This is a genomic window from Nonomuraea sp. B10E15 (assembly GCF_039871615.1).
Classification (GTDB): domain Bacteria; phylum Actinomycetota; class Actinomycetes; order Streptosporangiales; family Streptosporangiaceae; genus Nonomuraea.
Window position 1 is genome coordinate 54,567 of sequence record NZ_JBDPMB010000014.1, and the last position, 55,572, is coordinate 110,138.

54 protein-coding genes, 1 tRNA gene and 1 other RNA gene (1 of these 56 cut by a window edge) are annotated in these 55,572 nt (G+C 70.7%); 33 read left to right on the top strand and 23 right to left on the bottom strand.

The window, feature by feature from the left end; genetic code table 11:
* Positions 1-14 precede the first annotated feature (14 nt).
* Positions 15-989 carry an aminoglycoside phosphotransferase family protein gene (locus ABGB14_RS31970; RefSeq protein ID WP_347647552.1) on the top strand — a complete coding sequence of 325 codons (975 nt, stop codon included), beginning with the start codon at positions 15-17 and terminating at the stop codon, positions 987-989.
* Between the two features lie 14 nt (positions 990-1,003).
* Here the strand turns inward: ABGB14_RS31970 and ABGB14_RS31975 are convergent, their stop codons facing one another.
* Both ABGB14_RS31975 and ABGB14_RS31980 read right to left on the bottom strand, forming a co-directional pair.
* On the bottom strand, positions 1,004-1,426 hold the full coding sequence (locus tag ABGB14_RS31975; RefSeq protein WP_347647553.1) for a hypothetical protein: 423 nt from the start codon (positions 1,424-1,426) through the stop codon (positions 1,004-1,006).
* An 85-nt stretch (positions 1,427-1,511) separates the two neighbouring features.
* Entirely contained in the window at positions 1,512-2,426 is a 915-nt protein-coding gene (locus tag ABGB14_RS31980; protein WP_347647554.1) for an endonuclease/exonuclease/phosphatase family protein, read from the bottom strand.
* A gap of 127 nt (positions 2,427-2,553) precedes the next feature.
* Between ABGB14_RS31980 and ABGB14_RS31985 the strand changes: the two genes are divergently transcribed.
* Together ABGB14_RS31985 and ABGB14_RS31990 are read left to right on the top strand one after the other, a co-directional pair.
* Positions 2,554-3,402 (top strand): TrmH family RNA methyltransferase, encoded by an 849-nt coding sequence (locus tag ABGB14_RS31985; RefSeq protein ID WP_347647555.1) that lies wholly within the window; start codon positions 2,554-2,556, stop codon positions 3,400-3,402.
* Positions 3,399-4,136 (top strand): rRNA methyltransferase, encoded by a 738-nt coding sequence (locus ABGB14_RS31990; RefSeq protein ID WP_347647556.1) that lies wholly within the window; start codon positions 3,399-3,401, stop codon positions 4,134-4,136. Before ABGB14_RS31985 ends, ABGB14_RS31990 begins: the two co-directional genes overlap by 4 nt.
* Positions 4,137-4,216: 80 nt before the next feature.
* Here the strand turns inward: ABGB14_RS31990 and ABGB14_RS31995 are convergent, their stop codons facing one another.
* On the bottom strand, positions 4,217-4,429 hold the full coding sequence (locus ABGB14_RS31995) for a hypothetical protein (protein ID WP_347647557.1): 213 nt from the start codon (positions 4,427-4,429) through the stop codon (positions 4,217-4,219).
* Positions 4,430-4,661: 232 nt separating this feature from the next.
* On the opposite strand from ABGB14_RS31995, the gene ABGB14_RS32000 reads away from it, so the two are divergent.
* The 4 genes from ABGB14_RS32000 to ABGB14_RS32015 all read left to right on the top strand — a co-directional run bounded on the left by ABGB14_RS32000 (position 4,662) and on the right by ABGB14_RS32015 (position 10,218).
* Positions 4,662-7,484, top strand: coding sequence for a BTAD domain-containing putative transcriptional regulator (locus ABGB14_RS32000; RefSeq protein WP_347647558.1), 2,823 nt, complete (start codon positions 4,662-4,664; stop codon positions 7,482-7,484).
* Positions 7,485-7,538: 54 nt separating this feature from the next.
* Positions 7,539-8,978 carry a hypothetical protein gene (locus ABGB14_RS32005; protein WP_347647559.1) on the top strand — a complete coding sequence of 480 codons (1,440 nt, stop codon included), beginning with the start codon at positions 7,539-7,541 and terminating at the stop codon, positions 8,976-8,978.
* Entirely contained in the window at positions 8,978-9,430 is a 453-nt protein-coding gene (locus ABGB14_RS32010; protein ID WP_347647560.1) for a GNAT family N-acetyltransferase, read from the top strand. The genes ABGB14_RS32005 and ABGB14_RS32010 overlap by 1 nt, the downstream gene beginning before the upstream one ends.
* Positions 9,431-9,591: 161 nt before the next feature.
* A complete protein-coding gene (locus ABGB14_RS32015; RefSeq protein WP_347647561.1) occupies positions 9,592-10,218 on the top strand; it encodes a helix-turn-helix domain-containing protein in 627 nt (208 codons plus the stop codon).
* On the opposite strand, the gene ABGB14_RS32020 is transcribed toward ABGB14_RS32015, so the two are convergent.
* From ABGB14_RS32020 to ABGB14_RS32030, 3 genes are all read right to left on the bottom strand, one after another.
* Positions 10,200-10,778, bottom strand: a complete 579-nt coding sequence (locus tag ABGB14_RS32020) for a dihydrofolate reductase family protein (protein WP_347647562.1) — start codon at positions 10,776-10,778, stop codon at positions 10,200-10,202. The genes ABGB14_RS32015 and ABGB14_RS32020 overlap by 19 nt on opposite strands.
* A 234-nt stretch (positions 10,779-11,012) precedes the next feature.
* Entirely contained in the window at positions 11,013-11,795 is a 783-nt protein-coding gene (locus ABGB14_RS32025; protein WP_347647563.1) for a class I SAM-dependent methyltransferase, read from the bottom strand.
* A gap of 109 nt (positions 11,796-11,904) precedes the next feature.
* Positions 11,905-12,567 (bottom strand): hypothetical protein, encoded by a 663-nt coding sequence (locus ABGB14_RS32030; protein WP_347647564.1) that lies wholly within the window; start codon positions 12,565-12,567, stop codon positions 11,905-11,907.
* A 398-nt stretch (positions 12,568-12,965) separates the two neighbouring features.
* On the opposite strand from ABGB14_RS32030, the gene ABGB14_RS32035 reads away from it, so the two are divergent.
* A complete protein-coding gene (locus ABGB14_RS32035) occupies positions 12,966-13,478 on the top strand; it encodes a DinB family protein (RefSeq protein WP_347647565.1) in 513 nt (170 codons plus the stop codon).
* 291 nt (positions 13,479-13,769) lie between these two features.
* Here the strand turns inward: ABGB14_RS32035 and ABGB14_RS32040 are convergent, their stop codons facing one another.
* Positions 13,770-14,756 carry a GNAT family N-acetyltransferase gene (locus ABGB14_RS32040; RefSeq protein WP_347647566.1) on the bottom strand — a complete coding sequence of 329 codons (987 nt, stop codon included), beginning with the start codon at positions 14,754-14,756 and terminating at the stop codon, positions 13,770-13,772.
* A 483-nt stretch (positions 14,757-15,239) separates the two neighbouring features.
* Positions 15,240-15,324 (bottom strand) — tRNA-Ser (locus ABGB14_RS32045).
* 98 nt (positions 15,325-15,422) lie between these two features.
* Between ABGB14_RS32045 and ffs the strand changes: the two genes are divergently transcribed.
* Positions 15,423-15,518: signal recognition particle sRNA small type (gene ffs / locus ABGB14_RS32050), an RNA gene on the top strand.
* A gap of 31 nt (positions 15,519-15,549) precedes the next feature.
* Positions 15,550-17,949, top strand: coding sequence for a DNA polymerase III subunit gamma and tau (locus ABGB14_RS32055; RefSeq protein WP_347647567.1), 2,400 nt, complete (start codon positions 15,550-15,552; stop codon positions 17,947-17,949).
* A 67-nt stretch (positions 17,950-18,016) separates the two neighbouring features.
* Here ABGB14_RS32055 and ABGB14_RS32060 read toward each other — a convergent pair whose 3' ends face one another.
* On the bottom strand, positions 18,017-19,441 hold the full coding sequence (locus tag ABGB14_RS32060) for a GAF domain-containing protein (RefSeq protein ID WP_347647568.1): 1,425 nt from the start codon (positions 19,439-19,441) through the stop codon (positions 18,017-18,019).
* A 368-nt stretch (positions 19,442-19,809) separates the two neighbouring features.
* Here ABGB14_RS32060 and ABGB14_RS32065 point away from each other — a divergent pair, with 368 nt between their 5' ends.
* The 5 genes from ABGB14_RS32065 (at position 19,810) to ABGB14_RS32085 (ending at position 23,706) form a co-directional block, all read left to right on the top strand.
* Positions 19,810-20,160 (top strand): YbaB/EbfC family nucleoid-associated protein, encoded by a 351-nt coding sequence (locus ABGB14_RS32065; RefSeq protein WP_171055572.1) that lies wholly within the window; start codon positions 19,810-19,812, stop codon positions 20,158-20,160.
* A 2-nt stretch (positions 20,161-20,162) separates the two neighbouring features.
* Positions 20,163-20,762 (top strand): recombination mediator RecR, encoded by a 600-nt coding sequence (gene recR, locus ABGB14_RS32070; protein WP_347622999.1) that lies wholly within the window; start codon positions 20,163-20,165, stop codon positions 20,760-20,762.
* Positions 20,755-21,285 (top strand): DUF5063 domain-containing protein, encoded by a 531-nt coding sequence (locus tag ABGB14_RS32075; RefSeq protein ID WP_347647569.1) that lies wholly within the window; start codon positions 20,755-20,757, stop codon positions 21,283-21,285. The genes recR and ABGB14_RS32075 overlap by 8 nt, the downstream gene beginning before the upstream one ends.
* 88 nt (positions 21,286-21,373) lie before the next feature.
* A complete protein-coding gene (locus ABGB14_RS32080) occupies positions 21,374-22,648 on the top strand; it encodes an aspartate kinase (protein ID WP_347647570.1) in 1,275 nt (424 codons plus the stop codon).
* On the top strand, positions 22,645-23,706 hold the full coding sequence (locus ABGB14_RS32085) for an aspartate-semialdehyde dehydrogenase (protein ID WP_347647571.1): 1,062 nt from the start codon (positions 22,645-22,647) through the stop codon (positions 23,704-23,706). Before ABGB14_RS32080 ends, ABGB14_RS32085 begins: the two co-directional genes overlap by 4 nt.
* Before the next feature lie 55 nt (positions 23,707-23,761).
* Here the strand turns inward: ABGB14_RS32085 and ABGB14_RS32090 are convergent, their stop codons facing one another.
* Positions 23,762-24,661 (bottom strand): hypothetical protein, encoded by a 900-nt coding sequence (locus tag ABGB14_RS32090; RefSeq protein ID WP_347647572.1) that lies wholly within the window; start codon positions 24,659-24,661, stop codon positions 23,762-23,764.
* A gap of 174 nt (positions 24,662-24,835) precedes the next feature.
* Here ABGB14_RS32090 and ABGB14_RS32095 point away from each other — a divergent pair, with 174 nt between their 5' ends.
* From ABGB14_RS32095 to ABGB14_RS32110, 4 genes are all read left to right on the top strand, one after another.
* Positions 24,836-25,504, top strand: a complete 669-nt coding sequence (locus ABGB14_RS32095; RefSeq protein ID WP_347647573.1) for a TetR family transcriptional regulator — start codon at positions 24,836-24,838, stop codon at positions 25,502-25,504.
* 75 nt (positions 25,505-25,579) lie between these two features.
* A complete protein-coding gene (locus ABGB14_RS32100; protein WP_347647574.1) occupies positions 25,580-26,539 on the top strand; it encodes an LLM class F420-dependent oxidoreductase in 960 nt (319 codons plus the stop codon).
* An 8-nt stretch (positions 26,540-26,547) separates the two neighbouring features.
* Positions 26,548-27,966 carry an amidase gene (locus ABGB14_RS32105; RefSeq protein WP_347647575.1) on the top strand — a complete coding sequence of 473 codons (1,419 nt, stop codon included), beginning with the start codon at positions 26,548-26,550 and terminating at the stop codon, positions 27,964-27,966.
* A gap of 67 nt (positions 27,967-28,033) precedes the next feature.
* The gene (locus ABGB14_RS32110; protein WP_347647576.1) at positions 28,034-28,387 is read left to right on the top strand and encodes a YkvA family protein; all 354 of its coding nucleotides are present in this window, start codon (positions 28,034-28,036) and stop codon (positions 28,385-28,387) included.
* Here the strand turns inward: ABGB14_RS32110 and ABGB14_RS32115 are convergent.
* The 4 genes from ABGB14_RS32115 to ABGB14_RS32130 form a co-directional block, all read right to left on the bottom strand.
* Positions 28,384-29,580: an amidohydrolase family protein gene (locus tag ABGB14_RS32115; RefSeq protein WP_347647577.1), complete on the bottom strand. Its 1,197-nt coding sequence runs from the start codon at positions 29,578-29,580 to the stop codon at positions 28,384-28,386. The two genes, ABGB14_RS32110 and ABGB14_RS32115, sit on opposite strands and share 4 nt — an antisense overlap.
* Positions 29,581-29,671: 91 nt before the next feature.
* Entirely contained in the window at positions 29,672-30,406 is a 735-nt protein-coding gene (locus ABGB14_RS32120; protein ID WP_347647578.1) for a tyrosine-protein phosphatase, read from the bottom strand.
* A gap of 9 nt (positions 30,407-30,415) precedes the next feature.
* The gene (locus ABGB14_RS32125) at positions 30,416-31,225 is read right to left on the bottom strand and encodes an SURF1 family protein (protein WP_347647579.1); all 810 of its coding nucleotides are present in this window, start codon (positions 31,223-31,225) and stop codon (positions 30,416-30,418) included.
* A gap of 47 nt (positions 31,226-31,272) precedes the next feature.
* On the bottom strand, positions 31,273-31,752 hold the full coding sequence (locus ABGB14_RS32130; protein WP_347647580.1) for a helix-turn-helix domain-containing protein: 480 nt from the start codon (positions 31,750-31,752) through the stop codon (positions 31,273-31,275).
* Positions 31,753-31,811: 59 nt separating this feature from the next.
* Here ABGB14_RS32130 and ABGB14_RS32135 point away from each other — a divergent pair, with 59 nt between their 5' ends.
* Positions 31,812-32,297 (top strand): GNAT family N-acetyltransferase, encoded by a 486-nt coding sequence (locus ABGB14_RS32135; RefSeq protein ID WP_347647581.1) that lies wholly within the window; start codon positions 31,812-31,814, stop codon positions 32,295-32,297.
* Between the two features lie 26 nt (positions 32,298-32,323).
* Positions 32,324-32,920, top strand: coding sequence for a TetR/AcrR family transcriptional regulator (locus tag ABGB14_RS32140; RefSeq protein WP_347647582.1), 597 nt, complete (start codon positions 32,324-32,326; stop codon positions 32,918-32,920).
* Here ABGB14_RS32140 and ABGB14_RS32145 read toward each other — a convergent pair.
* Positions 32,868-33,200 carry a hypothetical protein gene (locus tag ABGB14_RS32145; RefSeq protein ID WP_347647583.1) on the bottom strand — a complete coding sequence of 111 codons (333 nt, stop codon included), beginning with the start codon at positions 33,198-33,200 and terminating at the stop codon, positions 32,868-32,870. The genes ABGB14_RS32140 and ABGB14_RS32145 overlap by 53 nt on opposite strands.
* A 151-nt stretch (positions 33,201-33,351) precedes the next feature.
* Here ABGB14_RS32145 and ABGB14_RS32150 point away from each other — a divergent pair, with 151 nt between their 5' ends.
* Entirely contained in the window at positions 33,352-34,749 is a 1,398-nt protein-coding gene (locus ABGB14_RS32150; protein ID WP_347647584.1) for a methyltransferase, read from the top strand.
* Positions 34,750-35,022: 273 nt separating this feature from the next.
* On the opposite strand, the gene ABGB14_RS32155 is transcribed toward ABGB14_RS32150, so the two are convergent.
* Positions 35,023-38,130, bottom strand: coding sequence for a BTAD domain-containing putative transcriptional regulator (locus tag ABGB14_RS32155; protein WP_347647585.1), 3,108 nt, complete (start codon positions 38,128-38,130; stop codon positions 35,023-35,025).
* A gap of 474 nt (positions 38,131-38,604) precedes the next feature.
* Complete coding sequence (locus ABGB14_RS32160; protein ID WP_347647586.1) at positions 38,605-39,879, bottom strand: pyridoxal phosphate-dependent aminotransferase; 1,275 nt, start codon at positions 39,877-39,879, stop codon at positions 38,605-38,607.
* A 79-nt stretch (positions 39,880-39,958) separates the two neighbouring features.
* On the opposite strand from ABGB14_RS32160, the gene ABGB14_RS32165 reads away from it, so the two are divergent.
* The 3 genes from ABGB14_RS32165 to ABGB14_RS32175 all read left to right on the top strand — a co-directional run bounded on the left by ABGB14_RS32165 (position 39,959) and on the right by ABGB14_RS32175 (position 42,820).
* A complete protein-coding gene (locus ABGB14_RS32165) occupies positions 39,959-40,981 on the top strand; it encodes a LysR family transcriptional regulator (RefSeq protein WP_347623018.1) in 1,023 nt (340 codons plus the stop codon).
* A 110-nt stretch (positions 40,982-41,091) separates the two neighbouring features.
* A complete protein-coding gene (locus tag ABGB14_RS32170; RefSeq protein ID WP_347647587.1) occupies positions 41,092-41,763 on the top strand; it encodes a ribonuclease HII in 672 nt (223 codons plus the stop codon).
* Between the two features lie 67 nt (positions 41,764-41,830).
* Complete coding sequence (locus ABGB14_RS32175) at positions 41,831-42,820, top strand: LLM class flavin-dependent oxidoreductase (protein WP_347647588.1); 990 nt, start codon at positions 41,831-41,833, stop codon at positions 42,818-42,820.
* 30 nt (positions 42,821-42,850) lie between these two features.
* Here ABGB14_RS32175 and ABGB14_RS32180 read toward each other — a convergent pair whose 3' ends face one another.
* Both ABGB14_RS32180 and ABGB14_RS32185 read right to left on the bottom strand, forming a co-directional pair.
* On the bottom strand, positions 42,851-43,237 hold the full coding sequence (locus ABGB14_RS32180) for an SCO5389 family protein (RefSeq protein ID WP_132606396.1): 387 nt from the start codon (positions 43,235-43,237) through the stop codon (positions 42,851-42,853).
* Positions 43,238-43,323: 86 nt separating this feature from the next.
* Positions 43,324-44,253 carry an ATP-binding protein gene (locus ABGB14_RS32185; RefSeq protein WP_347647589.1) on the bottom strand — a complete coding sequence of 310 codons (930 nt, stop codon included), beginning with the start codon at positions 44,251-44,253 and terminating at the stop codon, positions 43,324-43,326.
* A 67-nt stretch (positions 44,254-44,320) separates the two neighbouring features.
* Between ABGB14_RS32185 and ABGB14_RS32190 the strand changes: the two genes are divergently transcribed.
* Positions 44,321-44,800: a tetratricopeptide repeat protein gene (locus ABGB14_RS32190; protein WP_347647590.1), complete on the top strand. Its 480-nt coding sequence runs from the start codon at positions 44,321-44,323 to the stop codon at positions 44,798-44,800.
* On the opposite strand, the gene ABGB14_RS32195 is transcribed toward ABGB14_RS32190, so the two are convergent.
* Complete coding sequence (locus tag ABGB14_RS32195; protein WP_347647591.1) at positions 44,797-46,176, bottom strand: LCP family protein; 1,380 nt, start codon at positions 46,174-46,176, stop codon at positions 44,797-44,799. The genes ABGB14_RS32190 and ABGB14_RS32195 overlap by 4 nt on opposite strands.
* A 126-nt stretch (positions 46,177-46,302) precedes the next feature.
* Between ABGB14_RS32195 and ABGB14_RS32200 the strand changes: the two genes are divergently transcribed.
* The 5 genes from ABGB14_RS32200 to ABGB14_RS32220 all read left to right on the top strand — a co-directional run bounded on the left by ABGB14_RS32200 (position 46,303) and on the right by ABGB14_RS32220 (position 49,856).
* Positions 46,303-47,013, top strand: a complete 711-nt coding sequence (locus tag ABGB14_RS32200; protein WP_347647592.1) for a class I SAM-dependent methyltransferase — start codon at positions 46,303-46,305, stop codon at positions 47,011-47,013.
* A gap of 42 nt (positions 47,014-47,055) precedes the next feature.
* A complete protein-coding gene (locus ABGB14_RS32205) occupies positions 47,056-47,400 on the top strand; it encodes a hypothetical protein (RefSeq protein WP_347647593.1) in 345 nt (114 codons plus the stop codon).
* Between the two features lie 2 nt (positions 47,401-47,402).
* Positions 47,403-48,314: an MFS transporter gene (locus ABGB14_RS32210; RefSeq protein WP_347647594.1), complete on the top strand. Its 912-nt coding sequence runs from the start codon at positions 47,403-47,405 to the stop codon at positions 48,312-48,314.
* Positions 48,315-48,427: 113 nt separating this feature from the next.
* On the top strand, positions 48,428-48,787 hold the full coding sequence (locus tag ABGB14_RS32215; RefSeq protein ID WP_347647595.1) for a hypothetical protein: 360 nt from the start codon (positions 48,428-48,430) through the stop codon (positions 48,785-48,787).
* A gap of 118 nt (positions 48,788-48,905) precedes the next feature.
* Positions 48,906-49,856: a serine hydrolase gene (locus tag ABGB14_RS32220; protein WP_347647596.1), complete on the top strand. Its 951-nt coding sequence runs from the start codon at positions 48,906-48,908 to the stop codon at positions 49,854-49,856.
* 305 nt (positions 49,857-50,161) lie between these two features.
* Here the strand turns inward: ABGB14_RS32220 and ABGB14_RS32225 are convergent, their stop codons facing one another.
* A complete protein-coding gene (locus tag ABGB14_RS32225) occupies positions 50,162-51,043 on the bottom strand; it encodes a LysR family transcriptional regulator (protein WP_347647597.1) in 882 nt (293 codons plus the stop codon).
* Between the two features lie 71 nt (positions 51,044-51,114).
* Between ABGB14_RS32225 and ABGB14_RS32230 the strand changes: the two genes are divergently transcribed.
* On the top strand, positions 51,115-51,990 hold the full coding sequence (locus ABGB14_RS32230) for a 4-hydroxy-tetrahydrodipicolinate synthase (RefSeq protein ID WP_347647598.1): 876 nt from the start codon (positions 51,115-51,117) through the stop codon (positions 51,988-51,990).
* Here the strand turns inward: ABGB14_RS32230 and ABGB14_RS32235 are convergent.
* Positions 51,952-53,097: an FAD-dependent monooxygenase gene (locus ABGB14_RS32235; protein ID WP_347647599.1), complete on the bottom strand. Its 1,146-nt coding sequence runs from the start codon at positions 53,095-53,097 to the stop codon at positions 51,952-51,954. The genes ABGB14_RS32230 and ABGB14_RS32235 overlap by 39 nt on opposite strands.
* A gap of 51 nt (positions 53,098-53,148) precedes the next feature.
* Here ABGB14_RS32235 and ABGB14_RS32240 point away from each other — a divergent pair, with 51 nt between their 5' ends.
* Positions 53,149-53,619 (top strand): MarR family transcriptional regulator, encoded by a 471-nt coding sequence (locus tag ABGB14_RS32240; RefSeq protein ID WP_347647600.1) that lies wholly within the window; start codon positions 53,149-53,151, stop codon positions 53,617-53,619.
* A 37-nt stretch (positions 53,620-53,656) separates the two neighbouring features.
* Here ABGB14_RS32240 and ABGB14_RS32245 read toward each other — a convergent pair whose 3' ends face one another.
* Positions 53,657-55,572, bottom strand: the 3' portion of a protein-coding gene (locus tag ABGB14_RS32245) for a DNA repair ATPase (protein ID WP_347647601.1). The gene runs 2,920 nt beyond the window's last position; only the last 1,916 of its 4,836 coding nucleotides appear in the window; its start codon lies beyond the right edge, outside the window; the stop codon is at positions 53,657-53,659.

Genomic DNA, 55,572 nt, shown 5'->3' on the forward strand with positions numbered 1-55,572 from the left:
CAGCATGCACACTCATGGACGACTTCGAGCCGACCCGCGCGACCCTGGCCGCCATCGCCGCCCGGCACGGGAGCCCTGCCGAGACCGTGCGCCCGACGCACTCCGGCGTGGCCAACCGGGCCTACCTGCTCGGCGACGACCTGGTGTTGCGGATCCCGCGCACCGAGCGGTTCCTGGCCGATCTCGCGAAGGAGGCGGCGGTCATCCCCGCCGCCCGGCGCCTCGGCGTACGGACTCCCGACGTGGTGACCTTCGACGACACCTGCACCGAGGTGGACGTGCCCTACATGGTCCTTGAGCGGGTGCGGGGAGCCGACCTCGAGCGGCTCGACCTGCCCGCGGACCGGGCGGAGCAGGTCTACCGGCAGGTGGGCCGGGAACTCGCCAGGCTGCACCGGCTGCCCGCAGACGCCGGCCTGTCCGCCGTCCCCCGGGACGGGAGCCCCGGGGATCCGCGGGTGCTCGTGGACCGGCTCCGCGCCGACGGCTGGATCGACGCCGACGCCGCCCGCTGGCTCACCGGGTGGTTCGACGCGCTCAGCCCGTACGTTCCCGCCGAACCGCCCATGGTGCTGGTGCACGGCGACATCGCCCCGCAGAACCTGCTCGCCGCGGAACGAGGGGCCGTACTGACCGGCATCGTGGACTGGGGCGACGCGCAGTGGGCCGACCCGGCGATCGAGTTCGCCAAGACACCGCTGGGCGCCGTGCCCGCCATGCTCGACGGATACTCCCAGGAGGCCGGCGAGGGCACCTCGGTGCGCTCCTGGGAGGGGCGGGTGTTGTGGGTCCACCTCGTCTGGGCCCTCGGCCGCCTGGCGGATCCCGTACCGAAGCCAGGAGAGCGCCACTGGACCGCGCCGCCGGCCAGCCGGCTCCTGGGCCTTCTGCGCTTCTTCGCGTCCGATCCGCCGTCGCCCTGGGCGGATCTCGTCCGGGCGGCGCCCCCGGCTCCGCGAAGCGCGTCCGGGGAGGCGGGCCTGGGCTGAGCGTTCGGGGGAGTTCAGCGGCCCGGCCGGAGCAGGCGGCCGGCCTCTCTCACGCGATGGGCCAGCCTGTGCCGGTTACCCCAGAGGTGCACGCCCGCGGTGACCAGAAAGGCCACGGTCGCCGTGCTGTGCCACGGCCTGGCGGCCGGTACGCCGCTCCACTGCACGAGCCCGGTGACGGTCAGCGCGATGCCTGCGGCCAGCAGCAGGCCGTCCCGTATCCCGACGCGCCGCATCGTCCCCCGCAGCCCTCGCCGTGACAGCAGCCGGCGGGCCGTACGCTTGATCCAGCCACGCTGGTCGACCAGGTGCAGGCCGACCGCCGAGGCCACCGCCAGCCCGATCACGCTGTGGATGCTCAGGCCGCCGGGCAGGACGCCGATCAGGAACAGGTCGGCGAGCACCAGCACGAGCATCGCCGGATAGATCCAGGACATCCTGGACCGTGCCGGTTTTGGGCGCCTTTCTCCCATCCGCACACCTTAGCCGTACCCAACGGGGCGGCCACGGCCGGCGCCGTACTCACGCTCCCGGCAGGTAGCCGATCAGGGGCGCGTGGTCGGAGTATCCGTTCGGCGGGCCGCTGTCCGGCTCGTTCGCGGTGCGGTCCATGAGCGACTGGTCGGCGTCGCAGGAGGTGAAGCGCCTGCTCGTGCCGGCCTTGGTGGCGAAGACGTGGTCGCGCTTGCGGTAGACGTGCTTGCCGTTGGTCCAGGCGTGGTGGGTGACCTCGTTGCGCTTCGCGCCGCCTGCGTCGCACTCCTCGTACGCGCTGGACAGCGGCCGCAGCTCCGCCGAGCCGGGGAACAGGTTGAAGTCGCCGCCGAGCACCACGTCGAGGCCGCCTGCGGACACCGCGGTCTTGATGTTCCTGACCTGCTGCGGACGGCGAGGGTCCGCGGGGTCGGCGAGCACGTGGGTGGTGCAGATCCGGGTGCCGGTCCAGTTCGCCGTACGCACGCACAGCGTCGGCAGGGTCTGCTTGCTCTTTCCCGTGGTGTCGGGGGGCAGCGTCTGCGTGACCTTGGTATCGGTGATCCGCGACCTGACCGCGATGCCGAGGCCGAGGTTGCCCGACAGGGAGCCACGGCAGTCGACGCGGCCGTCGGGGCGAGCGCCGTCGGCTCGGGCGAAGGACCAGCCGGGGCCGAGGGCCGCCTTCAACAGCTCCATGTGGCTGTCGGCGGCGACACCGCAGACCTCCTGGAGCAGCACCACGTTCGCCTTGTGCTCGGACACGAGACCGGCGATCTGCTGCACCTTCTTGTCCGGTTCATTGCGGTACGGGCAGTAGCCGGCGTCGCCGCGTTCGTCGCCCGCCTCGCCGCAGATGTTCCATGAGATGACGCGGAGCTCCGGCGCCGCGGCGGCGGGCAGGGACAGAAGCGGCACGGCCAGCACCACGGCCGCTCCCGCCCATAGGGATTTCGTGAACATGGGGCGCAGCGTAGACAAGAGCGATTTCGGTTTGTTTTAGGAGCGGCGGCGCCCCGCGCACGTCGTAGCGCATGGCCCACGCCGTCGACGGTTGGCCGTCGCCTGGGGTCCTATTCTGGAGAGCGTGATGAACCGGGGACGATCGGTGTCGGGGGAGCTGCACATCACGCGTGCCAACGCACGGTTCCAGCAGTGGCAGGCGCTGCTGGGCAACCGGGCCAAGCGGCAGCGGGCCGGAGAGTTCCTGATCCAGGGGGTGCGCCCGATCAGCCTGGCGGTCGAGTTCGGCTGGCCGGTGCGTGCGCTCATCTATGACGCCGAGCGGCCGCTGTCCACCTGGGCGAAGCAGGTGTTGAAGGTGGCCGGCGGCGGGCGGGTGGCCATGTCCGCCGAGCTGCTGCGGGAGCTGGGCGGCAAGGACGAGGACACGCCCGAGCTGGTGGCGGTGGCCGAGCTGCCGGACGACGAGCTGTCCCGCGTCCAGGCGGGGCCGTCCTTCCTGGGCGCGGTGTTCGACCGGCCGAACAACCCCGGCAACATCGGGACGATGGCACGCTCGCTGGACGCGTTCGGCGGAAAAGGGCTGATCATCACCGGCCACGCCGCCGACCCCTACGACCCCCGATCCGTGCGTGCATCCACCGGGTCGCTGCTCGCGCTGCCGGTGGTGCGCTGCCATTCGCACCGGGAGGTGCTGGCGTGGGTCGCGGAGCTACGCGACCAGGGGCTGCCACTGACGGTGGTGGGCACCGACGAGAACGGCACTCCCGACCTCGCCGACCTGGACCTGACCGGCCCCACCCTGCTGGTCTTCGGTAACGAGACCACCGGGCTGAGCGCGGGATGGCGGCAGGCGTGCGACACGATGGCGCGCATCCCGATGTCCGGCTCGGCCAGTTCGCTGAACGCCGCCAGCGCGGCGACCGTGGCGTTGTACGAGGCCGCCCGCCAGCGCGGGGCGAGCCGCCCCCGATGAGCTACCGCCACGCGACCGTACGGACCGACTACCGCGACCTGTCCAGCGGCTCGGTGCTGCACTCCGCCGCGGGGTTTCCCGCTTTCCCCGTCCGGCTGGCCAGCGAGATCCTCCAGCGCGCGCTGGCCCTGCGTGGCGGCGACCGGCCCGCCGTGGTCTGGGATCCATGCTGCGGCAGCGGCTACCTCCTGACCGTTCTGGCGTTGTCGCACCGGAGCCGGATCGCCTCCGTGCTGGCCTCCGACCTCGACCCCGAAGCGCTGAGCCTCGCCGGTCGCAATCTCGCCCTGCTGAGCCGGGCCGGCCTGGCCGCCCGCGCCGCCGACCTCGAGGCACGCTCCGTCCGCTTCGGCAAGCCGGCCTACGGCGCGGCGGCGCATGCCGCCCACCGGCTCGCCGCCGAGCTCGACGCCGCCGGAGGAGATGTGCCGCACGCCGTGCGCCAGGCCGACGTGTTCGACCCCGACCAGCTCCGGCGGGCACTCGGGCACCCGGTGCCCGACATCGTGATCACGGACGTCCCCTACGGCGAACAGACCCGCTGGCACGGCTCCGGGGCGACGGCAGGAGTCACCGGCATGGTCGCCGCCCTGACGGCGGTGCTCCCGCCTGGCAGCGTGATCGCGGTGACCGTACGAGGCCGCAAGGTTCCCGTGGACCACGGGACACGGCCCCGGACGTCCTTCAAGATCGGCACCCGGGCGGTCGCGTTGTTCCGGACCTCCGCCCCCTGAACAGATCCGCTGACTCCCGGGTGGCCGGTTCAGTCCCCAATGACATGCACGCCGGGCTCAGTGCCGGCGCTGCCGCGGGACTACTTGAAGGCGGGCATGGCGGAGATCTCGCCGGAGGGTCCGCCTGCGGAGGCGGAAGAAGCGGTCGCAACGCCGATGCCGAGCGCGAGAAGACCCGCTGCGGCCACGACGGCGAGCTTCTTGAGCAGCCTGGCGTGCTTCACGAGGCCTCCCACGCGATGCGCACCAGGGGTGATGGTCTTGGACGCAGAAATCACGACACGCTCCTCCATGTAAGGCTGGGGTACCGACCCTATTGCACGGGAGGAAGGCGACTGCGTCAGGTGAACACCCGACAAACGCGGGACATCCTGCCAGAGTGATCGGTGGCCTGGCGGTGTGAAAGACACCTGTAAGTGCGCACGTTTATACCTGCACAGGCGAAGCACGACACCGCCGTTCCAGCGGCGCGATCGGCCTCGCCCGTCCCATTGCCGACTTCCTCGAAGGAGAGTGCCGCTCCTCGTGACGCTGGAGATCCGATTCCTCGGCCCGTGGCAGGTCCTGGCCGCTGACGGACCGGTGCAGCTCGCCGGGCATCGACGTATCGGTGTGCTGGCCAGACTCGCCCTGAACCCGGGGCAGGCCGTGAACGCCGAGCGCATCCTCTCCGACATATGGGGAGACAGCTCCGCGGCGACCGCGGCCAAACAGCTCCACATCGTGATCTCCAAACTACGCCAAACGCTCGGACCCCACACCGCCGAAGAGATCATCCACACCGTGCCCGGCGGCTACCGGCTCGCGCTCGAACCCGTCCACATCGACGCTCACCTGTTCCTGCGCCTGGCCAAACGCGCCCGCACCGGCCAGTCGCAGGGCGCATCGGCCACCGCGGACGCCCTGTTCCGCGAAGCTCTGCAGTTGTGGCGGGGCGAACCCCTGGCCGAACTGACCGCTCCCTGGGCACGCATCGAAGCCACCCGCCTGGAGCAAGAGCACCTCACCGTCCTGGAGGACCACGCCGATCTCCGCCTCGCCGCGGGGGATCATCACGCGGTGGCCGCCGAGCTGGCCGTGCACGTGCGTGCTCACCCCCTGCGCGAACGCCCCGCGGCCCAGCTCATGCTCGCGCTGCACCGCGCCGGGCGCTCATCCGAAGCGCTCGCCGTCTACCAGGACACCCGCCGGGTCATGATCACCGAACTCGGTCTCGAACCCGGCACCGAACTCCGCCGCCTGCACCAGGCCGTCCTGGCCAAGGACCCCGTCCTCGACCTGACCACCCCGGCCCAGCAGGTCACGGTCAGCGGACGGTACATCCCTGCCGAACTGCCCGCCGACACCCACACCTTCACCGCCCGTGCCGCCGAGATCCACCAGCTGCGCACCGCACTCGGCCCGGACGGGAGCCTGGACCACGGACCGTCCGTCACCGTGATCGACGGCCCCGGCGGCATCGGCAAGTCCGCACTGGCCGTCCACGTCGCCCACGCCACGGCTGCCCGGTTCACCGACGGCGTCATCTACGTCAACCTGCACGGATCCACTCCCGGACTCGATCCGCTGACCACGGCCCAAGCCCTGCGCCATCTGCTGAGCTCCCTGGGCCTGGACGGCGCCGCGACCTCCACCGATCCCGACGAGGCAGCCGCCCGCTACCGCTCCCTGACCTCGACGTGCAACCTGCTGGTGATCCTGGACAACGCCCGCGACGTCCGCCAGATCCGCCCGCTCATCCCCGCCGGCCCCGATTGCCGGGTCCTGATCACGTGCCGGGACGGGCTGGCCACCCTGGACAACGCTCGCCACCTCCACCTGGGCACGCTGAACGCCGCCGACGCCGTCGCCCTGCTGTCCCGTCTGGCCGGACCCGACCGGGTACACGCCGAACCACAAGCGGCCGAACGGATCGTCCACCTGTGCGGCGGCTTCCCGCTCGCCCTGCGGATCGTCGGCGCCCGCCTGGCCGCCCGCCCCGACTGGACCCTGGCCGACCTGGAGAAGCGGCTGGCCGACGCCACCCGCCGCCTGGACATGCTGGAGTACGACGACCTGGCCATCCGAGCCGGCATCGCGGTCAGCCATCACCACCTGCGAGAAGAACCCGCCGGCCGCGACGCCGCCCACCTGCTGCCCCTGCTCGGCCTGCTCGACCTGCCCACCTACACCTCCGCCGCCACCGCCGCCCTGACCGGCTGGACCCACCACCGCGCCGAAGCCGCCCTGGAACGCTTACAGGACGCCCGCCTCCTTGAGCCCGGCGCCGACCGCTACCGGTTCCACGACCTGGTCGGTCTCTATGCCCGCGAGCGGGCGCACCAGGACCCGTCCGAGGAGGAACGCACCACCGCCGTACGGCGTGTGCTTCACCACTACCTGACCACCCTGTGGATGGCGAGCACCGTGATCAACAGCGATCCCGTACTGCGATGCCCCGTCGAGTTGCCCGACAACATCTTCAAGGACCTGGCCGAGGCGGGACGATGGGTCCAGAGCGAGCGGGACAACCTGGTCGCCGCCGCGCAGCAGGCGCTGGCCGGCCCTGACCCGGCAACCGCCATCGGCCTGGCCGTCGGACTCCACTGGCCGTTCTGCTTCCAGGGGTGGCACACCCAACTGGCCGATCTCTACCTGCACGCCATCGAGGTGGCCGATCGTGTCGGGGCTTGGGAGGACAAGGCTCAGCTCCGCAGTTTTCTCGGCTGGGTCTACCGAGACCAGGGCCGCTACGACGCCGCGATCGCACACCTGGAGACGGCTCTCCTCGACTGGGACCGCGCCGGCCTGCCTCGGCGCAAGGCGGGGGCGCTCAACAACCTCGGGGTCATCAACACGATCGTGGGCCGTCTTGACGAGGCCCTCGGCTATCTGGAGTCCGCGTTGGAGCTCAACGACGACGCCGGACGCCCTGGGGCCGCGGCCACGATCCGCAACAACCAGGTGCACGTCTACTACCGACAGGGGCGCTTCGACGAGGCGATCGCGGAAGCACGCCGGCTGGTGGAGCCGCGGGAGGGAGGAAACCCGCTCGCCGATGCGGGCGTGGCGCACGGTTCGCTGGGCGACGTCTACCGTCACGCCGGCCGGCCGACCGAGGCGGCCGAAAGTTATGCGACGGCCGTGCGGCTGCTCGGGGAGTCGGGATACCGCCTGAAAGAAGCAGTCACACGATGGTGGTTCGGCACCACGCTGCACGACCTCGAACGCCACGGCGAGGCCCGGGAACAGTGGGAGGAGTCCGTCCGCCTCCTGTGCGAGGCCCGACTGCTCACGCCCAGGGAAGCGACCGGGATCCTCGCCCAGGAGGTGCCGGAAACGCCTCAGCCGATCAAGAACATGCTCTGAAACGAGTGGCGGATCTTATCCGGCCTGAGACCCATTCCTGCGTACCCTTGCCACGTGCTGATGGGCTTGGTGATCTTATACGTCGTTTTCGCAATTCCCGTGGCGTTGGCGTGCGGCTCGGTGGTCTTCGCGGCTGAGTCTGCCCGGCGCACCCATGTGAAGTCACGGCTCCTGGCGTGGGGGGCGGCTCTGGCGTTCGCCGGTCTCTTTGTGATGGCCCTCGTCGCCTGGTCAACACGCGAGGACAAGCACTATGACGACTTCGGATCCGCTCTGCAGACCTTGGCGGCCCTCATCGGAGGGTCGCTGTTTCTCACCGGGCTGGGGCCGGCCACTCCGTGGCTGCTGAACATCCTGCGGCGGCGCGCCGCCCGGCTGTCGCCGGTGATCCGGTTGGCCGCCCGTGACGTGGACCGTAACAGCCGCAGGACCGCTGCTCCGATCGCGATCACGATGGTGTTGACGGCCTTCGCGGTGGCTTCTCTGATCATCGCGGTCGCCACGACGGCACAGAGCAGGGCCGGCTACCAGCCCCAGGCTCGCCCTGGCACTCTCGTCGTGAATGTCTGGGCGGAAGACGCGTCGATTGCACGGGCGGTCATTCAGCAGGAGCTGCCCGGAGCGCCTGTCGCCCAGAAAGATGTCCTGGACCACCAAGGATATTTCAGCCTGGACGTCAAGGACGTCGACCTCCCGGACGTGGAGAGCGTGCATCCGGCTGGTTCCATCGGCGATCAGGCGTTCCTGCGCTATCTCACGGGTAATCCGGCCACGCCGTACGACGACGGCACAGCCGTGGTGGTCACGCCTGATGACATACAGGTCGACACGGTGACGCTTTCCTACTCCTTGTCCACCGACAAGGAGTTGAAGGACCTCCGGGTCAAGTCCATCCCCGCGATCGCGGTCAGATCCGCCGATCCGCACGTCAACGAGGTCTTCATCCCGCCGAAGGTCGTGCGGGACCTGGGTCTTCGCCTGGAGCCGGACAAACTGATCGTCGACCCCTCAGCCCATCGAACGACGAAGGCCGAGCAGGACCGGATCGACCGGCGGCTGGGTGATGGGGAGAGTACCTACGTCGAGCGAGGGTTTCAGGAATCGGCCGGATGGATGGGCGTGGTCGCTGCGGCGATCGGCGTGGCGCTCGGCAGCGCGCTGGTCGCGGGCGGCCGGGCCGGCGCCGGAGGCCGGTCGAGACGAGTGTTGTTGCGCGTCAGCAACGGGTCGGTCCTGACCCTGCGGATGTTCGCCGCGAGTCGATCAGGACTGAGCATGTTCTGCGGTACGGCGCTGGGGGCGGCAGCAGGGTGTGTCATCGGGTTGCTCGTGGCGTGGCCGAGCACGACCTCGATCGGTTGGGAGGTGCCGCAGCGGGTGTCCTTCGAAACCCCGTGGTGGGCGATCGCCGGCCTGGTCGCCGGTCTGCCCGTGCTCGCCGGGATCATCGCGGCGCTGCCCGGGCCTCGCGTGAGGGGTTTCACACGTTGGTGATGGAGATCGACTTCCTGACCGAATCCGACCGCGCCTGCTGGGAGTCGCTGGCCCGCGGCAAAGACACGTACTTCCAGGTCGAACGTGGCGACGACGACTACGAACGGGCCTGGCGACGCCTGCTCGACGACGAGCAGGCACGCGGGGTCGCCGCCAAGCTGGACGGCAGGATGGTCGGCATCGCGCACTACCTGTTCCACGCCAGCGTCTGGTACGCCGGGAGATGCTATCTGGCGGACCTGTTCGTGGACGAGGAAGTCCGGCGGCGGGGTGTCGCGACGGCAGTGATCGAGTGGGTGGCACGGGACGCCAGGGAGCACGGCTTCCCAGGCCTCTACTGGAACACGTTGGAAGACGCCCCGGCTCGCGCGCTCTACGACAAGGTGGGCAAGTTCCACAAAGGGCTCATCCTCTACACCTACCGGCGTGACGATTCTCGGGTGCAGACGTGAAGTGCACAGCTTGCCGTAGCGCAAAGCCGCATAGCCGGGCAAGCCACGGAGAACGCGAAGCAACGTAGTCTTCCCCCGTGGAACTGCGGTTCAAGACGCGCGATTCGGACTCGGCGTGGGTCGACACGGTGTGGGCATGCACGAGCGAGCAGGTCACTGCAATGACGTCCGTCGCAGGGGTGCGTTGGGGCCTGGTGTTCTGGCAACACGACGGCCGGGCGTACGCGGGCATCACCGGTCCCGAGACCCGGACCGGCACGGCGCCGGTGCCGGAGGGCGCGACCTTCACGGGCATCGAGTTCGCCGTGGGCACCTCGTTGCGGGCCGTGCCCACGCTGGCGCTGGTCGACGGCGGCATCGGGCTCCCCGACACCACGCGCCGGACGTTCCGGCTGGATGGCGCGCGCTGGGAGACGCCCAGCTTCGACGACGCCGAGGCTCTGGTCGAAAGTCTCGTCCGGGCCGGGATCGTGGTCCGTGACCTGCTCCTCGGCGAGGTGCTGCGGGGTCACCGTCCGGCCGTCTCGGGGCGCACGGTCGAACGCCGGTTCCGCGCCGCGACCGGACTGACGCAGGGCACCGTCCGGCAGATCGAGCGCGCCCGCACGGCGGCGCAGCTGCTGGCTGCCGGCGACCCGGCCGCCGACGTCGTTGCCAAGCTCGACTACTTCGACGAGCCGCACCTGGCCCGCGCATTGCGCTCCCACGTCGGACGCACCGTCAGGCAGCTGCGCGAGGGCTCCGGCGGCGCGATCGCCCTCGACCTGGATCAACGCCTGACGTCGTAAACCAGCTTCAGGATCCCGTTCGAGTAGCTCTCCGATTCTCGCAGCGTCAGCATGTGCTTGTCTCGGTCGGCCCGGCCGAACAGGCTCTTCCCGGCGCCGAGCAGCACGGGAAAGACGAGCAGGTTGTACTGGTCGATCAGACCCGCGTCCGACAGCCGCCGAGCCAGCTCCGCGCTCCCGTGGATGAAGATCGCGCCGCCCTCACCCTCCTTGAGCGCGGCGACGTCCTCGGTCGAGCGCAGGATCGTGGTCAGCCCCCACCCGTTGACGATGGCGTCGTCAGACAGCGTGGTCGACACCACATACTTGGGCAGCTCCTTGTAGCTGGCGTGGTCCTCCGAGCCGGGCCAGACCGCCGCGAACGCCTCATAGCTGCGACGGCCGAACATCAGCGCCGTCGTGTCGGTGAGCTCCTCACCCTTCAGCGACCAGGCTTCGGGGACGAACTCGAGGTCCTTGAACACCCACCCGCCGCTACGGTGTTCTTCCCCTGGCCCGCCGCCAGGCGAGTCCACGACGCCGTCGAGTGACATGAAACCGGTGTAGACCAAGTTACGCACTGTGCTGTCTCCTCATGCTCGGGCGTACTGCCGGGTCCACGCTAGATCACGGCCGCGGTAGCCGTCTTGGACAGAAACGACACCTTGGTCAGTGTGCGATGTTGATCAGGTCCAGGTGAAGGTGCGGCGGAGCTGCCGGCGGGCAGGTTGTCCGCCAGTGATCCGACGGAGGACGCCGTTGACGGCGGCCCAGCGGATGACGGCTCCCAGGTCTCGGGGTAGCACCGGGCTGGGTCAGCGCCGGGGCCGTCTGGCGACCAGCACCTCGATGGCAAGTATCTGTTCCCACCGGCCTGCTGGGTTGTCGTCGAGCAGCGCTTGTCGCAGGGTCCTGACGAAGGCAGGCAGCGTGTCGCCGAGCCGGGAGGGTGAGCTGTAGGAGTAGGAAAGCTGGAGCCCGATCAACCCGTCTACGTCCCAGGTCAGGAGGCGGCTGTATTCGCGGGCTTGCATGCTGCTGAAGGGCGAGGCGGCCAACATCTCGTGGTGGTGCTCGCCGGTGGCGTGGAAGGAGTTGGCGGCGGTGTGGATGTCGAGCCCGAACTCCTCGCATACCCGCCTCTCGACCCCCTGCCACGGTTGCGCGTCCGGCTGCCACGGCTCTCCCTGCTGCCTCGTCGGGCTGACCAGCGCCACTGCGCCGCCGGGCGGCAGCAGTTCGTCCAGTTCCATCAGCACGGCCCCACGGTCCATCCAGTGGAACGACCGACCCATCACCACGTGCTCGAATGGCGGCAGCGTCCGCAGAACGGTCGAGTCGCCGGGCAACCAGGTGATGTTGGTGACGCCCTCGGCCAGGCGCCTGCCCTCGGCGAGCATCTCCTGCGCCGGGTCCACAGCGAATACCGCCTTCACTCCTGGGGCCAGCGGGATCGCGATCGTCCCAGGGCCACAGCCGAGATCCAGCACTCGGCTGTCCGAGCCGAGCGTTTCCGCCAGGTGCGCGATCACCGCCTCGCCGTAGCCCGGGCGGTATCTGGCGTAGTACGGAGCGGCGCCGCCGAACAGGTCCTCCACGGATGGGACCATAGACGGACTCCGGACCCCGGACCGTAGCGATCGGGACAACAAGGCGCAGAAAGGGGCGCCGCCCGGCAGTGCAAGCCGAGCAGGTCTCGGCCGGGCCTCAGGCAGGCGGCGCCAGTCGGCTGACTCGATCAAGAAGCGCATCGTTCAGATCTCCCACGAGCACCCCGTTGTTCACCGAGGGCCTGCAACGGGAAAGGATCCGCACCCAGGCCGGCGGTCCCTCCGCGTAGCCGAAGTGCAGAAGGAACATTTCCCGTCGTCCATCGCCGGTTTCCCTGCACGTGTTCCCGCCCGGCTCGGCCTTCAGCGAGTTCAGCTCCGCCGCCAACTCGCGCGCCTGCTGCTGCCCATGCTGCACCCCGTCAGATGGGTGCGGTGTAGCGCTCCCGCTCTGCTTATCCCGGCAGACCAGCACCTTGATCGCCCCATCGGGCACCATCTGCTCATCCTGTCCCCGCCGCCCGGTCGCCGGGTCGCAGGGGTCCTTGGGCGGGAGGAGTGTCCAGGTCCCGGTGCGGTAGGCGGCGGTGATGCTGGGCCCGATGTATGAATTGCTGACGACTGTGCCGTTGGTGGTCGTGACGCAGGAGTTGACCTCTTCGGCGCTGCCCACCCACAGCGCCTGGCGATCGGGGTAGGCGAACCGGATGAGGTAGTTGGTCATCTGGCCGCCCACCAGCGTGCACATCTTTCCGACACGGTCGGTGGTGACAGGAAGATATCCCAGGTCGTGGGCCATCGACTTGGCCTGGTCGGTCAAGATCCGTGATCCGGCGAGCGACCCCCCGCCCGGTCTCGAGATCTGACCGGGGTAGGAGCAGATCAACGCGCTTGTCGGTCTACCGGGCACGAGCGAGTCCTCAACCCCGTCGAGATCGGCGGCCGCTGGAACCCAGTGGCCGATCTCGCTGCTTTCCCATCGCTGCGGACACGAAGCCGGCACCGGTGGCACAGGCTCGCCGACCCTGCCCCGGCTCAGGACGACCGCCGCGAGAAGCAGGACCGCCGCTGCGACCACGCCAGTCCAGTGGATGGGTCTCACACCGTTGATGACGTTGTCCGCCCGCCACCGGTTCACCGAAGTGCCGCATCAGGCGACGTTCGCCCTTACGCGAGCCCTGCGTACCGAACGTTGTGGCCGCTGGCGATAATCTACTGATGAGTCCCAGCGAACGTCCCATGCCGCCCCTGAACGCCGACGAGCGCACCACGCTCGAAAGCTGGCTTGACTTTCACCGCACAACACTCGCCATGAAGTGCGAGGGCCTGGACGACGAGCAGGCCTCCGTAGCATCCGTGCCACCGTCCGGCTTGACGGTAACCGGCCTGGTCCAGCACATGGCAGAGGTGGAGCGGAGCTGGTTCCGCCGCGTGTTCGCCGGAGAACAAGCCCCGCCCATCTACGACCCGCAAGCTGACCCGCGTGGCCCCGACGGCGGCTTTGAGCTGGCGAAGGGCGCCACCTTGTCCGACGCTCTGGCCACCTGGCGCGCGGAGATCGCCCATGCCCGCGAGCACTGCGCCGACCGCGCTCTGGCCGACACCGGTCGTTTCATGGAACAGGACGTCAGCCTCCGCTGGATCTACGTTCACATGATCGAGGAGTACGCCCGCCACAATGGCCACGCCGACCTGCTCCGGGAGCGCATCGACGGCACCACCGGCGTATAACGCCGATCAGACGGCGTTCGCCCTGCCGCGTCGACAGGGCGTAGGCACTGGGTGTCGGCGACGGAGGTGTCTCTGCACCAGCCCCGGCCCCGGCAGAAGGGCGCGCGCCGCCGTGGTGGACGCGGGTTATGAGCCGGTGGGCGAGGTCGCGCTGCTGCCGCAGGCCGGTGGGTCGTGCTGCAAATGTCGGACAGGCGCGGCAGGGCCGGCATGCCGTGGTCCGAGAGCCGGATGCTGCACGGGCCGACCCATGGTCGCTCACCGCCCGGTACGGGCGCCCTGCTGCGGAACTCAGCCCTCGGCCCGGTCGTCCCCCGGACCGCCGAGGACTTTCACGTAGCGATGCGCCGGGACGGTGATGAGCCCGTCCGCGCTCGGTGCGAGGTGGTCGAACGGACCCTCGTCGACCCACCCCTTGCGCTCGTAGAACCTCCGGGCCCGGACATTGCCGGCGACCACCGCGAGCCAGGCCCGCCAGTGACCGTTCGCCGCGACACGGCGTTCCGCCTCGGCCAGCAGCGCGGTCGCCACGTCGGTGCCCCGGTGTCGCCTGGCCACGTAGACCTGCTCCACCTCGTCCTCGGTCACCATCACGAACCCGGCCACGGCACCCTCGACGGTCGCGACGACCGTGTCCCCGACGCGTCGCGCGGCGCGTTCCCCGAACGACTCCGGGGTCCGGACCGCGGCGAGTTCGTCGGGCACGTTTCCCCGGTGCCCGTCGCCCCACCCTTCGTGCCAGATGCGGGCGACCGCCGGCGCGTCTTCATCTCTCGCCCGACGCAGCTCCACAACCTCACTCCTCGCCGGCCGAGTGCGGGCTCTCGGCCCCGAAGTCACCGGCTCCGCCACCTGCCACCGGCAGATCACCTTGGTGAACAGGTCGGCTCCGATGCGCTGGTAGAACCGCTGTGCCCCCACGTTGGCCGTGGCGACCTCCCAGCGGATGACCATGCCGTCCGCGGCCTCCGCGGCGGCGCGCATCAGCTGCTCCCCGACCCCGTCGCCACGCTGGCCGGCGCGTACGTAGAGGTCGTCCAGCGCGAGATAGTCCGTGCCCGCCCACAGGCTGATCCTTTGGAGCCAGGACACGTAGCCGACCGCTCGCCCGTCCGTCTCCGCGATCAGATAGGTGATCTCGGGTCGGGTGAGCAGCTCTCTCAGCCGTTCGACGGTCAAAGTGATCGCGGAGCGCTGGCTCTGATGCTCGGCGATCTCGCAGATCATGCCATGGACGGTCGCCGCGTCAGCGGCGGTCGCACGACGGATGGACACCATGGTGAGTTCCTTTCTCAGCCGGTGGGAGGAACCTGACACAGGTGGCGGAGCGCCACGACGGCGGCGACGGCCGCGGGGGTCGACGATGTTCGTCACTCACGCTAGAAAGCCCCAGGTGGTCGCCGAATCAGTGAAGTCGCCAGTCCCGGCCGGCGCAGGGGAGAACATCTCGATGCCGCTCGTCTGCATGTCTGGATCGTGCGTTCGCGCTGGTGGCTGGTCGTTCAAGCGTCGCGAGGCACGGTGGCGGGCTCGCGCGTGCATCGAGGGACTGTTGCCGGGGCTGGAGCGCAAGAACGACATTGGCCGAGTACACCGGCCAGTTCACACCGGAGGGAATGCAGCACAGTGGCCAAGCAGGTTGGTGACCTCCTCTGGGAGGAGGGAGACGAGCCCTCCGAAGAGGCCAACTGAGACTGGACACGACGAAGGGGCCGACTTGGATGGGGTCGGCCCCTTCGCGTTTACTGCCTCAACCAGGCGCGGAGGATGGGGGATTTGAACCCCCGAAAGGTTGCCCTTTACACGCTTTCCAAGCGTGCGCCCTCGGCCACTAGGCGAATCCTCCGCGGACGAGCTTACCTGACTCCGAGGGGTACGGAGACCACGTTTCTCTCCGAGCCTGCGGGGATGGAGCGAGCACTGCGGCATGCGGCTAGACTGTCAACGGACCCCTCGCGCGGCGTCATCCTGTGAACCTCCCCAGGGCCGGAAGGCAGCAAGGATAAGCGGGCTCTGGCGGGTGTGCGGGGGGTCTCTTCGTTGAGAGCCCCCTCGCAGGCGGGATGGTCGCATGAGCCTTGCGCTTTACCGCAAGTACCGACCCGGGACCTTCGCCGAGGTCAAGGGTCAGGAACACGTCACAGATCCGCTGCGACAGGCCCTGCGTACGGGCCGGATCAACCACGCCTACCTGTTCAGCGGTCCTCGTGGGTGCGGCAAGACCTCCAGCGCCCGCATCCTGGCCCGCTCTCTCAACTGCGAGCAGGGTCCGACGCCCGACCCCTGTGGCGCCTGCGAGTCGTGTGTCGCGCTCGCCCCCACGGGCCCGGGCCACCTCGACGTCATCGAGATCGACGCGGCCTCGCACGGTGGCGTCGACGACGCGCGCGACCTGCGTGAGCGGGCGTTCTTCGCCCCCGTCTCCGCGCGCTACAAGATCTACATCATCGACGAGGCGCACATGGTGACCCGCGAGGGGTTCAATGCGCTGCTCAAGCTCGTCGAGGAGCCTCCGCCGCACCTGAAGTTCATCTTCGCGACGACCGAGCCGGAAAAGGTCATCGGGACGATCAAGTCGCGCACGCACCACTACCCGTTCCGGCTGATGCCGCCCGCGACGTTGCGCGCGCTGCTGGAGGAGATCCTCACCTCGGAGAGCGTGCCGTTCGAGCCGACGGCGCTGCCGCTGGTCGTCAGGGCGGGCGCCGGGTCGGCGCGTGACTCGCTGTCGATCCTCGACCAGCTTCTCGCCGGGGCCGACGACGACGGCATCACCTACGCCAAGGCCGTCTCCCTGCTCGGCTACACCGACGGCGATCTGCTCGACGAGGTCGTCAACGCGTTCGCGGCCCGTGACGGCGGCCAGGTGTTCCACACGGTCAACCGGGTCATCGAGGGCGGCCACGATCCGCGCCGCTTCGCTTCCGACCTGCTCGAACGCTTCCGCGACCTGGTGATTCTGGCCAACGTTCCCGAGGCGGCGTCGAGCGGGTTGCTCGACCGGCCGGCCGACGAGCTGGAGCGTCTCGTCCAGCAGGCCGCCTCGATGGGGCCGGCCGAGCTGACGCGCGCCGCCGAGGTGTTCAACGCCGGTCTCACCGAGATGCGTGGCGCCACCTCGCCGCGCCTGCTGCTTGAGCTGATGTGCGCGCGGGTCCTGCTGCCTGGCGCGGCGCAGGGCGAGGAGGCGCTGCTCGCCCGCCTCGAACGCCTCGAACGCGGCGGCGCGGTCGCCCAGATGGCCGCCCGAGCCGCGTCGGTTCCGCCGGCCGGGCGCGGCATCTCCGGAGGTTCCGGTACGCCCGCGGGTCCTGCTACGCCGGCGGGCCCCGGTGTCCCCGAGGTCGCGGGCCATGGTCGGGTCGCTGCTTCGCCGGTCGGCGAGGGCGCCGGGCCGGGCGGTACAGAGGCGGCCCAGCCATCCGCCCCCTCGCCGAACGCCGGGGATGACTGGCCCACGCCCGTTCGTCCCGGTGCGGGCGGAGGGCAACAGGCAGGGAGCGATGCGTACGCCGCCCAGCCGTCAGCCGGTGCCGGAGACGGTGCCCAGGACGCTCCGGCCTCGGGCGGGTCCCAGGGCGCTCCCGCCGCAGGGGGACCGGGCGCGATCCAGGCGCAGTGGGCCGGCGTGCTGGCCGCTCTCAAGCAGCGCAGCATCGTCGTCTGGGCCAACGTGAGCACCAACGCCCAGGTGGTCGGCGTGGAGGGCAACCTGGTGACGCTCGGCTTCACGCAGGTCGGTGCGATGAAGAACTTCACGGGCGGCGGCAAGGACGCCGTCGTGGCCGCCGCGCTCGGCGACGTGCTGGGTGGCACGTGGCGGGTCGAGGCGGTCGTCGGCGGGTCTCCTGCCCCGTCCGCCCAGCGCGGTCCCGCACGTCCGCAGCAGCCCTCTCATGGCGGTGGCCAGGGGCCGGCCGGTCCGCAGGGGGCGCCGGCCGCACCTGCCGCGTCCCACGGCACGCAGGGCTCCCAGGGCCGTACGTCATCACACGGCGCCTCCCACGGCTCGTCCGACGGCGCCTCCCACGACGACCAGGGAGCCGCGGCGCAGGATCCCGGCCAACCTCCGGCGGGCCCTTCGTCCGCCCTTCCCGGCCCCCCGACCACCGACGAGTCGTGGCCGGACGCTCCTGACGACCTCGCCCCCGGCGCGCCTCCGACCCCCGACCCCACCCGTACGGTCGCGGCCGTCCGGCCGGCGGGTTCACCTGGTGGGGCGGCAGGCACCGGGCTGGCGGCGGCTCGGTCAGCGGCCAAGGCCGCCGCGCAGGCCGGTCCTCGCGTCCCTTCCCCCCGTGGCGGCGCCGCGGCGTGGCCGGACGCGGTCCCCGGCCGCTCCAAGGGCCCGGACGCCGACGAGGTCGACCCGCTCAACGACGCGGACGCCGATGTGGACTCGGTCTCGGGCATGGCGCTGCTGCAGCGCGAGCTCGGCGCCCAGGTGATCGGTGAGATCGACCACACCTGACCTCTGAGCACACCTCGGCGCACGGATGGCTGACCCGCGGCACGGAGGGCGGGGCAGACGCAGGGGGTCAGAGGAGGAGGCGGGCGCGGGCGGCGGCGGAGCGCGAGTCGGTGGGGGGCAGGGCGGCGAGGCGTTCGAGCACCTCGTAGTCGTCGCGCCCGTTGCAGGTCTGCGCGTACGTCCAAAGGTCGTCGGGTGTGCCGCGCCGAAGCAGGCAGGCCCGTACCTGGGCCTCCAGCTCGTCGCGTTCCCTGCGGATCTCCGGTGACTCCGAGCGCAGCAGCAGGGGGCCGTTGTAGGCACGGGCCAGCGAGGTCGGGTCGCCCGCGGCGAGGTGGCGGCGCAACTCCAGGAAGTCGGCCTCGATCGGGCAGGTCAGCCGGTACGGTTTTGCCGCGATCGCGTTCCCGAACTGGGCCCGCAGCCGGTGGATCTCCGCCCTGATCGTCACGGGGTTGCCGTCGTCGCCGTAGAGCAGGAACGACAGTTGCTCGGCCGTCAGCCCGTGGGGGTGGAGCGCGAGGAGGGCGAGGAGCTCGGCGTGCCGGAGCGACAGGGGGCGTTCGTGGTCGTCGAAGGTGGCGGTGGGCGTGCCTGCGCCGAGGAACGTCATGGTCAGGGGCGGCGGCGTGGTGGCCGGCGAGGGACGCAGGAGGAATCCGCTCGAGAAGGGCTCCAACAGGGCGACGGAGCCGTCTTTGAGGAGCATGCGCTGGGTCTGGCTGCCGAGGGGAACGCGCTTGCCCAGGCAGCCCGACGGGTCGCCGGAGATGACGCGGCCGGTGGACGACAGCAGGATGCCGGGCCGCCCGCGCAGTGCTTCGTAGCGGCGCCGGAGGTGTTCGTCGCGTTCGTACATGCGCAGGGCGAGCTGGGATTCGGCGAGCTTGGCCGTGACGGCCACCATGGCGACGGTGGCGGGGTGAAGGGTGCGGGCGGTGCCGCTGACGTCGACGCAGCCGATGATCTGGCCGGAGTCGGGATCGCTGATCGGGGCGGCGCTGCACGACCAGACGTGGAGCACGCGCATGAGGTGCTCCTCGGAGTAGACGTGCATGGGCCGGCGGATCGCGAGGGCGGTGCCGATGCCGTTGGTGCCGACGTTGTGCTCGGCCCACTGGTGGCCGTCGGCGAGGCCGATCTGGTCCGCGCGACGGATGACGGCCGGGTTGCCTCGTCGCCACAGCACGCGCCCGTCGTCGTCGGTGACGACCATCACGTGGTCGATCTCGTCGGCCAGGCCGGACAGGGTTTGGACGAGGAGGGGGAGGAGGGGCCGCAGCGGGTGGGCCTGGCGGACGTCCTCGATGTGGGAGGGGTCTAAGACGGGGGGCGCGTTCGACCCCTCCGGGTCGATGTGGGCTTCGAGGGAGCGACGCCATGATGCCGCGATCAGACGGCGTGGGGACTCCGGCCAGTCCTGGCCGGTCGCCACCGCTTCGTGTGCCCCACGTAGGGCGCGGGAGTATTCGTCAAGATAGGCGTAACTCATCGGTCACTCCAAGTAGTCAGCTTGACTATCCGTCTTGAAGGCCCTTCGCGCAAGCCGTTCGTGAGGATTGCACAGAGTGATCAAATAGACGCAACCTGTACGCAACGTTCGCCTCAGTAGCGTTCCCGGCCAGCGCGTCGGTTCGCCGGCGTGAGGCCGGGTCTCGGACGCTGGAGGGGGGCCTGAGACCCGGCCGGACTCGCCGGAAGCATCAATGAACGCCCGTCAGGGGACACGCCGGACAGCGAGCGGATCATCCGGGCAGGGGCCCCGGGACGAAACATGGGGCCGCCACCAGTACATGACGCCGCCCAAACACCGTAGGCTCGTGGCAGTCAAGAACGCGGAGCCACGAGGAGCGCACGACGGTGAACCCAGGGGATGTCAACCTGCAGCAGCTGCTGGAGCAGGCACAGCTCATGCAGCAGCAGCTTGTGAGCGCCCAGCAGGAGCTCAACGATGCGCAGATCGAGGGCTCAGCAGGCGGCGGCATGGTCACCGCCGTCGTCAACGGCTCGGGCGAGCTGCTCGAGCTCAAGATCGACCCGAGCGTGATCGACGCCGGCGACGCGCAGGACACCGCTGACACGATCGCCGACCTGGTGATCGCGGCCGTCCGCGACGCCGTGCGCGCGGCCGCCGATCTGCAGCAGGAAAAGCTCGGCCCGCTCGCGCAGGGGCTGGGCGGCGGCGGCCTCGGACAGTTGCCAGGGTTCTAGGCATGTACGAAGGGGTCGTCCAGAATCTGATCGACGAGCTGGGGCTGTTGCCCGGTGTCGGTCCCAAGAGCGCGCAGCGGATCGCGTTCCACCTGCTGGCGGCCGACCCGGCCGATGTCAAACGGCTGGCGCACGCGTTGCTGGAGGTCAAGGAGAAGGTCCGTTTCTGCCGCACGTGCGGAAACGTGGCCTCCGAGGAGGAGTGTCGCATCTGCCGCGACGCGCGCCGCGACACCCACGTGATCTGCGTGGTCGAGGAGCCCAAGGACGTCGTGGCGATCGAGAAGACGCGCGAGTTCCGCGGCACCTACCACGTGCTCGGGGGCGCGATCAGCCCGATCGACGGTGTCGGCCCCGACGACCTGCGCATTCGTGAGCTCATGACGCGCCTGGCCGACGGTCGCGTCACCGAGCTCATCCTCGCCACCGACCCCAACCTGGAGGGGGAGGCGACGGCGACCTACCTCGCCCGTCTGGTCAAGCCGATGGGTGTGAAAGTGACACGACTGGCCAGCGGTCTGCCTGTGGGCGGTGACCTCGAATATGCCGACGAGGTCACCTTGGGCCGCGCGTTCGAAGGACGGAGGCTGCTGGATGTCTGACGAGTGGAGCGTGCTGGCGCAAGAGATCTCCGGGCACGCACAAGACTACGTCGACGGGCTGACGAGGGTGGCGGGCGGCGAGGGCGGTGACGCCATCTGGTCGCTGCTGCTGGTGGAGGTCGCCCAGGTGAGCCTCGCGGGAGCCAAGCTCGGCGCCAACCGTGACGTGATCCTTTCCGGCAACTACGAGCCGCCGATGAGCGAGGACCCCGACATAGACGGCGTGCGCACGGCGCTGGCCGAGCGGCTTGAGGCGGTCGACGACTACGCCGAGGTGTTCGACCCTTACAAGGACACGGTGGTCACCCCCTACCGGCTTTCCGATGACCTGACCGCGGTCGCCGCCGACCTCATCCACGGGTTGCGCCACTACCACGCGGGCCGCCCGCACGAGGCGCTCTGGTGGTGGCAATACTCATATTTCAACACCTGGGGCAACCACGCGGGCGCCGCCATGAGGGCGCTGCAGGCGCTGGCCGCGCACTCGCGGCTCGACGTGGCGGAGGAGACCACCGCGGTCTGAGGAACATCCACAGAGGGGTATGGCCCATCGGGCGCATGAGACGGCTTCAGTAGACTGGCAGCTCATAGTCCAGACCGGGAGACTTCTTGTGGCCCTCGTTGTGCAAAAGTACGGTGGTTCGTCCGTCGCCGACGCGTCCTGCATCAAGCGGGTCGCGCAACGGATCGTCGCGACGAAAAAAGCCGGCAACGACGTGGCCGTGATCGTCTCCGCGATGGGCGACACGACGGACGAGCTGCTCGACCTGGCCGAGCAGGTGTCGCCGCTGCCTCCTGGCCGCGAGCTCGACATGCTGCTGACCTCGGGCGAGCGCATCTCGATGGCCCTGCTGGCGATGGCGATCGCCAACCTCGGCCACGAGGCCCGCTCGTTCACCGGCTCGCAGGCGGGTCTGATCACCAATTCGGTCCACGGCAAGGCGCGCATCATCGACGTGACGCCGAGCCGCATAAGCGAGGCGATCGACCAGGGCCACATCGCGATCGTGGCCGGCTTCCAGGGTGTCTCGCAGGACACGAAGGACATAACGACGCTTGGTCGCGGCGGCTCCGACACCACGGCGGTGGCGCTGGCGGCGGCGCTCGAGGCCGACGTGTGCGAGATCTACACCGACGTCGACGGGGTCTACACCGCCGACCCGCGCATCGTGCCCGCGGCGCGGCAGATCCCCAGGATCTCCTACGACGAGATGATGGAGATGGCCGCCTGCGGGACGAAGATCCTGCACCTGCGCTGCGTCGAGTATGCTCGCCGCTTCAACCTGCCGATCCACGTACGCAGCTCGTTCAGCACCAAGGAAGGCACGTGGGTCGTCTCCGACCCTTACAACGAAGGAACCGAGATGGAGCAGCCGATCATCTCCGGCGTCGCGCACGACCGGAGCGAGGCCAAGATCACTGTTGTCGGGGTGCCCGACAAGGTCGGCGAGGCTGCCTCGATCTTCAAAACGCTGGCCGACGCCGAGATCAACATCGACATGATCGTGCAGAACGTCTCGGCCGCGGCCACCGGTCGCACCGACATCTCCTTCACGCTGCCCACGGCCGACAGCCAGGCCGCGCTGACGGCGCTGAAGAAGATCCAGGAGCGGATCGGTTACGAGTCGCTGCTCTTCGACGACCAGATCGGAAAGGTGTCGCTGATCGGAGCGGGCATGCGCTCGCACCCCGGCGTCACGGCGACGTTCTTCGCGGCCCTCGCCGACGCGGGGGTCAACATCGAGATGATCTCCACGTCGGAGATCCGCATCTCTGTCGTGGTCGGAGAGGACGGTGTCGACGCGGCCGTGGGGGCCGCCCACCGTGCCTTCGATCTCGACGCCGACCAGGTCGAAGCCGTGGTGTATGGAGGAACCGGACGATGAGCAGCAGGCCCAACCTGGCCCTGATCGGCGCGACCGGCGCCGTGGGCACCGTGATGCGCGACATCGTGTCGACGCGTGAGGACATCTGGGGCGAGATCCGTCTCGTCGCCTCGGCCCGTTCGGCGGGCAAGGTCCTGCGCGTACGCGGCGAGGACGTCGTGGTCCAGGCGCTCGCGCCCGAGGTCTTCGACGGCATCGACGTGGCCATCTTCGACGTGCCCGACGAGGTGTCGGCCGAGTGGGTGCCGATCGCGGCCGCCCGCGGCCCCGTCGTGATCGACAAGTCGGGCACGTTCCGCATGGAGCCCGACGTGCCGCTGGTGGTGCCCGAGGTCAATCCGCTCGACGCGCGCAACCGGCCGCGCAACATCATCTCCACGCCCAACTGCACGACGTTGTCGATGATGGCGGCCATGGGCGCGCTGCACGCCGAGTTCACGCTCACCGAGCTGGTCGTCGCCTCCTACCAGGCGGTGTCGGGCGCCGGCGTGGCCGGTTCCGCGCGGCTCTACGACGAGGTCGAGGCCCTGGCGGGCGACCGCAGCCTCGGCCAGGTGGCCGGTGACGTGAGCAGGGTGCTGGCCGACAAGCTGCCCGGCGAGTCGCCGTTCCCGGCGCCGGTCGCGTTCAACGTGGTTCCGTGGGCCGGCTCCTACAAGGACGGCGGCTGGGCCTCCGAGGAGCTCAAGCTCCGCAACGAGTCCCGCAAGATCCTCGGCATCCCCGAGCTCAAGGTCTCCGCGACCTGCGTGCGCGTTCCCGTGATCACGACTCACTCGCTGGCCGTGCACGCGCGGTTCGAGCGCGAGATCACGGTGGCCGACGCGCATCGCGTGCTGGAGGCGGCGCCGACGGTGGTCCTCATGGACGACCCGGCGGGCGGGGTGTTCCCGACGCCGCTCGACGTGGTGGGCAACGACCCGACCTACGTCGGCCGTGTCCGCCAGGCGGTCGACTTCCCCAACACGCTCGACCTGTTCGTGTGCGGAGACAACCTGCGCAAGGGGGCGGCGCTGAACGCGGCGGAGATCGCCGAGCTGGTCGCGTCCGAGAGGTGACCGGATGATGTGGTGTGACGCCGTGGGTGCCGCACGGCGTCCGCCGCAGGGCACGTCACCGGAAAAGGATGTCCCAGTGGTCGCCTTCGTCGGCGAAGACGGTGCCTGATCCGGATCGGTAGAGCCGGGCGCCGTCGCTGCGGACTCCGGCCCGGTCGCTGACCTTCTTGATGTGCCGGTCGATGCAAGAGTTGTGTGAGATATCCAGCTTGTAGCCGTTGCCGTGGCTGTACTGGCCCGGCGCGTGGCCGGTCTCCGTGCCGCCCGTCACCATGACCGGGCAGCCGCTCTCGCGCTTCAGCTGGATGATGCCGGCGACGGTCCCGGCACGCACGGAGTCGAACGAGGTGCAGTGGCGCCGGTGCTTGCTCGTGCAGTTGCCGGTCGACTTCGTACGCAGGCCCGAGCTCCGCAGCCAGCCGGCGGCGGTGGCGTGGGTCAGCTGCGCGGCCGCCTGCCGGGGCATCACGCGTGCCAGGTCCACGCTGGCGCGCTTGTGAGCCTTGTGCCGCCGTGTGTGGCGCTTCTTGGCCACCTTGGTGCGTTTTCGTGCCTTGGCGGCCTGTGGCCGGCGTTCGGCGGGCGACAGGTTCGCCCGCGGCTGGGCCGGCCACGGCTGCGCGTGTGTGGTGTCCGGCGCCTGCCTGCCTTCCGTGAGCCACCGCAGGTCGTCCAGCGGCCAGTTGCGCAGGGCCGCCAGATCGTCACGGTTCATCATGTTCTCGCGCGCCCAGGGGCCGGCGGGAAGCGGCCAGTTCTCGGAGGCGCTGGACTGCGTCTCCGCCATGGCTGCCCCCAACGGTTGCGGGAGGGGATCCTCCCACCCGCCGGGCCCGGCCTCGTTGGGGCCGCTTCCTGTCCGCTCCCCATCGGGGTGGGTGGCGGCGGAGGCGGCCGAGGCCAGCGCGATGATGGTGATCTCTATGCCGAGGAGCGCGACTACGATGAGGCGCACTGTTCCACGTATCCACATGTCGATGCCTTTTCGCGGAAATAGCCCTTCCGCCTGAAACGACAATCCCACCATTCACAGGAGATAACTCATGCCGCGGATGCAACTTTGCCGTGGATCGGCGATCACCGTGCGGCTCCATGACCTAACCAGCTTTCCCGACGTACAGTGACGAACGTGCCCGAAGCCCGAAACCGCGGATCGGAGAGCACCCGGGAGCTCATCGTCGAGACGGCGTTGCGGCTGTTCAGGGAGCGCGGCTTCGACGCGACCACCATGCGCGCCATCGCCGCGGAGGCCGGGGTGTCCGTGGGCAACGCCTACTACTACTTCGAGAGCAAGGAGGCGTTGATCCAGGCGTACTACGACCGCGCCCAGGCCGAGCACGAGGAGGCCTGCATGGAGTTCCTGGCGACCGAGGAGGCGTTCGCGGCCCGGTTGAGCGGGGTGCTGCGCGAGTGGGTACGCGTCTCCGAGCCCTACCACGAGTTCGCCGTGAAGTTCTTCAAGCACGCGGCCGAGCCGACCAACCCGCTGAGCCCGTTCAGCGAGCAGTCGTCCCCGGCGCGGGAGGCGTCCATCGCGATCTACCGCCAGGTCGTCGAGGGGTCGCGCGACCGCATGAACGCGGAGCTGCGTGAGGAGCTGCCCGAGCTGCTGTGGTTGTTGTCCATGGGGATGGTGCTGTTCTGGGTGCACGACACCTCGCCGGGGTGCGCGCGTACGTACCGGCTGATCGAGGTCACGGTGCCGCTGGTGGACCGGCTGGTCGGGCTGTCGCACCTGCCGGGGCTGCGGGGGATCACGAAGGACTTCATCGCGGCGGTCCACGAACTCCGCGCCTAGCCTCCCATACCGAGCGGTTGGTAGGGTTGACCGGCCAGCGTCCAACCGCGGGCGGAACCGAGCCGGAGGCCGTGCATGACGCAGAAGTGGGGCATGACCATTCCCTTCTACGACCGCTCGCTCGCGCGGTCGCAGGAGCTGATCGCGCAGCTGCCCGGTCTCGGCTACACCGACGCCTGGTCGGCCGAGGTCAACGGCGTCGACGGGTTCACGCCGCTGGCGCTGGCCGCGCAGTGGGCGCCGGGGATCAGGCTGGGCAGCGCCATCGTGCCCGTCTCGACGCGCGGTCCCGGGCTGCTGGCCATGTCCGCGGCCACGCTGGCCGATCTCGCGCCCGAACGGTTCGTGCTGGGCATCGGGGCGTCCTCCCCGGCCATCGTCGAGCGGTGGAACGCCGGCACCTTCGACAAGCCGTACGCGCGCACCCGCGACACCCTGCGGTTCCTCAAGAGGGCGCTGGCCGGTGAGAAGGTCTCGGAGGCGTACGAGACGTTCGAGATCAAGGGGTTCCGGCTGGAGCGGGCCCCGAAGGCGCCGCCGAGAATCGTGCTGGCGGCGCTGCGGCCGGGCATGTTGCGGCTGGCCGCAGCCGAGGCCGACGGCGCCATCACCAACTGGCTCTCCCCACAGGACGTACGCCGCGTGCGCGCCGAGATCGGCCCCGGCACCGAGCTGATCGCCCGCCTGTTCGTCTGCGTGAGCGAGGACGCCGCCCAGGTGCGCGAGATGGCCAGGCGGATGCTGGCCGGCTACCTGACCGTCCCGGTCTACGCCGCCTTCCACGACTGGCTGGGGCGCGGCGAGACGCTGCGGCCGATGCACGAGGCCTGGGCGGCCGGCGACCGGCAGGCCGCGCTGAAGGCCATCCCCGACGAGGTGGTCGACGACCTCGTCGTGCACGGCGACGCGGCCACCTGTCGCGCCAGGATCCAGCAGTACGTGGACAACGGGCTCGACACCCCCGTCCTCGCCCCCATCCCCGGCGGCGAGGTCTCCATCGACCAGGCGGTGCGCGACCTGGCTCCCCGGGCGTAGGAGGCGACGTGGACGACGTACTGAGGCTGGACGCGGTCGCCCAGGCCCGGGCGGTCAGGGAGGGAGAGGTCTCGGCGCGCGAGCTGGCCGAGGCCGCGATCGCCCGCATCGAGGCCCGCGACGGCGAGCTGAACGCCGTCATCCACCGCCGTTTCGAACGCGCGCTGGCCGAGATCGACGCCATTCCTGCGCAAGCGCCCTTCAGAGGGGTGCCGATCCTGCTCAAGGACCTGGGCTGGCGGCAGGCGGGGGAGCCGTACAGCGCGGGCTCCTCGGTGCTCGACGGCGCCGTGGACGTCCCCGACGGGTACGGCGTCGTCAGCCTGCGCGAGGCCGGGTTCGTCGTGCTCGGGCGGACCAACACCCCGGAGTTCGGCTCCACGATCACCACGGAGCCGCTGGCGTTCGGGCCCACGCGCAACCCGTACGATCCGGCGTACTCCGCGGGCGGGTCGAGCGGCGGCTCGGCGGCGGCGGTGGCGGCCGGGATGGTGGCGCTGGCCACCGCCAGCGACGGGGGCGGCTCGATCCGCATCCCGGCGTCCATGTGCGGCCTGGTGGGGCTCAAGCCGACGCGCGGGCGGGTCAGCCTGGGCCCGGCCATGGGAGAGGGGTGGAGCGGGTTCTCGTGCCCCGGGTTCGTCAGCAGGAGCGTGCGTGACACGGCGGCGGCGCTGGACGTCGTCGCGGGCATGCGTCCCGGCGACCCGTACGACGCCCCGCCGTTGCCGGGCCCGCTGGCCGCGGAGGTGGGGGCGGATCCCGGGCGGTTGCGGATCGGGTTCCTCGCCACGCATCCCCGGGGCGACGTGCCGGAGGAGCCCGAGGTCGCCGAGGCCGTCACGAGGGCCGCGCAGCTGCTGGAGTCGCTGGGCCACGACGTCGCGCCAGGAGGCCCCGAGGCGCTCGCGGAGCCGGACTTCACCCGGCACTTCGGCGCCATCGTGGCCGACCACCTGGCCGCGCAGGTGGCGGGCCTGGGCGCGGCGCGCGGCAGGCCCGTGGACGTGGAGGAGCTGGAGCCGCGTAACGCCGCCATGGTCGGCGCGGCCCAGGGGCACAGCGCGGCCGACCACATCCTGGCCACGCAGTGGATCGACGGCTTCCGCCGGCGCATGTCCGCCTGGTGGGCCGCCGGGCACGATCTGCTGCTGATGCCGTCGCTCGGGGTCGCGCCGTTCCCGCTGGGCTGGATCCCGCCGAACGACCTCAGCGTGAGCCTCGGCAGGACGATGCACGCCGTGGCCTACACCTCGCCGGTCAACGCGACCGGGCAGCCCGCCGTCTCGCTGCCCCTGCACAGGACCGCGGCGGGGTTGCCGGTGGGCGTGCAGCTGGTGGCGGCGGCCGGCCGGGAGGACCTGCTCGTCAGGGTGGCCGCGCAGGTCGAGCGTGCTCGCCCGTTCGAGCATGCGGCGCTGGCCTGATCGGCAGGAACTCGTGGCGGCGGCGACGCGTTATGTCGTGAAGAGCCACGGGTAGGGGGTTGTCATGATGGCAAAGGCAGCACGCGCGGCGGCGGCGTGGCGGACCTACCGCGAGGTGACCAGACCCGGGTCCCCCGCCTTGATGACCAGGGTCCGCGCGATCCCGCGGATGATCGGCGCCGTCATGCGCGGCCAGTACGACGGCATGGGCAAGGGCAAGCTGGGCCTGCTCGCGCTCGGCGTGGTCTACATCCTGTCGCCGGTCGACGTCCTGCCCGACTTCCTCATGCTGATCGGCGTCGCCGACGACTTCGGCGTCTTCCTGTGGCTGCTCGCCTCCCTGCTGGGCGAGAGCGGGCGCTACGTCCAGCACGAGCGCAGCGTCATCCAGGGCCGCGTCGAGGGCCTCGAACAGGCCTAGATCTCCTCCATCCGCAACCAGGCGCGCGACGGCAGCGGGTGGCCGAAGAGGCGGGCCGCGTTGCCGTACGCGACCCGTGCGATGTCGGCGGGCGGCAGCGTGCCGAGGTTGTGCGCGACCGACTTCTGGGTGTCGGGCCAGGTCGAGTCGGAGTGGGGATAGCCGCTCTCCTGGAGCACGTGGTCGAGGCCGACGGCGAGCCGCACTCCCGACAGCGCGTGGTCGTCGCGCGTGCCGAAGAAGAAGTTGCGGCGCAGCACCTCGCTCGGCTTGAGCCCGCCCTCCCATGACGCCTCACCGGCGACCGGGTGGTCGAGGGCGTAGTCGGCCCGCTCGGCCAGCATCGGCAGCCACCCGACGCCGCCCTCCACGATGAGGATGCGCAGCGCGGGGAAGCGCAGCGGCAGCCCCGACCAGAGCCAGTCGGCGCAGGCGAACATGGCGCTGGTCGGCATCAGCGTGGTGATGGCCTCGAGGGGCGTGTCGGGGGAGGGCACGGGCGACCACGACGCGTCGCCCGTGTGCAGGGCGACGACGGTGCCGGTCTCCTCGCAGGCCGCGAAGAACGGATCCCAGTGGCCGGAGTGGATCGACGGCAGCCGCAGCCTGGTCGGGAACTCGGGGAACACCACGGCCTTGAAGCCCTTGGCGGCGTTGGCGCGGATCTCCTTGGCGGCGAGGTCGGGATCGGGCAGCCACGGGAGCTGCAGGCCGATGACGCGCTCGGGGTAGGTGCCGGCCCAGACATCGATGTGCCACTCGTTCCACGCCTTGACCAGGGCCAGGCCGAGCTCCTGGTCGCGGGTCCTGGCGAACGGCATGCCCGACTGGCCGGCCAGCATGCCGGGGAAGCAGAGCGCGGCCCAGATGCCCGCGACGTCCATGTCCTTGATGCGTGCCTCGATGTCGTGGCAGCCCGGGCGCATGCTGTCGAACCTGACGGGGTCGAGGGTCCACTGCTCGCGCGGCAGCCCGGCGCCGACGTCGATGCCGGCGCACGGGTAGGTGGCCCCGCCGTAGCGCCAGACCTGGTGACCCGCCTCCGTCTCCACGACCTTGGGCGCGACTTCGGCGTATTTCTCCGGCAACCGGTCATCGAACAGGTCGGGAGGCTCGATCAGGTGATCGTCGGCGGAGATGATCACGTAGTCGCGCCGCCTCGGGTCTGGGTCGGGGAGCAGCGGCGTAGTCACGCACGTAACCGTACGACGAGGGGATAACGTCGAACAAGCTGCGACGTATCCGTTGGGTCTCCGAGATCAACACATCGGGAGCCGACTCGTGTCAAGGCGCCTCCGTCAACAGGTGGTCGCGCAGCTCGTCGACGGTGTCCTGGGCCAGGCCGAGCACCTGGTCGGCGTACGCCTCGACCGAGCCGTGCCGGTGTACGAGGTCGGTCAGGAAGAGCCGCATGGTCTCGGCGGGGGCCAGACCGAACCCGGGCCACGGAGAAGTTCCCGGGTGTCTCCTGCCCCAGTCGGCGATGAAGCGGTCGGTGGCCAGCCCGGTGAGCGCGTAGTCGGCCACGATGTCGTCCTCGCCGACCCCCGCCAGCGACAGGACCAGCGCGGTGAGCACGCCGGTGCGGTCCTTGCCGGCGGCGCAGTGGATGACGGTGGGGGCGTTGTCGGCCCGCGCGATGGTCTCCAGCGCGGTCCTGAGGTTCGCCACGCCGTCCTCGGTCACCTCCAGGTAGCGGTCGGCGAGGTAACGCTCGATGCCGATCTCCTCGTCGTAGGTGGTGGCGGTGTCCCAGCGGCGGCCCTCGACGGGCAGGTTCTGGTAGAGCAGGCCGTCGGACCGGGGCACGCGGCCGTACCTCTCGATCTCGAACGCGTGCCGCAGGTCGATGACGGCGCGTACGCCCAGGTCGCGGAAGGTCGTGAGATCGTCGCCCGCCAGCCAGCCGAGGGAGTCGGCCCGGTAGAGCCGCTGCCACCGGACGACACGCCCATCTTTCGTGAAATATCCGCCTACGTCGCGGAAATTGCAGAGGTTGGTGAACTTGATATGCCGCACTTCACCACCTTAGCGGGGTGCGCTCTCCGCTTCCTCGGCCTGCGACGCCCCCTCCGAGCCCTTCGCGGCCGCCGCCCTCCGCTCGGCCACCTCGTGGCGGATCAGCAGGATCCACCCGCCGACGGCGATGCCGATGAACAACCACCACTGGACGCCGTAGGCCAGGTTGAGCCCGCCGCCGGCGCCCACGTCGGGCTCCGGCACCGGGGCGGGCGCCGCGGCCGGCCGCGGCTGCTGTTCCGTCAGCTCCACGTAGCCGCCCACCAGCGTGTACGGCAGCCCTTTCCCGATCCTGTCGACGTCGATCAGCAGCACCTGGCCAGGAGGCAGCCCTGAGCGCTCGCGGATGCCGCTGGACTCCTCGGTCTCGCCCGGGCGCACCCGGCCGGTGACCGTCACCTGCCCGGCGGGAGGCGGCGGGACCTCGGGCGGGGTGTCGGCGGTGGCGCCCGCCTTGACCCAGCCCCTGTTGACGATCACCGCCGTGCCGGGGCCGGTGACGAGCGGGGTCAGGACGTAGTAGCCGGGCCTGCCCTCCTGAGGGCGCCGGCGGACGACCAGGGCGTGGGACGGGTCGTACGTGCCCGCCACCGTCACCTTCCTGAACCGGTCGTCCTCGCGGACCGGCCGGCCGGGGGCCGCCAGCCGCTCCAGCGGCACGGGCGCGGCCTCGATGTTGGCGGTGACCCGCTCGCTGTTGGCGGACCGTTCTTCGAACCGCCCGAACTGCCACCGCCCGAGGAACACGAAGGCGGGGATGACCAGCAGCACCACCACGTGGAGCGCGAGCCATCGAGGCGTCAGCAGGAACCGGTACACGCTCTCAAGACTAGGCGCAAGGAGGGGCGCCACCTGCGGCGGGCCGCTCACGCGCTCCTGAGTTCGGCGCTCTCGCCGGGGACGGGCGTGACCTCGCGCGGGCCGCTCACCTCGTGGCCGTCCTCGCAGCGGAACTGCAGCTCGACGGGGGCGCCGCACCCGCGGTGGGTGAGCCGGACGGGCGGTCCTTCTTCGCCTGTCAGGTATTTGTCGCCCCAGTGCATGAGCGCGACCATCAGCGGATAGAGGTCGCGGCCCTTGTCGGTGAGCCGGTATTCGTCGCGCTGGCGCTGCCCGGGCTCGCGGTAGGGCTCCTTGCGCAGCAGGCCCTCGTCGACCAGCCGGGCCAGGCGGGCGCTGAGCACCTGGCGGGGGGCGCCGGTGATCGCCTGCATGTCGGCGAAGCGCCGCACGCCGCTGAACGCCTCGCGCAGCACGAGGAAGGTCCACTTCTCCCCGACGATGTCCAGGGTGCGCTCGATCGAGCAGTTGTCCGCTCGGAGACCCATACGAGACGGCACGTTCATCTCCCTATCATACCTGAGTTCAATTGACAGACTCAGGAGCGACAGGGCAGGCTGAGTTCATGCACGGAACTCAGATCCGCCAGGCCTGCTCTGACGACGAGGAGCGGATCAGACGCTTCCTGGCGGGTTTGTCGCTGCACACGCAGACGCTCCGCTTCTTCACCGGCGTCGCCAGCCCCGCCGCCGGGCTGGTGCGCGCGCTGCTCGCGGTGGACGAACGCCGCGACGCCCTCATCGCCACCACCGCCGACGGGGAGATCGTCGGCCACGCCATGAGCTATCGGGGCGAGTGCAGCGACGTGGAGATCGCCGTGGTGGTGGCCGACCGGTGGCAGGGGTTCGGGCTCGGGCCGCGGCTGGTCGACATGCTGCTGATGCGGGCCGCCGTGCGCGGGGCGAAGACCGTGGCGATGGACGTCCTGGGCGAGAACCGGCGGGTGCTCAGGCTCATCCGCAGGCTCTGGCCGGACGCCCAGATGACGGTCACCTCCGGGTCCGTGGCGGTGACCGCTATGATCAATCAGGCCGGGCCATTTGCGGAATAACGTTCTGGTGGCACACCATTGACAGCGTGAAGAGTGTCAAGAACGGACGCGACGGCCGGACCCGCATCATCGAGGGTGCCCTCCGCCGGTTCAGCCAGGACGGGGTCTCCGCCACCACGCTGGCCAGCCTTCGCGAGGAAAGCGGCGTGAGCGTCGGCAGCTTCTACCACCACTTCGCCAGCAAGGAACACGTCTTCGGCGTGCTGTACGCCGAGATCCTCACGGCCTACCAGAGCGCCTTCCTCGCCGAGCTGGTCAGCCACGAGGACGCCCGCGACGGCATCGAGGCCGTGGTGGCCTTCCACATGCGCTGGGCGGGCGAGCACCCCGAGCGGGCCAGGTTGCTGGTCAGCGAGCGGCCGCCCCGCAAGAACGAGCCCGGCGGCGCCGAGGTGGCCGAGGAGCGCCGCGCGTTCTTCCGCAAGGTCTCCGACTGGTGGCGCCCGCACATGAAGAACGGGCTGCTCCAGCCCGTCCATCCGACCATGTGCTACGTGTTGTGGCTGGGGCCCGCACAGGAGATGTGCCGCCTGTGGTTCGCGGGCGCCCACACGCCGACCGACGAGGAGATCAGGGGACTGGGCGAGGCGGCCTGGCAGAGCCTGCGCCAGCGACCCGAATAGCGGGCACCCTCCAGCTGCCCCTGCCGAGCGAGATGTCGAGCCGCAGGTCGCCGCGGCGCCTGCGCAGGCCGGGCACGCGTACGCGGGCGAGCACGGCGTACCTGCCCTGACGCGGATAGCCGAATCCGAGCTCGCCCGGCAGCACGCGCAGGTCGTCGCGGTTGCCGCAGCGCGGGCAGGTCCACGAGACCAGGTCCATGCCGCGGTGGTAGCTGGAGCAGGCGCGGAAGTAGTCGTCTGGAACAAATCGGGAATCGCAGGCCAAACAGGGGATCAGCATGAGTCCGCTCCTCCGGATGACGCGCTGGCTTCTCTAGACATATCGCGTCCCGGATGACCGGCGCAGGCAGAGTGCCGGGGCGGATCGGTAACAGTATGAACACTCTCGGTATCGGATCATGCGTAGGAGTCCGCGATGAAAGGATGGACTTGTGGAACGACTGCGTGATCACCTCCTGGAGACCGGTTACACGATCGACGGCGTACGCGAGCGCCTCGGCGCGATGGCCGCCTCCGCGCTGTCCCGGGAGGAGCTGGTCCCGGCGCTGCGCGCCACCGCCGACGGTGATCCGCTGGCGACGCTGATCAGGTTGTGGTGGCTCGGCGTTCCCGTGCCTGCGAGCGCGCTCCCGCCCGCCGTCACGCGGTCCGGGCTGGTCGAGACCGACGGCGACGAGGTCCGCGCGACGGTCCACCTGCAACCCTGGGAGACCGGCGGCTACCTCGTCTCCGACCGCAAGGTCCGGCCGGGCGATCCCGCGCTGCGGCCCGACCACGTCGTGGGGGCCGGCGGCGCCTCGGCCAACCTGGCCCAGCTCGTCACCCGCCGCCCGGTCGGGCGCGCGCTCGACCTCGGCACCGGGTGCGGGGTGCAGGTGCTGCATCTGGACGGGCGGGCCGAGCACATCGTGGCCACCGACCTCAACCCGCGGGCCCTTGAGCTGGCCAGGCTGAGCTGGGAGTTGTCCGGCGTCGCAAAGGTGGACGCGCGCACCGGGTCGATGTTCGAGCCGGTCGAGGACGAGTTGTTCGACCTCGTCGTGAGCAATCCGCCGTTCGTGATCGGCCCGGAGGGGAGGCTGACCTACCGCGAGTCGGGCGCCGAAGGCGACGGCTTCTGCCGCGACCTGCTCCGCGGGACGCCCCGCCATCTCAGCCCCGGCGGACAGGCCCACTTCCTGGCCAACTGGCTGCACGTCGAGGGCGAGGACTGGCACGACCGCGTCGGCGGCTGGCTGCGCGAGACCGGCTGCGACGCCTGGGTGGCGCAGCGCGACGTGCAGGACCCCGCCGAATATGTCGAGCTCTGGCTCAGGGACGCCGCCGAGCAGGGCACCAGGAGCTACACGGAACACTACGACCGCTGGTTGTCCTGGTTCGAGGAGCGCAAGGTCGAGGCCATCGGATTCGGCTGGATCACGATGCGCAACTCGGGCACGCTCGACCCGGTCGTGCGCGTGGAGCAGCTCACCCACCAGGTCAGCCTTCCGGTCGGCGACTACGTCGACTCGGTGATCGACGCCGTCGCGGCCGCCCACCGGGCCGGCGACCTCGACGCCGCGCGGCCGCGTACCGTCGAAGGCCTGCTCGACGAGCGGATCGGCCTGCCGGGCGCGGAAGACCCGATCCGCATCGTGCTGCGGCAGACGCAGGGGCTGCGCCGCACCAGGGAGGTCGGCACGGTGGAGGCCGCGCTGGCCGGCGTCTGCGACGGCGAGCTGGCGCTCGGGCCGCTGCTCAACGTGATCGCCGAGCTGGTCGGCGACGGCGAGATCCCCAACGCCGACGCGGTCAGGCCCCTCATCGCCGAGGGATACTTCCTGCTTTGATCCGGCATTGATCGGACGTTGACACCGCGGGTGGAGGCTCGAGGCCAGGCACGGCCTTGGGGGGTTCGAGGGCCGTGTCAGGTCCGGCCGGTCGTCTATGTGAGGCGGCTGCCGCCTCGCGGAGCATCCCGATGACCGGGCCCCCTAGCGACGCGTGGCGGCGAAGGATGACCGGCCGGGCCGAACTTCAGTCGATCACGAGCACATCGTGACTCCCGAAGGACAGCCTTGATCAACCATGTGTGGATGACACGTCTGGACGACGAGCTGTACTCAGGACTCGACGACGGTCTCGCCGTCGGTCCCGGCGACGGGCTCGCCAGTGGGGGCGCCAGTGGAGATGCCAGTGGTGATGCCAGTGGAGATGCCGGCGGGCTCGTCGGTGGGGGCGCCGTCGAGCAGGACCTTGAGATCGCCGGCCTCGGGAGCGCCGAGCCGGGAGAAGATCTCGAAGGCCTGCCGTAGGCAGTCGAGACTCCTCCCCACGCTGCCGGGCCCGTGATCGAGGCCGCGCAGCGCCTTGCCGAGGACGGTGAGCGAGAGCGCCTCGCCGTAGGGATGGCCGATCTCGCGGGAGACCACGAGGGCCTGCTCGGCGTGGCGCACGGCCTCGGGGTAACGCTCGGCGGCGATGAAGGTCTCGGCCAGCCTGGAGCACACGCGCTGCTCCCAGACCCGTTGCCTGCTGGCCCGGAAGAAGGCCAGGCACTCGGCGTGGTGGTGCACGGCCTCGGTGAGCCGGCCGACCCGGGAGAGCACGATGCCGAGGTGGTAGCGGGCGCGTGCGGTGCCGGCGCCGCTGCCGATCTCGGTGAAGATGGCCAGGCCCTTCTCCGCGGCGGCGATCGCGTCGTCAGGGCGGCCCAGGCCCAGGTGGTCGCGGGCCGAGTAGCTGAGCACCAGGGCCTCGCCGGCCGGCACGCCGTTCTCGCGGTAGAAGCGCATCGCGGAGTCGAACAGGGACAGCGCCTCCGTGTGGCGGCGCTGCCTGCCGACCACGACGGCCAGGGCGTTCAGCACCTCACCGGTGACGACCATCTCGCCGCGCTCGCGCGACAGCTCGTCCACGCGCCTGAAGTGCTCCTCGGCCGCCCTCAGCCGGTTGCCCGCGAACAGCACCCGGCCGAGCACGTAACGGGCACGCAGCTCGCCCGCGGTGTCGTCCATGGCCAGCGCGGCCGCCAGCACCGCCCGCGTGCTCTGGTCGAACTCGCGCGTGTGCGTGCCCGACTCCAGCAGCGGCTCCATCGCCACCAGCAGGTCGGCGGCGGGCAGGAGGTGCTCGGCGGCACGCGCGGACGCGGCGGCCTGGTTGATGGCGGCGAACAACGAGTCGCCCTCGGCGATCAGCCACGCCACGGCCTCGTCCACGCTCGTGAACGTGCGCCCGCTCCCCACCACGACCAGGTTGGCCGAGATCATGCTGCCCTCGTACGCCAGCCGGTGCGCGGACTGGGCGGAGGCCAGGTAGAAGCCCAGCAGCCGGCGCAGCGTCATCGTCCTGGCCTGGGGCCGCTCCGTCTTCTCCAGCTCCCGCCTGGCGAACAGCTTGAGCAGGTCGTGGAAGCGGTAGCGGCCCGGCGCGGGCGCCTCCAGCAGGCTGGCGTCCACGAGCGACTCCAGCACCTCCTCGGCCTCGAACGCGCTCATCGACAGCACGGCCGCCGCGGCCCCCAAGGAGATGTCGGGGCCGTTGGGCAGCGCGAGCAGCCGGAACGCGCGGGCCTGCGGGGCGTCCAGCTGCCCGTAGCCGAGCGCGAACGTGGCCTCGACGGCCAGGTTGCCCACCCGCAGCTCGTCGAGGCGGCGCTGCTCGTCGGCCAGCCTGGGCACCAGCGAGGCGACCGTCCACGACGGGCGCGCGGCCAGCCTGGCGGCCACGATCCGCACCGCCAGCGGCAGGAACCCGCAGGCGGCCACCACGTCCATGGCCGCGCCGCGCTCGGCCGAGACGCGCTCGGCCCCGGCCACGGCGGTGAACAACGCCAGGGCCTCGTCCGGCTCCATCACATCGAGGTCGACCAGCCGCGCCGACGGCAGGTCGGCCAGCTTGCCCCGGCTGGTGACGACGGCCGCGCACCCCGCGGAGCCGGGCAGCAACGGGCTGACCTGCTCTGCGTCGCGGGCGTTGTCGAGCAGCACGAGGATGCGGCGCTCGGCGAGGATCGACCGGTAGAGGGCGGAGCGTTCCGCGAGGCCCTCCGGGATGACGTCCGGCGGGACGCCGAGAGCGCGCAGGAAGGCTCCGAGCGCCGACTCGGGCGCGGTGGCCTCGCCGGAGTAGCCGCGCAGGTCGGCGTAGAGCTGGCCGTCGGGGAAGACCTCGTCGACCTGGTGGGCGACGTGCACGGCCAGCGCTGTCTTGCCGACGCCGCCGATGCCGGAGATAGCGACCACCGGCACGCCCTCGGGCGACGACTGGGCGGGCGAGCCGGCCGACACCATCGTGCGCAGGCGTACCGCGATCTCCTTGCGGCCGGTGAAGTCGCTGACGGCGGCGGGCAGTTGCGCCGGGCGCGGCAGGTCGAGCGCCTGCGGCTCCTCTTCGTCCCGCGGCTCTGCGGCGTACGCCTCGTCGTCGGGGACGGGCGCGGCGGCCAGGGTGGGGTCGGCGGCCAGGATGCGCTGGTGCAGTGCGGTCAGCTCGGGGCCGGGTTCGATGCCCAGCTCGTCGACGAGCGCCTCGCGCGTCTCGGTGAACACGTTGAGCGCGTCACCCTGCCGGCCGCAGCGGTAGTAGGCGAGCATGAGCTGGGCCCGCAGCCGCTCGCGCAGCGGGTGGTCGGCGGTCAGCGCGATCAGCTCGGAGACGACCTTCGCGTGGTTGCCCAGCTCCAGGTCGACGTCCATGAGCGTCTCGACCACGCTGATGCGGCGCTCGACCAGCCGGTCGCGCTGGTGCTCGGCGTACGGCCCGACGGCCCCGGCCAGCGGCTCGCCCTCGAACAACGACAGCGCCGCCCGCAGCGCCCTGGCGGCCTCGGACAGCCTGCCCGCCTTGCGCGCGGACTCGGCCTCGCGGATGCCGCGTTCGAAGCGGGTCAGGTCGAGCGCGTCGCCGGCCAGCCGCAGCGCGTAGCCCCTGCCGATCGACGTCAGCAGCTCCGGGCGGGAGCGGGCGGGCCGGTCGGGTTCGAGCACCGTACGGAGCCTGGAGACGTAGGTGCGCAGGGCGCCCAGGGCCCGCGGCGGCGCGTCCTCACCCCAGACCGCGTCGATCATCTCGTTGGGGGTGACCGCGTGCCCTTCCCGCAGCAGCAGCATGCCGAGAATGGAACGCTGGAGCGGGGTGCCGAGGTCGAGTTCCCGGCCATCACGCCACGCGCGGACAGGACCGAGCACGGCGAACCGCAGCTCGCCTGGAACGCTCTGACCAGCCATGCCGTCTGTCTCCAAGCCAATGGAACGATTTGCTACCAAATGATAGATCCATCGTTGCTCGTCACCTAGATGCCGGCTGATCGTTCACCGGGCCGTTGATCCGCCGTTGATCAGGCGTTGAGCTCGCCCCTGGATGCTGGTGGCCGGCTGGGTATGACACTCAGATCGGCACCGAGCACACGCGGGGGCGTGTCATACAGAGCGCCGGCAGGCAGGCAAAAATACCGGCCCCGCCCAGAAAGTTCGGGCGGGGCCGTGACGGACGGATGATCAGGACGCCTCGGCCGCTGCCGGCCTCATGGCGATCCGCCAGGAGCCCGGAGCGGGCATGGGCACACGATGAGCGGGTGTTCATACGCGGGAAACTCTTTCGCCGGCGGCTGCGGACGGGGTGTCTCCGCAGGATGACGACCCTTTGTGGGGGGTGGGGCAACCGGCTCACGGGACTTATGGGGCTGTCGGGAAGAGGATCGCCTAGCCGCTGCAGGGGGCGGGTACGAGCGCGGGCGCCTGCGCGGAGCGTACGAGCGAGAGCTCTTTCAGTCCCATCGACAGATGGTTGAGGTTGGCCGCGATCCACGGGAGCTGGAGCGGGTCGGGGCTGGTCAGAGCGGTCAGCCGCTCCTGCGCGGACTCGCCGTAGAGCAGGCTCACCGCCACTCGCATCCGGGCCGCGGCGGGGTCGTCGCCGAAGGCGTGCCCCGGCAGGACGCCGATGCCGTGGTTCTCCAGCAGAAGTTTGGTGATCTCGGCGGAGCCGCCGAGTCTCAGGTGGCTGAGGTCGGGGTAGAGGTAGAAGCCGCCCTGCGGGGCGGGCACGTCGGCGCCGATTTCCAGGAACCTGTCACGCACGGCCCGCGCGACCAGGCCGTGCAGCCGGCGGCTGCGGGTGATGCGCTCGGTCAGCTCGCGTGGATCGCTGAAGGCGTAGGCCGCGGCCTCCTGTACGGGTGCCGCGGGCGCCGACCAGATCTCGCTGGCCACCGCGAGCAGGCGGGCCCGCAGTGCGTGACCGTCGTCGGGGAGCCGGGCGACGCCGATCCGCCAGCCGCCCAGGGCCAGGCTCTTGCTGAGGCCGGTGGTGACGATCGTGCGCTCGGGTGCGAGGTCGGCCGGGGAGGTGTACGGCAGGGCGGGGTCGTGCAGCAGGTCGCGGTAGATCTCGTCCGAGATGATCATCAGGTCGAGCTCGCGGGCGACCTCCACCAGGCGGCCCACGGTCGCCGGCGTGGCCAGCCGTCCCGTCGGGTTGTCGGGCAGCGTGACCAGCACCGAGCGCACCGTCCTGCCCTGCGCCCTGGCCAGCCGCACCTGGGCGGCCACCAGGTCGGGGTCGGGCACTCCGCCCTCTCCTGGAGGTGCGGGCACCAGGATGGGGCGTGAGCCCACGAGATCGGCCTGCGCGGCGTAGCTGACCCAGCTGGGCATGGGCAAGACGATGTCTCCGCCGATCGCCAGGAGCAGGCCGTACAGCAGTGACTTGCTGCCAGGTCCGCAGACGATCAGCTCGGGGTCGGTGATGAGCCCCCGTCGTGTCCAGTAGCCCGCCGCCGCGACCCGCAGTCCGGGCGCCCCCGCGACCGGTCCGTAGCCGTTGTGCTCCGATGCGGCGGCCAGCCTCTCGCGCAGCGCCGGGTGGACGGGCAGACCGGCCTCACCGAAGGCCAGGTGCAGCACACGTTCCCCGGCGCGTCGTCTTCGTTCGATGTCCTCATTCGCCGCCAGAGTGGCGGACAGAGTTACCGTCATGTTTGTCACGTTCCCAGGGTGGTTGCCAACAGGCATCAGGACAAGCGAGGCTTTTCGTGGGTAGGCATAAGGAAGTCTGATGCTGGAATTGCGGCGTTTGGTGCTGATCTGCGAGTTCGCACGCCGAGGAAGTATCTCGGCGACTGCCGAGTCGCTGGGGTACAGTCCTTCGGCCGTCTCGCAACAACTCGTCGCGCTCGAACGCGAGACCGGCACGGCGCTGATCGACAGGACCGCGCGCAGCGCCGAGCTCACCGACGCGGGCCGCCGGCTGGTCATGCACGCGGAGCGCATCCTGTCCATGGTCGAGGAGGCCGAGTCCGACCTGTCCGCGCACGCGGGCAAACCGGCGGGACGGGTGGTCGTCACCGCGTTCCCGACGGCGGCGGTGGCGTTCGCGCCCGCGCTCGCGCGCTCGCTGCGCCGCCACACGGAGCTCACGCTGCGGCTGGGGCAGAGCCGGTCGGGGCGCGGGCTGCGCGAGGTGCAGTCGGGCGAGGTGGACATCGCGCTCGTGGACGACTGGTACGGCCGGGTACGTGACAGCGACAGCCTGCGGGTGTTCCCCCTGCTGCGCGACCCCCTCGTGCTCGTCGTGCCGCGCAAGCACCGCCTGGCCGACCCGGAGGTGCCGCTGGACCTGCGCGAGCTGCGGGACGAGGCGTGGATGGCCACGCCCGACGGCGAGCCGTCGCGGCTGGCCGTGGACCGCCTGCTGGTGGACGTGGGCGGCACCCGGCCGACGCCGTGGGAGTTCGAAGGGCTGGGGACCATCCTGTCGCTCGTCGCCAAGGGCATCGGCATCGCCGCCGTGCCCGCGCTGGCGCTGGCCGCCGGGGTGCGAGGGCTGGCCGTGCGGCAGTTCCCCGGCAACCCGGTGGGCCGCGACGTGCACGCCGTCGCCAGAAGCTCCAGCGTCAACCGGCCGTCGGTGTCGGTGACGCTGCGGGCCATCCACGTGGCCGCCCGCTACATCGCGGCCGACCTCGAGCCGGTACGCCCGGCGGAGCGGCGGCGCCCCGAGGACGACATGCTCGCCGACTGGCCCGACGGGCCGGTCCGCTCGACCAAGGACGTGGTCGGCCGGTCGTTCGGCGAGTGAGGCGCCGGGCTTCGGCCACCACCGCGCACCGGCCGGTCGTTCGTCGAGGGAGACGTCGTTCGGCCACGACCCGCCCCCGGCCGGTCGTGGAGGCGATAGCGTCTGCGTCCATGGCGCCGACGTACGACATCGAGCACCTCCTGCTCTCCCAGCACAGCGTCCGCACGGTCGCGGGCGTCGACGAGGTGGGCAGGGGCGCGTGGGCGGGACCGGTCACCGTCTGCGCCGTGGTCACCGACCTGTCCGAGCCGCCTGCGGGCCTGACGGACTCCAAGCAGGTCTCCGCCGCCAGGCGTGCGCCGCTCGCCGCCGAGCTGGCCGCGTGGGCGGCCGGAGTCGGCTACGGCGAGGCCACCCACGAGGAGATCGACAGGCTCGGCATGACGCAGGCCCTGCGCAGGGCCGCCCGCCGGGCGCTGGAGGCGCTGCCCGTACGCCCCGACGCGGTGATCCTCGACGGCAAGCACGACTACATCGGCCCGCCCTGGCCGGTGCGGCTGGAGATCAAGGGGGACGCCGCGAGCATCTCGGTCGCGGCGGCGTCCGTGCTGGCCAAGGTGCGGCGCGACGCCTACATGGGGACGATCGGCTGCGACGAGTACGGCTTCGCCGAGAACGCCGGCTACCCGTCGCCGCCGCACCAGGAGGCCCTCGCCCGGCTGGGGCCCACCCCGCACCATCGTCTTTCGTGGTCCTACCTGGACGATCTGCCGCAGTGGCGGCATCTGAAGCAGCACCGTGATCCGCTGGCGGGGGAGGGGCAGGCGACGCTCTTCGGGTGAGCGGGCGCAGCGGGCTCGCTGGGAGTGAGGCCTTCCGGGTGGCGGCTCCCTCCGGATGACCGCCATGATGGATCAGGTGCGAATCGGCATTTTTCTGATCGCGGCGCAGTTTCCCGGCCAGGAAGCCGGGCGCGTGCTGTCCGACGCCGTCGAGCTGGTCGTGGCGGCGGAGGAGGCGGGGTTCGACGACGCGTGGATCGCCGAGCACCATTTCATGTCCTACGGCGTGTGCCCGTCGGCGACCACCCTGGCGGCGGTCGCCGCCGGCAGGACCACGCGCATCGGGCTGGGCACGGCCGTGAGCGTGTTGTCCACGCAGCATCCCGTGGCGCTGGCCGAGCAGGCGGCGATGTTGCACCACCTTTCCCGCGGGCGGTTCACGCTTGGCGTGGGCAGGGGCGGGCCGTGGGTGGACCTGGAGGTGTTCGGCACGGGGGCCGAACGGTTCGAGCGGGGCTTCGGGGAGTCGCTGGACGTGCTGCTCGACGCCCTTTCCTGCGGCCCGGTGGCGGCCGGCGGGGAGTTCTTCCGGTTCAGGGAGGTCGGGGTGGTGCCGGAGGCGGTGCTGCGGCCGGTCGTCGCGTGCACCTCGGAGCCGACGGTGGGGCTGGCGGCGGCGCGCGGCCTGCCCATGTTGCTCGGCATGCACATAGGGGACGCGGAGAAGGCGGCGCTGGTCGCGGACTACGCGGCGCGCGGGGGGACGGCGGCCGGGCACGTGGCGGCGGGGGTCGCGTACGTGGCGGACTCGACGGCCCAGGCGGTGCGGGAACTCGGGGAGTCGTTGCCGCGGTGGCTGGGGCCGGGGCTGGCGGGTTATGTGCCGGTGGACGGCCGGCCGCGCCCTTCACGAGACATCCCGGCATATGCGGATCTGCTGACGCGCATCCATCCGGTCGGGTCGGCCGGACACTGTGCGGAGACCCTGCTGCGCACCGCGGAGAGGACCGGAATCGAGCACTTCATCCTGATGGTGGAGGGTCTCGGGGAGCATCGCCGGACGCTGGAGAACATCAGGCGCTTCGGCGACGAGGTGCTGCCGCTGCTGCCCCGGTGACCCGGCGGGGTGCCGGGTCACCGGGAGGGATCAGCAGTCCACCAGCTCCGGCTTCTGGTTGAGGATCTGGGCGCGCGGAGTGACGAACTCGTGCAGGGCCTTCGTGGCCGTCGGGTCGAAGACGGCGACCCGGTGGCAGTTCTGGAAGGCCAGGCGGACCCCGAAGTGGCGCTCCAGCGCACCGCGCATCGCGTCGCTCGCCAGGCAGCGCAGGAGCTGGCCGCGGGCCTCCTCGGACGGCGGTGGCACCGTGTTGTCCGCGAACTCGGCCCCGGTCTGCTCGCGCCGGCTCGCCAGGTCGCTGATCAGCGACCACGCGTACGGCAGCGAGTCGCGGACGCACGCGACGAAGGCCGCGTCGTCCACGTCACCGGCCCTGGCCTGGTCGAGCAGATCGTTCGGAACGGTCAGCGACATGCTGTCTCCTCTCGAAAGGGATCAAATGTGACGCTAGGCGGGGATGGGGGGAGCCTCCAGATGCCTGGAGGGGGACAGTCGTGTGATCAGGGCCCGTAGACGAAGCCCGGATCTATCTGCTCGGCCAGGTCGGTGCCGGTGCGCTCGTTGCCCCACGCGCGGGCGTTGCGCAGGTGGAACTCCACGGTCTGCCGGCCGAAGCGCTCCCAGTCTTTCTCCTGCTCATCGAGGGTTTTGCGGAGCAGGGCGAGCGCGTCGGCGTTGGCCGGCTCGAGGTCGTCGAGCGTGAAGTGGCGGCCCTGCTCCATGGCGCGGACGGCCGATGAGTGCTCCATCCAGGTGAGCAGATCGTCACCCACGTGCTCGCGCAGGAACTCGACGTCGGACTCGCCGTGCACCTTGTTGCCGACCACGGCGAGCGCCACGTCGTACTGGGCGGCGTAGTCGCGATATTGCCGGTAGACGCTCACGCCCTGCCTGGTCGGCTCGGCCACGAGGAAGGTCAGGTCGAACCGGGTGAACAGGCCGGAGGCGAAGGAGTCGGCGCCGGCGGTCATGTCGACCACGACGTAGGAGCCGGCGCCGTCGACCAGGTGGTTGAGCAGCAGCTCGACCGCGCCGACCTTCGAGTGGTAGCAGGCCACGCCGAGATCGTCCTCGCTGAACGGGCCGGTCGCGAGCAGGCGCAGGCCGTCGGGCGTGGTGAGCCCGAGCGGGTCGGTGGCGAGGTCGTCGAAGCTCAGCAGCGTGGATCCGCGGCCGGGCGGGGTGGTCTTGACCATGGACTCGGCCGAGGGGATGCGCGGGTTGGCGCCGCGCAGGCGCTCCTTGATCTCGGTGAGGTGGGCGCCGAGCGGCTCGGGCTGCCGGTCGAGGCCGAGCACGAGGGCGAGGTGCTGGTTGATGTCGGCGTCGATGGCGACCACGGGGCCGCCCTGGCTCGCCACATGCCTCGCGAACAGCGCCGACATCGTCGTCTTGCCGCTGCCGCCCTTTCCGACGAACGCCACTCTCACGGCGCCTCCTCTTGGGGATGAAAATCGTTACCGTTTCTGTCGAGCCTCATCATGCCACACTCGCTCCATGCGGAACGACGATTTGGCACGCGCCGTACGCCTGCGTGAGGAAGGCCAGGGCGAGCAGGCCCGGCAGCTCCTCGTCGAGCTGGCCCGGCGGCACCCTGACGACGCCGAGGTGGCCTACCAGGCGGCATGGGCGCACGACGCGCTCGGGTTGGAGGCCGAGGCGGTCCCCTACTACGAACGCGCGCTGGCGGGCGAGGGGCTGAGCGACGCCGACCGGCTGGGGGCCTTCACGGGGTACGGCAGCACCCTGCGGGTGCTCGGCAGGCACGCCGAGGCGCTGGAGACGTTCGAGCGAGGGCTGAAGGAATTCCCCGGCGACGGGGCGTTGCGCACGTTCATGGCGATGGCGCTGCACAACGCCGGGCGCTCCGCCGAGGCGGTCACGACGCTGCTCCAGGTGGTCGCCGGGTCAGACCGGGCCGGCGGGTACGCCCGCGCCATCGCCTACTACGCCGACCACCTGGACGAGACGGTCTAACCGCAGGTGGCGTCGAGGTTGATCGGGCTGTCCGGCTTCGGCGTCGCGGGCGGCTTCTCGCGCGTCGGCACGGTCCTGGTGGACGGGCGCTCCCTCAGGGCGTCGGAGACTTTGTCGCGGATGAGGCGCCAGTCGGGGTACGCCGTGTCGATCAGCGGCGGCACGAAGCTGAGGCTGCGGATCCTGGCGTTCTTCACCTTCTGCGACAGGTCCACGACGGCCGGCAGGAGGTCCCGGGGCAGGTCGGTGGAGATGGTCCGCTTGGCGGCCGCGGCCAGCCGCTCGAAACTGTTGATCACGGTCATCGGCTCGGCCTGCTTGACGACCGCGTTGAGCAGGCACTTCTGCCGACCCATGCGGACATAGTCGTCGCTGTCGGTGCGCGAGCGGCCGTACCACAGGGCCTCCTCGCCGGACAGCCTGCGCGTGCCGGGCGGCAGCAGGCCCTCGCGGTTGCGGCCGTACACGATGGGCTCCTTGATGGTGACCCGTACGCCGCCCATGGCGTCGACGAGCTCCGCGAAGCCCTTCATGTCGACAAGGACGTGATACTGCACGGGAAGGCCGATGATGCCGCTGATCGTCTGCTTGAGCAGGGTGGGACCGCGCTCGCCCTTCGGCACGCCCGGCACCATGTCCGGGTGCTCCTCGGCGTACTGGAAGATCTCGTTGAGCAGGCCGGGCGTGTCGGGGCCCGCGCCGGTGAAGCCGAACGGGAAGCGGCTGCCGGCCGGGCCGTGGGGGAGCGGCACGCGCTGGAGGTTGCGCGGCAGGCCGAACAGCGTGGTGGCGCCGGTCGTGGTGTCCACGCTGGCCACGGTCATGCTGTCGGTGCGCACGCCGGGCCTGCCGGGCGCCGAGTCGCCGCCGATGAGCAGGAACTGCACGCGCGCCGCGCCGTTCCACGGATCATGGGCCATGATGGGCGTGCTGTCGGCGCTGGACGGGAACAACGTGTTCACGACGTCCCGCGACAGGTAGGCGATCCTGGCGGCGTAGGCGGTGGGAGCCAGGATGAGAGCACAGAGGGCGACGGTCAGCGTCGTGGTCAGGAAGCGGCCGATCCGGTCCGTGCGCGGGGGGCGTACGAGGACGAACGACCAGACGATCACGCCGGTCCAGGCCAGGGCGATCGCCACCAGCGCTAGGGTGAGCACGGTCAGCCAGCGGGGCTGGACGGCCAGAGACAGGAGGTTGGCGCTGTACGCGGTGAAGACGGTGAGCACGCCGGCCAGCATCAGCACGTACGCCGCCATGAGTGCCAGACCGGACCGGCGGCGCTCGACCGCCAGGTGTGCCACTCCCCACAACATCGCCGCGCCCATGGTCAGGGCGATGCTCGCTCCCAGGCCGAATCCTCGTTCTCTCTCCGTCATGCCTGGTCAAACCCCCAATGTGTGCCCATCCAGGTCACCCTAGTAATGAGCAATGCGCTGTGATGGTGCGTCAGGGCGGGGTCCGGTCAATTCCCGGTCAAGACCAGCTTGAGATATAACGTGAATGTGGGCAAGCGACACGGTAGATACGGGTTCGACGCACCCTGGGCGCTGGCGGGTCTGCTCCTCGGAGTGATCATGCTGGCGGCGCTCACGGTGTTGTCGTTCGTGTACGACGTCCCCGAGGCGGGGGTCGCCTTCCTGCTCGGCGGCACCTACACGCTGGCCAGCGCGGGCAGCCACCTCTACACGACGCGGCGCGGCAAGCCGGCCGTCTGGGCGGCGGAGCTGGACCGCCTGGAGGGCGGCGAGCGCCTGCTGGATCTGGGCTGCGGGCGCGGCGCCGTCCTCACGCTGGCCGCACGGCGGCTGGACGAGGGCCACGCGACCGGCCTCGACCAGCGCTCCAAGGAAGCGCCGCGGGCCAGGGCGAACGCCGAGCGGGAGGGCGTCGCCGACCGGGTGTCGCTGGTGGTGGGCGACCTGCGTGACCTGCCGTTCGAGGACGGCGCGTTCGACGTGGTCGTCACCGACCAGGCCATCCACACCATCGCGCGCCCCGGCGGGCGCGAACAGGCCGTGCGCGAGGCGCTGCGGGTGTTGCGGCCCGGCGGGCTGATGTTGATCGCCGACCCGCACCACACCCGCGCGTACGAGGACACGCTGCGCTCGCTCGGCGTCGTCGACGTACGGCGGCGCGACGCCGGCTGGCGGTTCTGGTACGGCGGGCCGTGGTCCCGCACGGAGATCCTCGAGGCCAGAAGCCCCGCCGCATAGGGAAACGTTTGCCGTTCGCTCGCCGGGTATCGAGATGACCTTATGAGCGACGTGGGAACCGGCACCATCACCACGAAGGTGCCCGCGCGGCTGGACCGGCTGCCGTGGTCACGCTGGCACTGGATGATCGTCATCGGCCTGGGCACCGTGTGGATCCTCGACGGGCTCGAGGTCACCATCGTCGGCAACCTCTCCGCGCAGCTCGCCAAGCCGGGCAGCGGCCTGGACATCACCCAGGCGCAGGTGGCGGGCACGGCCGCGGCGCTCTACGTGGCGGGGGCCTGCTCGGGGGCGCTGTTCTTCGGCTGGCTGACCGACAGGTTCGGCAGATCGACATCATTATCAACGGCAGCTACTGGCTCGGCGCGGCCGGCGGGGCGCTGCTGACCGTGCCGCTGCTGAACGACCTCCCGGTGAACATCGGCTGGCGCGTCGCGTTCGGTCTCGGCGTGGTGCTGGGCCTGGCGATCCTGCTCGTCCGCCGGCACGTGCCGGAGAGCCCGCGCTGGCTGTTCATCCACGGCAGGGGCGACGAGGCGGAGAGGATCGTCGAGGACGTCGAGCACCAGGTCGGCGAGGAGCTGCCGGAGCCGTCGCGGTCGATGACCATCCACCAGCGCAAGTCCATCGGGTTCGTCCGCATCGCGCACACCATGGTCGCGCTCTATCCCAGGCGGACCGTCCTCGGCCTGTCGCTCTTCGTCGGGCAGGCGTTCCTGTACAACGCCATCACCTTCGGGTACGCCCAGATCCTGTCCACCTTCTTCGGCATCACCACGAGCACCGGCTACTACTTCGCCGTGATCGCGGTCGGCAACTTCCTCGGCCCGTTGCTGCTCGGCCACCTCTTCGACACCGTGGGCCGAATTCCGATGATCTCGGCGACGTACATCGGGTCGGGGCTGCTGCTGCTCGGCACCGCCTGGCTGTTCGCCCAGGGGGCTCTCACCGCGGTGACGCTGACCGCCTGCTGGTCGGTGGTGCTCTTCGTGGCCTCGGCGGGGGCGAGTTCGGCGTACCTGACCGTCAGCGAGATCTTCCCGATGGAGACCAGGGCGATGGCGATCGCGTTCTTCTTCGCGGTCGGCACCGCCTGCGGCGGCATCGCCGGGCCGCTGGTCTTCGCGAACCTGGTCGAGAGCGGCGTGCCGGGGGACACGGCGCTCGCGTTCGCCATCGGGGCCCTGGTGATGATCGCCGGAGGGTTGGTGGAGCTGTTCCTGGGAGTCAAGGCCGAGCGAAAGGGGCTGGAGGACATCGCGGCGCCGCTCTCCGCGGCCGAGGTGACCAAGGCCGCCTGATTTCCGCCCGCCGCCGATCCGTTTAGGCCGCGTAAAGCCGAATGAAATCGCTGTTCTGTAGAACGGTGGCCATGGTCGAAAACATCAAGAAAACCGTCAGCACACTCGGCGCCGTGGCCCTTCTGACCCTGGCAGCGGCAGCCGCCCCCGCCCAGGCGGCCTCGGCCGCCGACATCCCCGTCGACAGGTGCAAGAGAGGAAATTTCTGCATTTACGATCCCCCCAGGTACCCCCTCTGGCAGTACAGCGGGAACATCAGCTACACCCACACCTTCGACGGAGGGTCGTCGTGGATCAGGAACAACGGGTATAGAGTCGCCGGCGCCGACCACATCCGCTTCACCTACCACTATTTCGGCGAGGCGAAGAAGACCGGATGCCTGCATCCGCCGGGCGACGGCACGACGATCAAGAAATTCACCAAGAAGAAGCGCGTCAACATCAACTCGGTCACGTGGGTCGGCGCCTGCTGAGACCCCGCCGTGTCCGACCCGCAGTGGGGGGCGAAGCCCGGAGCCGTGATCGTCCTTCTTGTGCCTGACACCGTGTGAGGCGGTATGCCAGTATGTGCCGACTTCAGGGAGACATACCATGGCGATGGCTGAGCGGGTCGACGAGGTCCTGCGCGCGGGCAAGGCGCCCAACTTCCACGGTCTCGTGGTGATGCGGGGCGGGGAGGTCGTCCTCGAACGTTACGGAGCCGGGCCGGATCACCGGCTCGGCGAGGACCTGGGGCACGTCGTGTTCGACCGGGACACGCTGCACGACGTGCGATCGGTGTCCAAGAGCGTCGTGGGGCTGCTGTACGGGATCGCGCTGGGTGAAGGGCTGGTGCCGGAGCCCGGCGAGCGGCTGGTGCGGCAGTTCGCCGAATATCCGGATCTGGTGGCCGATCCGGAGCGGGCGCACCTCACCATCGAGCACGCGCTCACCATGACCCTCGGCCTCGAATGGAACGAGGACGCCCCCTACACGTCCCCGGCCAACAGCGAGATCGCCATGGAGTTGGCGCCCGACCGGTATCGCTACGTGCTGGAGCGGCCCGTCGTCGAGGAGGCCGGAAGGCGGTGGCTGTACTGCGGGGGCGCGACGGCGCTGCTCGGGGGCGTCATCGCGCGCGGCACGGGCAGGCCGCTGGAGGAGTACGCCGAGACCGCGCTGTTCCGGCCGCTCGGCATCGGCGACTTCCACTGGTCCAAGGGCGACGACGGGCTGGCCATGGCCGCGGCCGGGCTGCGGTTGCGCCCGCTCGACCTGGCCGCCGTCGGCCGGCTGGTGCTCGACGGCGGCCGCGACATCGTGCCCGGCGGGTGGATCACGGAAATGCTCACGCCCCGGGTCGTGATCGAGGGCGAGTTCCGCTACGGCTACCAGTGGTACATCGGCACCGGCGAGCGCCGCCAGTACGAGGGCATCGGCAACGGCGGCCAGCGACTGCTCGCGGTGCCGGAGGAGGACCTGGTCGTGGCGGTGACGGCCGGCGAGTACGACCGGGACATGGTCAGCGCCACGACCGTGCTCGACGCCGTGCTCGGCAGGTGAGGGGGCAGGGAACGGGCATGACCCGCCGGGCTCAGCGGGGCAGTATGTCCCGGTCGAAGATGTCGATCGGGAGGTAGAGCGTCACCGTCGGGTTCGGGATCGTGACGATGCAGCTGATGCGGATCTCGACCTGGGCTGCGACGTTCAGCGCACGGCAGCGTCACTGCACCTGCACCGGACCACGGTGTACTACCGGCTCGGCCGCATCGCCATGATCCTCGACACGGACCTACGCGACGGATTGGTGCGCTCGCACCTCCACCTGGCACTGAAGGCCCGCCGGATCGGCCGGGGCCGCTCATCGATCATGAACTGACCTGGTCGGCGAGGTGGGTGACGGCTGTGCGGAAGGCGGAGACGGCCGCTCTGACCGCCGGGTGCCCGCCGTACCCTCGCCTGAAGGCTGCCAGCGTGCGGCGGCTGAGCGGCAGACGGGTGAGGGACACGTCAGGCGGCGGATCGATCGCCGCCAGGCGGGGCACGAGCGCCACCCCCTGGCCGGCCGCCACGAAGGCGAGCACGGTGTCGAAGTCGTCGATGTGGTGGCGCACCATCGGCTCGAACCCGGCCGCCTGGCATGCCCTGATCGCCATCGTGTGGCAGAGGGTGCCCGGTTTGTTGGTGATCCACGCGTCGGCGCGGGCGGCGGCGATCGAGGGGCGGTCGGTGAGGTAGATCGGCTCGCTGAACAGCGGCTCGGTCTCGATGGACGCGTCCGTGACCGGCGGCACGAAGTCGTATTCGTGCACGAGCGCCACGTCCAGCTCGCCCGCCCGCAGCGCGGCCGAGACGTCGGCCGGGTCGATCTCCGAGACCCTCGGCTCGAGACCCGGGTGGGCGCCGGTCAGGGCGGCGAGCGCGGGCGGCAGGAGCACGCGGGCCGCCGTGGGGAACGCGCCGACGCGCAGCGGCCCCGAGGGCCCGGCGCGGGCGGCGGCGAGCGCGGCCGACGCGCGTTCGAGCTGTTCGAGCACGGCCTGCGCGTGCTCGACGAGGAGGTGGCCCGCGGGCGTCAGCGTCACCGTGCGGCCCGTGCGTTCGAGCAGCGGCACGCCCGCCTCCCGCTCCAGCGCGGAGAGCTGCTGGGAGACGGCCGAGGGCGTGAACGTCACGGCCTGCGCCACCGCGGCGATCGTGCCGCGCCTGGCGAGCTCGCGGAGCAGGAGGAGCTTGCGCGGGTCGAGCATAAGTTGAGCTTAACCTCTGGCCAAGAAATCAGTGCTGGACCTAACGGGTTCGCGCGCGTCACCCTCGAAGCATGCTGAGAGGAATCCACGTACCGCTGATCACCCCGTTCACCTCCTCGGGAGAGGTGGCCGCGGACGCGGTCGAGAAGCTCGCGGGCCACGTGCTCGACCAGGGCGCGGCCGGCCTGGTCGCGCTGGGCACCACCGGAGAGGTGGCCGCGCTCGATCCGGAGGAGCGGGCGCTGGTGATCGACGTCTGCGCGCGGGTCTGCGCCGAGCGGCAGGCGCTGCTGACGGTGGGGGTGACGGGGAACGACACCCGATCGACGGCCGTGGCGCTGCGGCGCCTCCCGGAGGGGGTGGGGGCGGCGCTGGTGACCGTGCCGTACTTCCTGCGGCCGGGAGAGCGCGGCGTGGTCGCGCACTTCGAGGCGCTGGCGGAGGAGACGCCGGTGCCGCTGGTGATCTACCACATCCCCTACAGGACCGGGCAGGCGGTCGGGGCCGCCACGCTGCGCCGCCTGGGCGCTCATCCGATGATCGCCGGCGTGAAGTACGCGGCGGGCCTCGACCAGGACGCCGTGGCGCTGCTCGGGGACCCGCCCGGCGGGTTCGAGGTGCTCGGCGGCGACGACGCGTTCATCTCGCCGCTGCTGGCGCTGGGCGCGGCCGGCGGGATCCTGGCCTCAGCGCATCTGGAGACCGCGAGCTTCGCCGAGCTGGCCGGCGCCTGGCACGCCGGGGACGTCACCCGGGCCAGGACGCTCGGGCACCGGCTGGCCAAGCTCTCGGCGACGCTCTTCGCCGAGCCCAACCCCACCGTGCTCAAGGGCGTGCTGCACGCCCAGGGCATGATCCCGACCCCGGACGTGCGGTTGCCGCTCGTGCCCGCGAGCGCCGGCGCGGTGTCACAGGCTCGGCTCGTAGCGGTACATCCAGGCGAGTGATTCCTGGCTCGCGCTCTTCTTCAGGAAGACCGGCAACATCAGGTCGCGGAAGACCCGGGCGACCGGGCCCGCGGCCTTGCTGTTGCTGATCGTCCTTGAGTAGGCCACGACCCGTTCCACCCGGGGCCGCCGCGCGGCCTCGAAACGCTCGAACGCCTTCCTGTGGTCGTCGCTCTCGCGCAGGCACCGGGCCAGCACGATCGCGTCCTCGACGGCCAGCGAGGCGCCCTGGCCGGAGCTCGGCGAGGTCGCGTGCGCGGCGTCGCCGGTGAGCAGGGCCCGGCCGCGGTGCCACACGGACACCGGCGGCAGGTCGTGGACGGGCAGCCCCGGCCCGACGTCGGCGTGCCGGATCAGGTCGGCCGAGGCGTTCGCGTCGTGCTCGAACGCTTCGGCCAGCACCGGCTTCCAGTCGTCCGGGATGTCGCCGGGCTGCCTGGGCAGGTTCGCGAACCACCAGGTCTCGCCCGACTCGGCCACCGTGTAGCCGAAGAACGCGCGCTTGCCGAAGACCATGTTGTAAGTCCCGGGCTCGCCGGTGAGCCCGGAGTCCTCGACGATGCCGCCGAAGCTGTACAGGCCGCTGTAGCGGGGCCGCACGGCGCGCGGGTCGAGGATGTCGCGGGTGCGCGAGTGCAGGCCGTCGCACGCGATCAGCAGGTCGCCGGTGGCCTCCGTGCCGTCCGCGAACCTGGCCGTCACCTGGTCTCCCCGGTCGTCGTACGAGACCAGGCGCCTGCCGTACGAGATCGGGACGCCGCGCCGGGCGGCCTCGTCGCGGACGGCCCGGTAGAGGTCGGACCGCAGGATGGTGTGGCTCACCGTGCCGTCGTCGAGCCGCAGGCCGTTGGCCACCTCGCCGAGCCGTTTGCCGGAGCCGCTCCACATGACCATCCGGGGAGTGGGGATGGCCGACGACATCACCCTCGTGTGGGCGCCGAGCGTGCGCAGGGCGGCCAGGCCGTTGGAGGCGATGTTCAGGAACGAGCCCACGGTGTCGGCGCCCCGTTCGTACGCCTCGAAGATCTCGGCGTCGATGCCCACCTCGCGCAGGGCCATCGCGGTGGTGGGGCCGCCGATGCCGCACCCTACGATCAACGCTTTCACGGTGATATCCTTTCGTTCGGTCGAACGAAATATAGGCAGGAAGAAGATCTCGTGTCCAGAGATATTTCGGAGCAACGAAATGATTTGCTGGAGGCGCTCAGCACGGCGGGGCGGGAGAGCAGCAACGCCGCCGTGATGTACCACAGCGCCATGGGCGCGCGGTTGGGCCTCGGCATGACCGAAGAGAAGACCCTCGACCTGCTGCAACGCCTCGGGCCCCTGACCGCGGGGGAGCTCGCGCAGCACACGGGGCTGGCGCCGGCGACGGTCAGCGGGCTGGTCGACCGGCTGGAGTCCAGGTGGCTGGTGCGGCGGGTACGCGACACCAAGGACCGGCGCCGGGTCATCGTCGAGATCAACCCGGAGCAGCTGGCCGGGTTCGCGGAGCTGTTCGAGCCGTTCGTCGCGGCGCTGTCGCACCTGTACGAGCGGTACACCGACGACGAGCTGGCGCTGATCCTCGACTACCTGAAACGGTCGACGGCCCTGCAGCGGGAGGCCACGGAAGCGCTCACCGGATGACCTGGCGCCGCACGGGCCCGCCCCGAGCGGGCGCCGGTCAGCGTTCGGACTCCCTGATGGCCGTGCCGACATCGCCGACACGGTCGGCCAGCAGCCCGATCGCGCCGACGGCCCTGGTCATCGGGTCGTCCTCGGCTCCCCCGAGCGCCTTGGCCCTGAGGTAGGCCGCCTTGATCGCCGCCCACCGTTCGGCCTGGGCGGGTGTCAGGCGGCCACGGAGCTCGGCCAGCTTGAGCAGGTTGGCCTCGGCGTCCGAGGTCAGGGTCTGGGCCTCGCCCAGATAGTGGTCGTCGATCAGCGCTTCGAGCTCGTCGTCGTTCATCGCGGGCACGATGCGCTCGGCCAGCTTGTTCATGTTCCGGTACGACCCCTGCAGCCGGTACGGCGGCTCGGTGCGGGCGGCGTCGGACTGGGCGGCCGAGGCGATGTAGGCCTGGTTGTTGGCCAGGACCACCTCCTGCACCCGCACCAGCTTGGCCAGCACGCTGAGGATCTGGTCGAGCTCCGGCTTGGTGTACGGGTGGCCGAGCTGGTCGGGCCGTACCGTCGTGTCGCCCCTGGCCAGCCGCACCAGCAGCTCCACGTCCGCGCGGTCGCGGCCGGCGAGCGGCGCGAGCACGGGGTTGGAGGTGAGGGCGTTGTCGATGTAGCTGAGCGCGAACAGGTGATCCTTGCCGGACAGCACGTCGCCCAGGTTCCACACGTCGGCCCGGTTGGCCAGCATGTCGGGGATGCGGAACCGCTGGCCCGACTCGGTGTACGGGTTGCCCGCCATGCACACGGCGAACCGCTTGCCGCGCAGGTCGTACGTGCGGGTGCGGCCGTTCCACACGCCCTCGATGCGGCGCTGGGCGTCGCAGAGCGAGATGAACTTCTGCAGCAGTTCCGGCGAGGTGTGCTGGATGTCGTCGAGGTAGAGCAGCGTGTTGTTGCCCGTCTCCAGCGCGAACGAGATCTTCTCCACCTCCTGCCTGGCCGTGGCGTCGGGCGCGTCGGCCGGGTCGAGCGAGGTGACGCCGTGGCCCAGCGCCGGGCCGTTGACCTTGACGAACACCAGGCCGAGCCGGCTGGCGACGTATTCCATGAGGGTGGTCTTGCCGTAGCCGGGCGGCGAGATGAGCAGCAGCAGGCCCATCTGGTCGGTGCGCCTGCCCGCGCCGGTCGCGCCGAGCTGCTTGGCCAGGTTGTCGCCGATCAGCGGGAGGTACACCTCGTCCAGCAGGCGGTTGCGGACGAAGGCGCTCATGACCTTGGGGCGGTACTCGTCCAGGCGCAGCCGCCGCCGTTCCGCCTCGACCAGCTCGCTCCTGCGGCGCTGGAAGGCGCGGTAGGCGGGCACCCGCTCCTGCCGGAACCGGCGCGCCCTGGTGAGCAGCTCGTCGAGCCTGATCTCCAGCCTGCGCCCGGCGACGCGGGGGTGGGATCCCAGCAGCCCGTTCACGGTCTCGGTCGTGGCGGCGCTCGAGTCGTGGCGGGGCAGGTCGCACAGCTGTACGGCGATGGCCTCGGTGACCTCGGGGCCATCGCGGAAGGCGGACATCCACGCCTGCGCGAGCTGGAGGCGTTCGGGCAGGGCGACCGCCTGGAGGTCCTCGTCGAACTCGCGCGCCTTGGCCGGGCCCAGCTCGTGGCGGAACGCGTCGAGCAGGTCACGCGCGCCCTTGCTGGTCACGAACCCGGCCGGGCCGCCGCCCAGCTCCTCGACGAGATATTCGCCGGCCAGGCCCGCGTCCGGCGCGGCGTCCGTACCGAGACCGGACATGAACTCCGCGATCGCGGCGCCCAGCTCGGCGGCCAGCGCGCCCAGGGCGGAGGTGTCGCCGAAGACCGTGCGCGCCCGCACCAGCGACAGCGCCCGGGTCGTCGATGTTTTACGTGAAACCTCGTCCAGCCCGAACGCCCAGAACAGCTGGGCGGCCGCGCGGACGTCGGCCGGGTAGCGCAGCAGCCCGG

Bases quoted from the DNA above. Each gene is read 5' to 3' on its own strand.
- ABGB14_RS31970 (WP_347647552.1), top strand. From the start codon at position 15: ATGGACGACTTCGAGCCGACCCGCGCGACCCTGGCCGCCATCGCCGCC.
- ABGB14_RS31975 (WP_347647553.1), bottom strand. From the start codon at position 1,426: ATGTCCTGGATCTATCCGGCGATGCTCGTGCTGGTGCTCGCCGACCTG.
- ABGB14_RS31980 (WP_347647554.1), bottom strand. From the start codon at position 2,426: ATGTTCACGAAATCCCTATGGGCGGGAGCGGCCGTGGTGCTGGCCGTG.
- ABGB14_RS31985 (WP_347647555.1), top strand. From the start codon at position 2,554: ATGAACCGGGGACGATCGGTGTCGGGGGAGCTGCACATCACGCGTGCC.
- ABGB14_RS31990 (WP_347647556.1), top strand. From the start codon at position 3,399: ATGAGCTACCGCCACGCGACCGTACGGACCGACTACCGCGACCTGTCC.
- ABGB14_RS31995 (WP_347647557.1), bottom strand. From the start codon at position 4,429: ATGGAGGAGCGTGTCGTGATTTCTGCGTCCAAGACCATCACCCCTGGT.
- ABGB14_RS32010 (WP_347647560.1), top strand. From the start codon at position 8,978: ATGGAGATCGACTTCCTGACCGAATCCGACCGCGCCTGCTGGGAGTCG.
- ABGB14_RS32015 (WP_347647561.1), top strand. From the start codon at position 9,592: ATGACGTCCGTCGCAGGGGTGCGTTGGGGCCTGGTGTTCTGGCAACAC.
- ABGB14_RS32035 (WP_347647565.1), top strand. From the start codon at position 12,966: ATGAGTCCCAGCGAACGTCCCATGCCGCCCCTGAACGCCGACGAGCGC.
- ABGB14_RS32040 (WP_347647566.1), bottom strand. From the start codon at position 14,756: ATGGTGTCCATCCGTCGTGCGACCGCCGCTGACGCGGCGACCGTCCAT.
- ABGB14_RS32055 (WP_347647567.1), top strand. From the start codon at position 15,550: ATGAGCCTTGCGCTTTACCGCAAGTACCGACCCGGGACCTTCGCCGAG.
- ABGB14_RS32060 (WP_347647568.1), bottom strand. From the start codon at position 19,441: ATGAGTTACGCCTATCTTGACGAATACTCCCGCGCCCTACGTGGGGCA.
- recR (WP_347622999.1), top strand. From the start codon at position 20,163: ATGTACGAAGGGGTCGTCCAGAATCTGATCGACGAGCTGGGGCTGTTG.
- ABGB14_RS32075 (WP_347647569.1), top strand. From the start codon at position 20,755: ATGTCTGACGAGTGGAGCGTGCTGGCGCAAGAGATCTCCGGGCACGCA.
- ABGB14_RS32085 (WP_347647571.1), top strand. From the start codon at position 22,645: ATGAGCAGCAGGCCCAACCTGGCCCTGATCGGCGCGACCGGCGCCGTG.
- ABGB14_RS32100 (WP_347647574.1), top strand. From the start codon at position 25,580: ATGACGCAGAAGTGGGGCATGACCATTCCCTTCTACGACCGCTCGCTC.
- ABGB14_RS32110 (WP_347647576.1), top strand. From the start codon at position 28,034: ATGGCAAAGGCAGCACGCGCGGCGGCGGCGTGGCGGACCTACCGCGAG.
- ABGB14_RS32130 (WP_347647580.1), bottom strand. From the start codon at position 31,752: ATGAACGTGCCGTCTCGTATGGGTCTCCGAGCGGACAACTGCTCGATC.
- ABGB14_RS32135 (WP_347647581.1), top strand. From the start codon at position 31,812: ATGCACGGAACTCAGATCCGCCAGGCCTGCTCTGACGACGAGGAGCGG.
- ABGB14_RS32145 (WP_347647583.1), bottom strand. From the start codon at position 33,200: ATGCTGATCCCCTGTTTGGCCTGCGATTCCCGATTTGTTCCAGACGAC.
- ABGB14_RS32155 (WP_347647585.1), bottom strand. From the start codon at position 38,130: ATGGCTGGTCAGAGCGTTCCAGGCGAGCTGCGGTTCGCCGTGCTCGGT.
- ABGB14_RS32160 (WP_347647586.1), bottom strand. From the start codon at position 39,879: ATGACGGTAACTCTGTCCGCCACTCTGGCGGCGAATGAGGACATCGAA.
- ABGB14_RS32165 (WP_347623018.1), top strand. From the start codon at position 39,959: ATGCTGGAATTGCGGCGTTTGGTGCTGATCTGCGAGTTCGCACGCCGA.
- ABGB14_RS32170 (WP_347647587.1), top strand. From the start codon at position 41,092: ATGGCGCCGACGTACGACATCGAGCACCTCCTGCTCTCCCAGCACAGC.
- ABGB14_RS32175 (WP_347647588.1), top strand. From the start codon at position 41,831: ATGGATCAGGTGCGAATCGGCATTTTTCTGATCGCGGCGCAGTTTCCC.
- ABGB14_RS32180 (WP_132606396.1), bottom strand. From the start codon at position 43,237: ATGTCGCTGACCGTTCCGAACGATCTGCTCGACCAGGCCAGGGCCGGT.
- ABGB14_RS32190 (WP_347647590.1), top strand. From the start codon at position 44,321: ATGCGGAACGACGATTTGGCACGCGCCGTACGCCTGCGTGAGGAAGGC.
- ABGB14_RS32195 (WP_347647591.1), bottom strand. From the start codon at position 46,176: ATGACGGAGAGAGAACGAGGATTCGGCCTGGGAGCGAGCATCGCCCTG.
- ABGB14_RS32205 (WP_347647593.1), top strand. From the start codon at position 47,056: ATGAGCGACGTGGGAACCGGCACCATCACCACGAAGGTGCCCGCGCGG.
- ABGB14_RS32220 (WP_347647596.1), top strand. From the start codon at position 48,906: ATGGCGATGGCTGAGCGGGTCGACGAGGTCCTGCGCGCGGGCAAGGCG.
- ABGB14_RS32225 (WP_347647597.1), bottom strand. From the start codon at position 51,043: ATGCTCGACCCGCGCAAGCTCCTCCTGCTCCGCGAGCTCGCCAGGCGC.
- ABGB14_RS32230 (WP_347647598.1), top strand. From the start codon at position 51,115: ATGCTGAGAGGAATCCACGTACCGCTGATCACCCCGTTCACCTCCTCG.